The 57,671-nt window shown below is 38.6% G+C and carries 51 protein-coding genes (1 of these 51 running past the window's edge); 22 read left to right on the forward strand and 29 right to left on the reverse strand.

Annotated features, from left to right (window positions below; translation table 11 throughout):
- Positions 1-1,812: 1,812 nt before the first annotated feature.
- Genes KIH23_RS12160 through KIH23_RS12170 form a run of 3 tightly spaced genes read left to right on the forward strand, consistent with a single transcriptional unit; the run spans position 1,813 to position 4,567 of the window.
- Positions 1,813-2,544 (forward strand): hypothetical protein, encoded by a 732-nt coding sequence (locus KIH23_RS12160; RefSeq protein WP_213213771.1) that lies wholly within the window; start codon positions 1,813-1,815, stop codon positions 2,542-2,544.
- The gene (locus tag KIH23_RS12165) at positions 2,545-4,197 is read left to right on the forward strand and encodes a hypothetical protein (protein ID WP_213213772.1); all 1,653 of its coding nucleotides are present in this window, start codon (positions 2,545-2,547) and stop codon (positions 4,195-4,197) included.
- Between the two features lies 1 nt (position 4,198).
- Complete coding sequence (locus KIH23_RS12170; protein ID WP_213213773.1) at positions 4,199-4,567, forward strand: hypothetical protein; 369 nt, start codon at positions 4,199-4,201, stop codon at positions 4,565-4,567.
- Between the two features lie 152 nt (positions 4,568-4,719).
- Here the strand turns inward: KIH23_RS12170 and KIH23_RS12175 are convergent, their stop codons facing one another.
- Together KIH23_RS12175 and KIH23_RS12180 are read right to left on the reverse strand one after the other, a co-directional pair.
- Positions 4,720-5,565, reverse strand: a complete 846-nt coding sequence (locus KIH23_RS12175; RefSeq protein WP_213213774.1) for a restriction endonuclease — start codon at positions 5,563-5,565, stop codon at positions 4,720-4,722.
- Between the two features lie 105 nt (positions 5,566-5,670).
- Positions 5,671-7,461 carry an ATP-dependent nuclease gene (locus tag KIH23_RS12180; protein WP_213213775.1) on the reverse strand — a complete coding sequence of 597 codons (1,791 nt, stop codon included), beginning with the start codon at positions 7,459-7,461 and terminating at the stop codon, positions 5,671-5,673.
- A gap of 844 nt (positions 7,462-8,305) precedes the next feature.
- Between KIH23_RS12180 and KIH23_RS12185 the strand changes: the two genes are divergently transcribed.
- The gene (locus KIH23_RS12185) at positions 8,306-8,803 is read left to right on the forward strand and encodes a metallophosphoesterase family protein (RefSeq protein WP_213213776.1); all 498 of its coding nucleotides are present in this window, start codon (positions 8,306-8,308) and stop codon (positions 8,801-8,803) included.
- A 561-nt stretch (positions 8,804-9,364) separates the two neighbouring features.
- On the opposite strand, the gene KIH23_RS12190 is transcribed toward KIH23_RS12185, so the two are convergent.
- Complete coding sequence (locus tag KIH23_RS12190) at positions 9,365-9,778, reverse strand: DUF4293 domain-containing protein (protein WP_213213777.1); 414 nt, start codon at positions 9,776-9,778, stop codon at positions 9,365-9,367.
- Positions 9,779-9,965: 187 nt separating this feature from the next.
- Between KIH23_RS12190 and rho the strand changes: the two genes are divergently transcribed.
- Positions 9,966-11,672: a transcription termination factor Rho gene (gene rho, locus KIH23_RS12195; protein WP_213213778.1), complete on the forward strand. Its 1,707-nt coding sequence runs from the start codon at positions 9,966-9,968 to the stop codon at positions 11,670-11,672.
- Positions 11,673-12,014: 342 nt separating this feature from the next.
- Here the strand turns inward: rho and KIH23_RS12200 are convergent, their stop codons facing one another.
- The 9 genes from KIH23_RS12200 to KIH23_RS12240 all read right to left on the reverse strand — a co-directional run bounded on the left by KIH23_RS12200 (position 12,015) and on the right by KIH23_RS12240 (position 21,545).
- Positions 12,015-13,115: an endonuclease gene (locus tag KIH23_RS12200; RefSeq protein WP_213213779.1), complete on the reverse strand. Its 1,101-nt coding sequence runs from the start codon at positions 13,113-13,115 to the stop codon at positions 12,015-12,017.
- Positions 13,116-13,231: 116 nt separating this feature from the next.
- Positions 13,232-14,371 carry an endonuclease gene (locus KIH23_RS12205; RefSeq protein ID WP_213213780.1) on the reverse strand — a complete coding sequence of 380 codons (1,140 nt, stop codon included), beginning with the start codon at positions 14,369-14,371 and terminating at the stop codon, positions 13,232-13,234.
- A gap of 13 nt (positions 14,372-14,384) precedes the next feature.
- Complete coding sequence (locus tag KIH23_RS12210; RefSeq protein ID WP_213213781.1) at positions 14,385-15,602, reverse strand: RsmB/NOP family class I SAM-dependent RNA methyltransferase; 1,218 nt, start codon at positions 15,600-15,602, stop codon at positions 14,385-14,387.
- Positions 15,603-15,616: 14 nt separating this feature from the next.
- Entirely contained in the window at positions 15,617-17,593 is a 1,977-nt protein-coding gene (locus KIH23_RS12215; protein WP_213213782.1) for a KUP/HAK/KT family potassium transporter, read from the reverse strand.
- Between the two features lie 141 nt (positions 17,594-17,734).
- Positions 17,735-18,802 carry a hypothetical protein gene (locus tag KIH23_RS12220; RefSeq protein WP_213213783.1) on the reverse strand — a complete coding sequence of 356 codons (1,068 nt, stop codon included), beginning with the start codon at positions 18,800-18,802 and terminating at the stop codon, positions 17,735-17,737.
- 120 nt (positions 18,803-18,922) lie between these two features.
- Positions 18,923-19,372 carry a sensor of ECF-type sigma factor gene (locus KIH23_RS12225; protein ID WP_213213784.1) on the reverse strand — a complete coding sequence of 150 codons (450 nt, stop codon included), beginning with the start codon at positions 19,370-19,372 and terminating at the stop codon, positions 18,923-18,925.
- A 22-nt stretch (positions 19,373-19,394) separates the two neighbouring features.
- Positions 19,395-19,808, reverse strand: a complete 414-nt coding sequence (locus KIH23_RS12230) for a hypothetical protein (protein ID WP_213213785.1) — start codon at positions 19,806-19,808, stop codon at positions 19,395-19,397.
- A gap of 30 nt (positions 19,809-19,838) precedes the next feature.
- Positions 19,839-20,378 (reverse strand): RNA polymerase sigma factor, encoded by a 540-nt coding sequence (locus tag KIH23_RS12235; protein WP_213213786.1) that lies wholly within the window; start codon positions 20,376-20,378, stop codon positions 19,839-19,841.
- A 60-nt stretch (positions 20,379-20,438) separates the two neighbouring features.
- Complete coding sequence (locus KIH23_RS12240; RefSeq protein WP_213213787.1) at positions 20,439-21,545, reverse strand: GyrI-like domain-containing protein; 1,107 nt, start codon at positions 21,543-21,545, stop codon at positions 20,439-20,441.
- A gap of 138 nt (positions 21,546-21,683) precedes the next feature.
- Between KIH23_RS12240 and KIH23_RS12245 the strand changes: the two genes are divergently transcribed.
- Positions 21,684-23,714, forward strand: a complete 2,031-nt coding sequence (locus tag KIH23_RS12245; RefSeq protein ID WP_213213788.1) for a dipeptidyl-peptidase 3 family protein — start codon at positions 21,684-21,686, stop codon at positions 23,712-23,714.
- A 48-nt stretch (positions 23,715-23,762) separates the two neighbouring features.
- On the opposite strand, the gene KIH23_RS12250 is transcribed toward KIH23_RS12245, so the two are convergent.
- On the reverse strand, positions 23,763-23,951 hold the full coding sequence (locus KIH23_RS12250; protein ID WP_213213789.1) for a hypothetical protein: 189 nt from the start codon (positions 23,949-23,951) through the stop codon (positions 23,763-23,765).
- Positions 23,952-24,029: 78 nt separating this feature from the next.
- Here KIH23_RS12250 and KIH23_RS12255 point away from each other — a divergent pair, with 78 nt between their 5' ends.
- Positions 24,030-24,416 carry a nucleoside triphosphate pyrophosphohydrolase family protein gene (locus KIH23_RS12255; RefSeq protein WP_213213790.1) on the forward strand — a complete coding sequence of 129 codons (387 nt, stop codon included), beginning with the start codon at positions 24,030-24,032 and terminating at the stop codon, positions 24,414-24,416.
- A gap of 27 nt (positions 24,417-24,443) precedes the next feature.
- On the opposite strand, the gene KIH23_RS12260 is transcribed toward KIH23_RS12255, so the two are convergent.
- Positions 24,444-25,517 carry a branched-chain amino acid aminotransferase gene (locus KIH23_RS12260; protein WP_213213791.1) on the reverse strand — a complete coding sequence of 358 codons (1,074 nt, stop codon included), beginning with the start codon at positions 25,515-25,517 and terminating at the stop codon, positions 24,444-24,446.
- Between the two features lie 287 nt (positions 25,518-25,804).
- On the opposite strand from KIH23_RS12260, the gene KIH23_RS12265 reads away from it, so the two are divergent.
- The 5 genes from KIH23_RS12265 to KIH23_RS13775 all read left to right on the forward strand — a co-directional run bounded on the left by KIH23_RS12265 (position 25,805) and on the right by KIH23_RS13775 (position 28,003).
- Positions 25,805-26,293 (forward strand): DUF4920 domain-containing protein, encoded by a 489-nt coding sequence (locus tag KIH23_RS12265; protein WP_213213792.1) that lies wholly within the window; start codon positions 25,805-25,807, stop codon positions 26,291-26,293.
- Entirely contained in the window at positions 26,293-26,730 is a 438-nt protein-coding gene (locus tag KIH23_RS12270; RefSeq protein WP_213213793.1) for a hypothetical protein, read from the forward strand. Before KIH23_RS12265 ends, KIH23_RS12270 begins: the two co-directional genes overlap by 1 nt.
- A gap of 2 nt (positions 26,731-26,732) precedes the next feature.
- On the forward strand, positions 26,733-27,392 hold the full coding sequence (gene mnmD / locus KIH23_RS12275; RefSeq protein WP_213213794.1) for a tRNA (5-methylaminomethyl-2-thiouridine)(34)-methyltransferase MnmD: 660 nt from the start codon (positions 26,733-26,735) through the stop codon (positions 27,390-27,392).
- 81 nt (positions 27,393-27,473) lie between these two features.
- The gene (locus KIH23_RS12280; protein ID WP_213213795.1) at positions 27,474-27,671 is read left to right on the forward strand and encodes a hypothetical protein; all 198 of its coding nucleotides are present in this window, start codon (positions 27,474-27,476) and stop codon (positions 27,669-27,671) included.
- 137 nt (positions 27,672-27,808) lie between these two features.
- Positions 27,809-28,003: a hypothetical protein gene (locus tag KIH23_RS13775; protein WP_249684915.1), complete on the forward strand. Its 195-nt coding sequence runs from the start codon at positions 27,809-27,811 to the stop codon at positions 28,001-28,003.
- 33 nt (positions 28,004-28,036) lie between these two features.
- Here the strand turns inward: KIH23_RS13775 and KIH23_RS12285 are convergent, their stop codons facing one another.
- Positions 28,037-28,978: a hydrogen peroxide-inducible genes activator gene (locus KIH23_RS12285; protein ID WP_213213796.1), complete on the reverse strand. Its 942-nt coding sequence runs from the start codon at positions 28,976-28,978 to the stop codon at positions 28,037-28,039.
- A gap of 152 nt (positions 28,979-29,130) precedes the next feature.
- Between KIH23_RS12285 and KIH23_RS12290 the strand changes: the two genes are divergently transcribed.
- The 4 genes from KIH23_RS12290 (at position 29,131) to can (ending at position 32,481) form a co-directional block, all read left to right on the forward strand.
- Entirely contained in the window at positions 29,131-29,412 is a 282-nt protein-coding gene (locus KIH23_RS12290) for a hypothetical protein (RefSeq protein WP_213213797.1), read from the forward strand.
- Positions 29,413-29,474: 62 nt separating this feature from the next.
- Complete coding sequence (locus tag KIH23_RS12295; RefSeq protein WP_213213798.1) at positions 29,475-31,082, forward strand: SulP family inorganic anion transporter; 1,608 nt, start codon at positions 29,475-29,477, stop codon at positions 31,080-31,082.
- A 12-nt stretch (positions 31,083-31,094) separates the two neighbouring features.
- Positions 31,095-31,775, forward strand: coding sequence for a carbonic anhydrase family protein (locus KIH23_RS12300; RefSeq protein ID WP_213213799.1), 681 nt, complete (start codon positions 31,095-31,097; stop codon positions 31,773-31,775).
- Between the two features lie 70 nt (positions 31,776-31,845).
- Positions 31,846-32,481 carry a carbonate dehydratase gene (gene can / locus KIH23_RS12305; RefSeq protein WP_213213800.1) on the forward strand — a complete coding sequence of 212 codons (636 nt, stop codon included), beginning with the start codon at positions 31,846-31,848 and terminating at the stop codon, positions 32,479-32,481.
- A 30-nt stretch (positions 32,482-32,511) separates the two neighbouring features.
- Here can and KIH23_RS12310 read toward each other — a convergent pair whose 3' ends face one another.
- From KIH23_RS12310 to KIH23_RS12345, 8 genes are all read right to left on the reverse strand, one after another.
- On the reverse strand, positions 32,512-33,714 hold the full coding sequence (locus KIH23_RS12310; RefSeq protein WP_213213843.1) for an LETM1-related biofilm-associated protein: 1,203 nt from the start codon (positions 33,712-33,714) through the stop codon (positions 32,512-32,514).
- 76 nt (positions 33,715-33,790) lie between these two features.
- Positions 33,791-34,360 carry a YdeI/OmpD-associated family protein gene (locus KIH23_RS12315; protein WP_213213801.1) on the reverse strand — a complete coding sequence of 190 codons (570 nt, stop codon included), beginning with the start codon at positions 34,358-34,360 and terminating at the stop codon, positions 33,791-33,793.
- 6 nt (positions 34,361-34,366) lie between these two features.
- On the reverse strand, positions 34,367-34,894 hold the full coding sequence (locus tag KIH23_RS12320) for a superoxide dismutase family protein (protein WP_213213802.1): 528 nt from the start codon (positions 34,892-34,894) through the stop codon (positions 34,367-34,369).
- 70 nt (positions 34,895-34,964) lie between these two features.
- The gene (locus KIH23_RS12325; RefSeq protein ID WP_213213803.1) at positions 34,965-35,492 is read right to left on the reverse strand and encodes a hypothetical protein; all 528 of its coding nucleotides are present in this window, start codon (positions 35,490-35,492) and stop codon (positions 34,965-34,967) included.
- Positions 35,493-35,584: 92 nt separating this feature from the next.
- Entirely contained in the window at positions 35,585-37,375 is a 1,791-nt protein-coding gene (locus KIH23_RS12330) for an acyl-CoA dehydrogenase family protein (protein ID WP_213213804.1), read from the reverse strand.
- Between the two features lie 104 nt (positions 37,376-37,479).
- Positions 37,480-38,661, reverse strand: coding sequence for an acetyl-CoA C-acyltransferase (locus KIH23_RS12335; protein ID WP_213213805.1), 1,182 nt, complete (start codon positions 38,659-38,661; stop codon positions 37,480-37,482).
- A gap of 4 nt (positions 38,662-38,665) precedes the next feature.
- On the reverse strand, positions 38,666-41,056 hold the full coding sequence (locus KIH23_RS12340; RefSeq protein WP_213213806.1) for a 3-hydroxyacyl-CoA dehydrogenase/enoyl-CoA hydratase family protein: 2,391 nt from the start codon (positions 41,054-41,056) through the stop codon (positions 38,666-38,668).
- Between the two features lies 1 nt (position 41,057).
- Positions 41,058-41,501, reverse strand: a complete 444-nt coding sequence (locus KIH23_RS12345; RefSeq protein WP_213213807.1) for a MarR family winged helix-turn-helix transcriptional regulator — start codon at positions 41,499-41,501, stop codon at positions 41,058-41,060.
- Between the two features lie 289 nt (positions 41,502-41,790).
- Here KIH23_RS12345 and KIH23_RS12350 point away from each other — a divergent pair, with 289 nt between their 5' ends.
- Positions 41,791-42,891 carry an ATP-binding protein gene (locus KIH23_RS12350; protein ID WP_213213808.1) on the forward strand — a complete coding sequence of 367 codons (1,101 nt, stop codon included), beginning with the start codon at positions 41,791-41,793 and terminating at the stop codon, positions 42,889-42,891.
- Positions 42,892-42,894: 3 nt separating this feature from the next.
- On the forward strand, positions 42,895-43,329 hold the full coding sequence (locus tag KIH23_RS12355) for a response regulator (protein WP_213213809.1): 435 nt from the start codon (positions 42,895-42,897) through the stop codon (positions 43,327-43,329).
- A gap of 49 nt (positions 43,330-43,378) precedes the next feature.
- Here KIH23_RS12355 and KIH23_RS12360 read toward each other — a convergent pair whose 3' ends face one another.
- Both KIH23_RS12360 and KIH23_RS12365 read right to left on the reverse strand, forming a co-directional pair.
- The gene (locus KIH23_RS12360; RefSeq protein ID WP_213213810.1) at positions 43,379-43,777 is read right to left on the reverse strand and encodes a hypothetical protein; all 399 of its coding nucleotides are present in this window, start codon (positions 43,775-43,777) and stop codon (positions 43,379-43,381) included.
- 108 nt (positions 43,778-43,885) lie between these two features.
- Entirely contained in the window at positions 43,886-45,667 is a 1,782-nt protein-coding gene (locus KIH23_RS12365) for an AMP-dependent synthetase/ligase (protein ID WP_213213811.1), read from the reverse strand.
- Between the two features lie 139 nt (positions 45,668-45,806).
- Between KIH23_RS12365 and KIH23_RS12370 the strand changes: the two genes are divergently transcribed.
- Together KIH23_RS12370 and KIH23_RS12375 are read left to right on the forward strand one after the other, a co-directional pair.
- Positions 45,807-47,750 carry an LTA synthase family protein gene (locus KIH23_RS12370; protein WP_213213812.1) on the forward strand — a complete coding sequence of 648 codons (1,944 nt, stop codon included), beginning with the start codon at positions 45,807-45,809 and terminating at the stop codon, positions 47,748-47,750.
- A 1-nt stretch (position 47,751) separates the two neighbouring features.
- On the forward strand, positions 47,752-48,339 hold the full coding sequence (locus KIH23_RS12375) for a dual specificity protein phosphatase family protein (protein WP_213213813.1): 588 nt from the start codon (positions 47,752-47,754) through the stop codon (positions 48,337-48,339).
- Between the two features lie 49 nt (positions 48,340-48,388).
- Here the strand turns inward: KIH23_RS12375 and KIH23_RS12380 are convergent, their stop codons facing one another.
- The 4 genes from KIH23_RS12380 to KIH23_RS12395 form a co-directional block, all read right to left on the reverse strand.
- Positions 48,389-49,153, reverse strand: a complete 765-nt coding sequence (locus KIH23_RS12380; RefSeq protein WP_213213814.1) for a DUF3667 domain-containing protein — start codon at positions 49,151-49,153, stop codon at positions 48,389-48,391.
- A gap of 15 nt (positions 49,154-49,168) precedes the next feature.
- Positions 49,169-51,550 (reverse strand): M14 family zinc carboxypeptidase, encoded by a 2,382-nt coding sequence (locus tag KIH23_RS12385; protein WP_213213815.1) that lies wholly within the window; start codon positions 51,548-51,550, stop codon positions 49,169-49,171.
- A 42-nt stretch (positions 51,551-51,592) separates the two neighbouring features.
- Entirely contained in the window at positions 51,593-55,261 is a 3,669-nt protein-coding gene (purL, locus tag KIH23_RS12390) for a phosphoribosylformylglycinamidine synthase (RefSeq protein ID WP_213213816.1), read from the reverse strand.
- A gap of 102 nt (positions 55,262-55,363) precedes the next feature.
- The gene (locus KIH23_RS12395; RefSeq protein WP_213213817.1) at positions 55,364-56,950 is read right to left on the reverse strand and encodes a hypothetical protein; all 1,587 of its coding nucleotides are present in this window, start codon (positions 56,948-56,950) and stop codon (positions 55,364-55,366) included.
- Between the two features lie 136 nt (positions 56,951-57,086).
- Between KIH23_RS12395 and KIH23_RS12400 the strand changes: the two genes are divergently transcribed.
- Both KIH23_RS12400 and KIH23_RS12405 read left to right on the forward strand, forming a co-directional pair.
- Positions 57,087-57,515, forward strand: a complete 429-nt coding sequence (locus tag KIH23_RS12400; protein ID WP_213213818.1) for a PaaI family thioesterase — start codon at positions 57,087-57,089, stop codon at positions 57,513-57,515.
- Positions 57,512-57,671, forward strand: partial view of an isochorismate synthase gene (locus KIH23_RS12405; RefSeq protein ID WP_213213819.1) — the beginning only. 905 nt of this gene lie beyond the right edge of the window; only the first 160 of its 1,065 coding nucleotides appear in the window; its start codon is at positions 57,512-57,514; its stop codon lies off the right edge, out of view. Before KIH23_RS12400 ends, KIH23_RS12405 begins: the two co-directional genes overlap by 4 nt.

Consider the following 57,671-nt stretch of genomic DNA (forward strand, 5'->3'; position numbering starts at 1 on the left):
AAGGTTCGAGATCCAAAACAGATTTAAGGCACCTTTGTAGCACAAAACGGCTTTTTTCTCGAACAGACTGCCTTGAACCTGCCTTCAATCTGCTACAAACCCTTTTTAAAAATGCCGGAATTATAACCCTTTTCGTACAAAAAAGCCGTTTTTCGCAATTTTAACATTTTTGGGGTGCTACCCCCGCACTTTGAAAGCCATTTTGGCATAGATTTGTATAGCGCTTTACCAGCACCCTTGTGGTAGCTCTGGCCCATAACAGTACCAGCGCAGCGCGTGCCGAGCCCAACATTGGCGGCTACTGAGCGCAGCGGTTGTGGCCGTAATTGTGCGGCGGTTGGTGGAATTTGGGTGGGGTTTTGTTGTGTGGGGTGTGGACTGTAAGACCGCTTCGCTTTAAGATACGCTATGCTTTAGACCGCTTTGCTATAAGACAGGAGGGATTGTCAGTTTCACAAATTCAATTACTTCAAAAATCAACAATCGTTAATCATTATAGACTGCTGCGCAAAGTCTCCTGACTTTGCGCTAACAATACGCTAACTTTCACGCAAGTAATTATCAAAAGAAGAAGGTTCTAAATCATCTATCCAATCAAAAAATTGTAGCAGTTGAATATGAGGTAAGTTCTGATTTCTAATAACATCAATACTAAAGTGATTTATTAATGAGGTTGATGTACCTAATCATTACTTCAAAAAGTTTACATAACGGAATCGCTTTTATCAGCGAAGTTAAACATGCAGTTGCTGCTTTTCCTCTTTTTGGGTAAGCCATAAGCATAGCTGTTAATATTAATAGAAAGGCAAAAAATGCTATCAAATTATTCATTTTAATTTCTTTAATTTCTATCGAGCCAAAGTATAATAGAGTGCTAATTAAAAAAAGGACATGAAATACCTTGTTTAAGAAGATTAATCTTTTTATAAATCAATGTGTTGTATTTTTAAGTTTTATATTGAAAATTGATTTATCAAGCGTTGAAGTGGATTTGCTGAAGGACAATAAGTGGAAATTTATTTTTGTCATCCCAATTGAAATTGTTAGTAACTAAAAAAGCCTGTCAAAATGTTAACAGGCTTTTAATTAAGTTTTATTTTGTTTTGGAAGATTACTTTTTTTGTGAGCTTTTTGACGGTTTTAACGAGGGTGTGTTCCCTGGCGTATTTTTATTGTCTCGCTGACGTTGGTCAGGTTTTCCAGTCGATTCTGCTATTCTTTTAGGTCCAGGTTTAAGTGCCATAAAATAAAATTTTGTGTGTTATACCTCTCAAAGTTAAGTAATTAATTGAATAGGGAAAAATCTATTTATCAACGTTCTTTCATTGTCTGCATTTAGTTTTACATATTTCTCAGTTGATTCAGGCCATTTGTGCCCTAACAATTCCTATACTCGTTCTTAAGGAATATTCTTTTACCGACCCAGTTAGCAATCACACTCATGCGGATTGTTTTACGGTTGAGGTTTCTCTCTGTGAAAATACTTTTTATTGGTTCAACAATGTAATGGCACCAGTTTACTCAGGTTGTTTTCTTTTTTCATGGCGCAGATGTTTGGTTATAAACAGCTCAAAACAAATACTTCGCCACTTTTTTTGTGGCAAAACTTCATTTTGAACCGGTTTTGTCACAACTTTTGAGACAAAATCTGTTTTTGGAAGGGTTTTGTCACAGAATTGGGTGAGATGTGAGGGGTGGTGGAGGATGAGCAAGGTGGTTGCGGTTGTGATAGGTAGCTGAGGTGTTGTTACCATTATTCAAAAGGTTATTAGTTTTATATTATATATTTGCTTTTTTAATAGTTATAGAAGGATGTTAGAAAAACAGTTAATACAAGCCACATATTCTCAGCTCCAAAATCAAACTCTAGATACTAATAAGAGTCAGCTCTACTTTACTATTATTCAAATTAAAAAAGACAATCGTTTTCTTGAAAATGAAAGTCAGACTTTATACAAGGACGTTAAGTGTTTCATTTTATCATACATACATGGATCAAAGCAGGAAGATTTTGGTTATGATGTAATTGAAACGAAAAAAATAAATTTTGCAATTAAAACAGTATTGTCACACAGTGCACGTTATAAATTAGCAGTATTTTGTTTAAGTGAGTTAAAATCTTGTTTTTATGACGATAAAGTCGATGAATTCAAGAGCGATGTTAACTGGTACCGCTTAAGAATGTCGATAGATCGAAATGGGATAAGCAAGTATTGGCATGGTCTACTTCAATTTTCAGGTTTAAACTTTTGGACAATTTCTTTAACATTAATCGCATCTATTTCTTTATGCGTTTTGTTTCTAAGAGATGCAATTCATCCATTTTTTGAACTTTACGAGTTTAAATTTGAAAGTTTTGTAAAGAATGATTTTGCAAATAAGTTTTTAAATATTCTTGCAAAACCGCTTGGTTTAGCGGAGAATTTTATTATTAAACCTCTAAATGTTTATGGATTATTAATTCTGATTTTTATAAAAATTCTATATTTAATTTTCATCGTAAACTTTTTGTTGGAACGAGTAAAGGATTATACAAAAGTTTAAATGGCAACATATTTACAATTTGATCAACAAGCTAAGAATTTTATATCGGTTCTGTATAGAGTCTTGATAGTGTTATATGGTACATTTTTCTTTTATCAATTTCGCACAAAAGAAGATTTTGGAAGTTATGTCGTTGTTACTTTAATCTACCTATTATTTTTTGCGTCAATTAAAGGTTTAGAAGGAATTTTCTCAATTGGGCGACTCATATTAGACTACATCTTTATATTTTGGACCCTCAGAAATGTAGAGTTGAATAATCTCTTCGCAGTAGCATTGTTATTTTTACCAATACTAAACTCAAATAACCATTCTAGCAAGAAAAGTTCAGAATTATTATATGTTATACCAGTTGTTGTTCTCATCTGGTATAGAAAAGAAAGTTGGTTAATTCTTGTTCCCTTTCTCGTATTTCTAATTATAAACACGCTTAGCTCTCTTAGGTTTAAGCATATTGTATTTAATGAAAATTTAAACACAATTTTAGATAATTTTTTTATTGATGAAAAATCATTTTATAGACCTTATAAAGTGTATGATAAGATTTTAGTAGAGTTTAATAAATATCCTAGATTCCTTGGTATCAAACAAATAATTTGTTTTAAAATCCAAAACAAAAACATATCGTTGGTCAATGGATCGTTTTTTATTTATCAGTTTAAACTAGATCCACAATTTGTATCGAAATTGACCCATCAAAAGATTGATAAGGGTTATCGTTTCGATTCCTATTTACAATTGAACGGGGTAAGCTATCCGCATAACTATTGTTTTAACTGTAAATTGAATGATGTAATGTACTGCTATTTCGTAATTCCTGGTGCACAAAATTTTTTACTAAAAAGAAAATTGTTATGGAGTTTTCATGAGTTGATTGCACCATTCTTTGTAAGAGTATCTAAAATTTTTGAAGCTTATTCTATCAGAAAAAACAATGAAATTGAGTCTATTGTTGAAATGGAAAGTAAGATAAATTATGTGCAAAATGCCAAAACAACGATGCATTTTATTAGAAATAAATTGGGGCCAATTAATCACTATCTCGCTATGGTTGCCGATTATGAGTCGGATAGTGAAATAGACAAATTGAGCTTAGAAGCAATAATAAAGGATGAAAGAAGTAAATTAAAAGCGTCTGTCGATAGTATTTTAGACCGAGCACATCTTGTTTTAAATCGTGCAAACAACCCATTTTTAGTTCACGAGCTCAATAGACACAACTTGCGAAAACTATATACGGAGATTAAAAGGGTATGGGAGACTTTTTTCCCTGTCTTTGATCCGGAACTTACTTGGAATTTTGACCAAGAAGATTACTTTATGTTATTTAATGATGTAGGATTGGAATTTGTGCTTGTGAATTGGTTGAACAATATGAAAAAATACGGCAAAAGAACAGAAAATTTGTCTTTAATTGAAGATGAAAATTTTATTATCGTTGACTTTTCAAACAGTATTTTTGATTACCTTGGTGCAGATGAAGTTGTGAAAACCTTTCAATCGACAGACCGTATTGAAATTATGCAAAAACGTACTTTCGGATTAATTGAGATTATAGATTTTCTTAGACAAATGAATATTCAATACTCCGCAAGAATTTCTGAAAATAATCGTTTACATCTAATAATTAAATTTACTAAGCATCGAAACTAATATGAATATTCTAATCTTTGAAAATGATTTTTCAGCAGTCGAGAATACATTTAAGTATGTAAATTTAAAATATTTCAATAATTCTTTAAATTTCACTGTATTCTCAAAGTCTCAAGATATTGGAGATTTCAAAAATCTTGAACATTACGATTTCATTTTTCTTGATATCACTCTAGCAAACAGAAGTAATTTGGATGGCTTCGGCATCTTAAAGAAAATCAGAGACGAAAAAATAAACATAAAAAAATTAGTGATAATTACCGGGAATGGGGATATTAAAAACAGATTAAAAGAACAAAATCTTAAAGACTATCCTATCATTCTCAAGCCTTTACCTTTTGATGCTATATATAGTTTTTTGAAGCCTTAAATATTATAATCTTGATATAATATTGCCTCATGTTTGGCTATTATTCATCGTGACAGAAAACGATTATCGCATACTTCTAACAAGACGAAATAATAGTTTGTGAGTCATAAATGAAATACATTAGATTGTAAGCTCATACAGGTATGATCATTTTATTTCTTATTTTCTTTGATTGCACCATTCTCCGAGAAACTAAATGTTCGGTTCTCGAAAATCGATTTCATAATTAACCAAACCTCATCTACTAACGTAAAGTTTAAATTTCTGTTTGAGGTTATTTCATTTAATTGACCTGTAAAGCTTATTCCGTCTATTTTTAAAGATTCTTTTGTTGCTTTATTAAATAAAGTTGCCTCTGGAGTTTTATAGTGCTTAATAATCTTTTCGAGCATTTTATTTTGAAGATTTATTTCTTTTCTAAAATTGTTGATATAGTCGATTAAAAGTGAAAAGCTTCCATCTTTATTTATTATTGCGAAATTATGGTAGTGAAATTCATCTTTGACTTTTATATTGCGGTCATTGCCTATATCAATATTTAAAATTTCTGGTCGTTTGGTGACTATTTGAATGTTAAGTCGTATGTCAGCAATTTCAATTTGCTTGGGACTTTTATCAAAATCTTTTTCTTCAATCTCCCTTAACTCGACCAGTCCAATATTATATTGTTTTGCAAAATTTAAAGCGTCTCTGGTAAATCCACTTTTTGAAACAATAATTCCTTTTTCGATACCAGTGTCATTAATAATTGATAGCAACTTCATGACAACATCCTTGTTGATTTTTTTCTTCTGATGTTTGCATTCGATTGCAGTTCGTGAAGAATGAATTCCATTAGTTTGTGATGTCAGAACATCTATTTGATGAGCATTTCCTGATTTTCCGATAACTTTGCAGTCTTGACCATAACCCTCGATGGTAACTCCAAATTCTTTACCTAAAGTTTCATAAATGTATTTGGTGATACTTTCATAGATTTTCCAATCAAGTGCATTCATTTTTGATATTAGATTTTATAGGGAGTTGTATAATATTGAGATAATAGGATGAGTTACTGATTAGCAAGCATCGGGGTTCTTATTTTAGGATTTTGTTATTTGCAGTTATTTGAATTTTGCCGAGAGAAATTGCATGACTTTTTTAAAATTATCACTAGTACCTTTTGTTAAATCAATTTTCTCATTTTTAGCAACTAACTCTTGAATTGTTCTATTGAATATTTTTTTATCAAACTTCTTCCCTGTGCTATATTTCAGGGTTTGAATTTTATCTTGATCAAATTGATCAAATAGATTTTCAGTTTCAAAATTTTTCCAACTTTCATCAATGTCTTGATATGTAATTATTCTATCTTCTAATGAAATCCCAAAAAGTTCTAGATATCGCTCCTTTTGCTTAATACCTTCTTTGTCTGAATCTAGGAGAACGATAAATTTGATGCCCCAGCCTAAAAACAAACTAATGAGGTTTTCAAGATTACTGGCACTTGTTCCTGGTATGAAATTAAATTTTGATGAACCAACATTTTTTAAATTTTGAATAAGCCCAAAAGTATAAAAGTCATTCTTTCCTTCTGTAATTACAGATTTGGGTATTAATTCGAGATTTGTTGGACGATAATCTAATATCTCTAAGATTGGCTGAAAATAGCTACTTTGATTAGGATATTTGACTGCGAAGTCTCTATACTTATGAATTTTTATGTTAGTGTTTCTTGAATGATAATTTGCTTCATTTTCATAATCAATTGCTTCATTTTTAATAACAAAGGTATTTTCTAACCATTTTGGATTAATAAGATAATGACTATGTGTAGTATAAATTACCGCCGGTAATGTTTCAAAACTTTTTAATAATTCTGTTTGCGCTGATGGATGTAAGTTTGATGCAGGTTCGTCAAATAAAAATAAAGCATTTTTATTTTTTTTTCGAAAAGCTCTAAACTGTGTTAAAAGGATATAAACGAAAAACCACCTAAATCCTAATGATCTTTGATTGAGACTATAACTATCAACATCATCTTTAATGTTAAACTCGATGTAACTGCCAGTTGAGTCTATATCAGCAACTAAAATTATCTCGGTTTTAGACAATTGTTTCTTGAAGATTTGATTCCATTTGTTAAAGATAACCTCTGAGAGTTTTTTCTGCATCTTATTAACCAAAATGGTTAAACTCTTTCTATCCTGTTTATCGGTAGATTCTATTTTTTTAATTAGGTGATCATTTATATTTAAATCGTTATCTAAAGAATCTAAAATATCTTGTATGATAGTTTGATAAAATTTGTCCTTAGCATTTCCAACCGATTCATCTAGATAAATCTTTTCAGGAAATTCGAATAGAAAATTTGGAAAATATAAAATGCTTGGGATATTTTTTTTGACCAAAGAATTCACCTTTGTTGCATACTCATTTGTAAGTTGTTTAATTTTTGGGCTTTTTCCAATCTTGGCTTTAAAATCATATGTCCAAGTTCTTTCGTTCAATTTTGACTGATGCTGGGAATTTTTAAAGTGATAGACTTGAGTAAAAGTGATTTCTGGGCCAGCGTATTGTAAATGAATATTATGAGATTTGAATTCTTTTTTTATTTCTGCAATATCTTCAGCATCAATCTCTAGACAAGCTTCAATTTTAATTTTGCCATTAAAATTGTCTAGTTTGTTAATTGGAATTAAGCTATGAATGTCATCAACTTCATAATTATCAAGCTCAAGAGCATTTAAAGATTCTGGTTTATAAGCAAAAAAATTGATTGCTTCCAGCACCGTAGTTTTTCCACTTTCATTTAAGCCAACTAACGTAAAAATATCGTTCGTGTTTTTTCTTAAATCCAAAGTTTGATTTTCTATTCCTTTGAAATTTTCAAATTTAAAATACTTAAATTTCATATGATGCTGATTTATAATTGCTGCCAACTAAGTTATATATCCTAAATCCATAAACACATCTGCCCCCTCAAAAGTCTCCTCTCAAGCGGCGGTTATTATGCAGTAAATAAAGTGGTGAGTGTTGTAAATGTAGTAAAATTTCTTACAGAGGCAAAAAAAAGTGCCTGAGGCGCTGAGTGGCTGAGTGCCTGAGATGGGGGTGAGATTCCTCCTGCGTCGGAATGAGGGGATACGGCGGCTTTAAGAATTACGAATTAAGAATTACGAATTATGAATTACGAATTACGAATGGGGAATTACTAATGATGCTTCAAAATCAGCTTCTTAAACTTTATTAGCCTGTTGCGCTGTATGAATTACGAATTACGAATTATCAATTACGAATGGGGCTTCAACTAAACTTCTTAAATCTTTTACACTATTTAAACTTGTAGTGGGTTGTGGGATTTAAGACACGCTGCGCTGTAAGACCGCTGCGCTGTATGAATTACGAATTACGAATTATGAATTACGAATTGGAAATTACTAATGATGCTTCAAAATCAGTTTCTTAAACTTTATTAGCTTGCTGCGCTGTATGAATTATGAATTACGAATTATGAATTACGAATGAGGCTTCAATCTACACTTCTTAAACCTTTTACACTTTTTAAACCAGTAGTGGGTTGTTAGTTACTCGGCTGTTTCAACTAAACTTCTTAAACTTTCTACACTTTTCATGTGAATGCTTATTTTTACCCCACTTTACTAGCCCTGATAGTAGTGGAAATCCTTTTGTGGCGGGGTTCGACACAAAAGATTGCAACGAATAGCAGGATTAGCTACCAAAAATCAAAATGCGGTTATGAAAAAAATCCTCCTCTTATCAGATACCCACGGCCATATAGATGAGGCCATACTCAAATATGTGCAGCAGGCCGATGAGGTGTGGCATGCGGGGGATATTGGCGATTTGGTGGTAACCGATACGCTGCAAAAATACAAGCCTTTGCGCGCGGTGTATGGCAATATTGATGGGGCCAAGGCGCGTGCTGAGTTTCCGCTCAATGCGCGTTTTATGTGTGAGCAGGTAGAGGTTTGGATCACGCATATTGGCGGTTATCCGGGCAAATATCCGGCAGCCATCAAAGCTGAATTACTGCGGCAGACCCCCAAGATTTTTATTTGCGGGCACTCGCACATTCTCAAGGTAATGTATGACAAAACCCTAGGTTTGCTGCATATGAACCCCGGTGCTGCGGGTAAAAGCGGGTTTCATCAGGTGCGTACGATGTTGCGTTTTACCATTGACGGCGCTGAGATTAAAGATATGGAGATTGTGGAGTTGGGGAAGAGGAGCTAAGCGGCTGCGCCTTGGGACACGCTATGCTTTAGACCGCTGCGCTGTAAGACACGGCTAACGCCTACAGATCGCTGCGCTGTGAGACAGAAGGGATATTTGTCGAATACACGATTCAAAAACTTCAAAAATCAACAATCGTTAATCTTCAATCGTTAATCATTATAGACCGCTGCGCTGTATGACAAAAGGGATGGTTGTCGGTTTTACGGATTCAATTACTTCAAAAATCAACAATCGTTAATCTTCAATCGTTAATCATTATAGACCGCTGCGCTGTATGACAAAAGGGATGGTTGTCGGTTTTACGGATTCAATTACTTCAAAAATCAACAATTGTTAATCTTCAATCGTTAATCATTATAGACCGCTGCGCTTTAGGACAGAAGGATGGTTGTCGGTTAAACGATTCAAAAACTTCAAAAATCAACAATCGTTAATCTTCAATCGTTAATCATTTCGCTCAGGTACTCAGCAGCTCAGTATCTCAGCCGCTTAGTAAACGAAAAAAGCCCGAGCATCTGCCCAGGCTTTCTTCGCACTAAATAAACTAAGTTCACAGGTTTATCTCAATCGATCTACAGATTTTACGAGATCTTCGTCCCTTTTGATGGCTTTATTGGCCAAAACAAGAAAAACGATAGCAATGGCGGGCAAGAACATCCCAATACCTTTCACAGAAACGGCAGACGCTTCTCCAGATAAGCTTAGCGATCGATAAATCAATAATCCTAATAAAATTAAATTTAATATCATATTCAATCTGCCCAATACAAATTGATGTTGTCTTTTTTTGTAAAATGAAATACTCAAAACCGATAAGGCTGTACTTAGCCCAAATAGCACTACATAAGCCATGTGCATCATGAAGTATTCTACTTTGCCGTTGACCAATGTCCAAATCGGAAAAACAAAAGGCAATACACCGGTTGCAATAAAGGCCAGTGCTAAGTATACCGATTGAATTCTCTGAATCATATTTTGGTTTTTGAGTGCCACAAAAATATATTTTCTTTTTAAAAAATGCTATTGTATGATTGATTTTTATTCGTATTATTGCATGACCAAATCGTAATTACTTCATTTACGGACGGTTTACCTGTCACTCTTATCCACAAATTTTTATAGTACCAACTCAACCTAAAAAATTCTCAACAGTTTATACATGTTTGATATTTCTGCCTTAAAGCAAATGAAGCTTCCTGAGCTTCAAGATATTGCCAAATTATCACGTTCTATTAAGTATGCCGGTGTTAAAAAAGAAGCATTGATTCAGATGATTCTTGATCATCAAGCTGCTTCTCAAAATAAGCCTGCTCAAAGTGCTGATACTTCTGCTAAACCTAAACGCGCCCGCATTTCAAAAGATAAACCGGCTCAGACAACCGCTGAAACCGATTTGTTTACTGCGCCTGTAGCTGAAGCATCTGTTCAGGCCACTACCGATGATGCATTGGATCAAAAGCCTGACTTTAAAAAGAACAATAAGCAAGGCAAGTTTAAAAAACACGAACGCGGGCCTAAAAATTTTGAAGCTCCTGCTGCCGATTATACTCCGGCTACTACTGAAGAAGTGGTTGCTGAAGTTGCTGCCGAATTTACGCCTACTGAAACTGATCCTAATGCGCCGGTGGAGCACAAAAAGCAACACCAGCATCAGCACAAAAATCAGCAGAACAACCCGAACGGTAACGGTAATGGCAACGGCAACCACAAGAACAAAAAAACACTCAATGTACGCGATGCCGATTATGAGTTTGACGGAATTATTGAGACTGAAGGTGTTCTTGAAATGATGCCTGATGGTTACGGATTCTTGCGTTCATCAGATTACAATTATTTGGCTTCGCCTGACGATATTTACCTTTCAACCTCGCAAATCAGATTGTTCGGACTCAAAACCGGTGACACCGTCAAAGGTGTGGTGCGTCCGCCCAAAGAAGGCGAGAAGTTTTTTCCGCTGGTACGCGTATTAAAAATCAACGGACACGATCCGCAAGTAGTGCGTGACCGCGTATCATTTGAGCATTTAACGCCTATTTTTCCGATGGAGAAATTCAAGATGGCTGAAAAAGGCAGCTCGATTTCAACGCGCATTATTGATTTGTTCTCACCCATTGGTAAAGGACAACGCGGTATGATTGTAGCCCAACCTAAAACGGGTAAAACCATGTTGCTCAAAGACATTGCCAACGCCATTGCGGCCAATCATCCTGAGGCGTATTTACTGGTTTTGCTCATTGACGAACGCCCTGAAGAGGTAACCGATATGCAGCGCAGTGTGCGTGGTGAGGTGATTGCCTCAACCTTTGATCGCGAGCCGCAAGAACACGTCAAGATTGCCAACATTGTTTTAGAAAAAGCCAAGCGACTCGTAGAATGCGGTCATGATGTGGTGATTTTGCTCGACTCGATTACGCGTTTGGCCAGAGCTTATAACACTGTACAACCGGCTTCCGGAAAAGTACTCAGCGGTGGGGTTGATGCCAACGCTTTGCAAAAACCCAAACGCTTTTTTGGTGCGGCGCGTAACGTTGAAAACGGTGGTTCACTGAGCATCATTGCGACGGCGCTTACTGAAACCGGCTCTAAAATGGACGAGGTAATTTTTGAAGAGTTCAAAGGAACCGGTAATATGGAGTTACAGTTGGATCGTAAGATTGCCAACAAACGCATCTTCCCGGCCATTGATTTGACCTCATCGAGCACGCGTCGCGACGATTTATTGCTTGACGAAAAAACTTTGCAACGCATGTGGATTATGCGCAAGTATTTGTCAGACATGAATCCGGTGGAGGCGATGGATTTTATCAACGATCGCTTTACCAAAACGCGCAACAACGAAGAGTTCTTGATATCCATGAACGATTAATAGGGTGTGCTCCTGTGGGTCGTGCTTTATGCCGTGCACGGCACTGGGCCTCACCCGAGGCTTTTGGCTGAACTGACCAAAGGTAATTGCTCACGCAGCTCAGACCCACCTGAAACATTCAGTAACCACTGAGCGCCCCGGAGGGCAGCAGAAAGCAAGCGCCGGAAAACGACCGTTTTTGCCCAGCTAAAAATGCGACCGACGGAAGCACTTTTGAGCGGTTGCAAAAACAAGTTTGCCGAAGCTTCTTGTAGCGAACCGCCGGAAGTTGGCGCCCTAATGATAGAAATAAAAAAAAGCTCCCAAATAGTCGGGAGCTTTTTTTATGCGGTGTGATTGGGTTTATTGAACGGCTATTTTTTTGATGATGACTTGGTTTTCAACACTGAGTTTGAGCAAATAAAAACCGCTCGGTAAATGGCTCAGTGTATATTGGTGGTCATCAGTCACAGCTGTTGGATTTTGAATTTCTGAAACAATTTGCCCGTTGAGTGAAATGACCTGAATAGCATCAATGGGTTTGGGGCTGCTGATGTTGATGTGTCCGTTGCTTGACGGATTGGGCGCAACGCTCACGAGCGAATACCAATCAAAGGCTTCGTTGGCTAAGAAAACATTGGGCCAACGGTTTTGTGCCGCCGGTCCGCCCCAAATGCGTGTGGCTAAATACGGGTTGTCAATAAACGGATTGCGGTTGCCTTGTCCGTAAAAGTTGTTGGCGTTGCCCAAATAGGTATTTCGTCGATCTTCAACAGCCGAAACCGGATCATCGGCGTTCCATTGCAAGAACAAATCAATCATATTGGCATCTATGGCCAAGACGTTTCCGACGCCTACGTTTTTGGGTAAGCATTGGGTTCCGTAACGCAAATACATATACATCATCATGCGTGCGATGTCGCCTTTCCATTCGTCACCCGGATACCAATAAGCGCCAACCACACTTGAATTCCCGGAACCTGTAGCAAATTTTCGGCTGCCACGCGTATCGTTGCGGCTTACATCGGCAGGTCGGACGTGGTGTACATCAGCACCTGGGCCTTCGGTGCCCAAATCAGGATTCCCGAGGGCTTTGGCATAGGTGTGTTCGCGGTTCCATTGGCAACCACCGGTTCCGTCGTCATCTTTGTCGCGACGTCGGTGCGCGGTATTGTCTACCGAAACAATCGGGCAAATCTCCGGACTGTAGCCATATACTAAAAAGATGTTTTGGTTGGTATTGTCGGCCGGGTCTAAATCAGTATATCTGATGGCGTTTTCTGCCTCAGCATAGTTGAGTAATCGGGTGTGGGTATCGGTGATTTTGGTGGCCAGTGCACTTTTGAGTGCCATACCGGTGAGGTTAAAATCAAATCCGTTGTAGTAGGGATTAGCAGGGGCGCCGGCTTGACTCCAACCGTTTAATGAGCTGATCAGGAGTGTAGCCAAGATGGTTTTTTTCATAGGTTTTATTTTTGCGGGGTTAAAGGTAAGCACTTTTGTGTGATTTGACCAAATATTAATAATTGTCCATAAAAAAAGCCTCTGCTACAGAGGCTTTTTTTATTTGTTTTTTGTTGTTATTGAACAACTACTTTTTTGACGGTTGATTTGCCTTCGGCAGTAATTTTTACCAGATAAAAACCTGAAGTAAGTTGGTCTAAAGTATATACCTCATTTTTGATTTCGGGTTTGATGTCTTGGATGAGTTGCCCGTTGAGGTTGTATAATTCAATTTGATCTATGGCTCCGGCACAACTTATTTGGATGGTGTGGTTGTGGGTTGGATTCGGGAAAACCGCTACCGTATTAACGGCTTCAAAAGTTGGATTGGCCAAGGGCGCTCCCCAAATTTGGGTGGCATAGTTGCTGTTGTCAATAAACGGATTTCGGTTTCCTTGACGCGCGGTGCCCCCTAAAACATTGTTGCGGTAGGTTTCGCGAGCACTTACCGGATCTTGTGCGTTCCAAGTGAGTAAGATGTTTAAGAATGTATTGGATAAGGAGTGATTGCTGGTTCCGTCAAACATCACTTTGGCTTCTGAGGCAGTGGCGTTGTAAAAATCAACCAATCGGTCTTCATAACGCGTCACGAAGTAAAAAATACAACGGGCGATATCACCTTTGAACTCGTCAATGGGTTCGAATACTTTTTGGCTATATCCGGCTGAATAGCCTGAGTTTAGATTGTTACCGAGTTTTGAACCGTTTTGTGTATTGCACGGATTGTTGGTGGCGCCTGTATTACAGGGGTTGGTTGTGGTTCCTGATACAACTCCGTAGGGATGGTCATCGCGCCAAGCGTTTACTTTTCCGTCGGTGGGCAATACAAAATGAGCATCAGAATACATCGGTGTGGCTTGGTTTCCGAAATAACTTTGCGGAATCACGTGCTCGCGGTTGTAGCAGTTTCCTTCAACGGTGTAACTACCACATTGACTGCTTGAATAAGTAAAAGTGTATGGGTCAGCGTCTGCAGCTACCTCAGAATAGACATCTAAAATGGTGTTGTCGTTTTCATAAAACCGGTCGCGATCAGACAAACCATAGATGGTCCAGAGGCCATCATAGCCGCGATCAGTATGATTTTTAATGATGTTGAAAAGTTGGGTTTTGAGCGTATAACCGGTTCCGGTTGCCGAGTTGTAGTATCCGGCAGGTGGTTGGGCAAAAGCCACAGTGATCCATAATACGCATAAAAGCGTGTACAATTTATTCATGGTAGTTTTGGTGTTAATCGTTTTTTCTTTCTAAAAGTGCCATGTAGAATCCGTCAAAGCCTGATTCTGAGGCCAGAATTTTAGAATCTTGAACAAAGGTAAATTTTTTACCGTTCTCTGTTGTTAAGAACTGCTTAATTTGTTCCTGATTTTCAGAAGGTAATACAGAACAAGTTGCATAAACTAACTTTCCGCCGGGTTTAACCATGCGTGAATAACTTTCGAGAATTTCAGCTTGTACTTTGCGGATGTTGTCAATAAATTCGGGTTGCAGTTTCCATTTTGAATCCGGGTTGCGTTTGAGAACGCCGAGCCCGCTGCATGGAGCATCAATGAGCACACGATCGGCTTTTTCTTGTAGTTTTTTAATGACTTTGGTTGAATCAATAATGCGGTATTCTATGTTGAAAGCGCCATTGCGTTTGGCTCGAAGTTTTAATTGCTTGAGTTTACTTTCGTATAAATCCATGGCAATGAGTTGCCCTTTGTTTTGCATGAGTGATGCAATGTGAAGTGTTTTTCCTCCGGCGCCTGCACAGGCATCAACAACACGCATGCCCGGTTGTACATCGAGTAGGGGTGCAACCAATTGTGAACTGGCGTCTTGAACCTCAAACAGTCCTTCTTTAAACGCATCGGTTAAAAAAACATTGGCGCGTTCTTTTAAAACGAGTGCATCTGCTTGCTGGGCCAAAAACTCAGTTTCAATATTGTTATCCATCAGAATGGCACGCAATTTTTCTTTGGTTGTTTTGAGTGTATTGGTTCTGAGGATGACTTTGGCGGTTTGGTTTTGTGCGGCAATTTCTTTGGTCCAAACTTCTTCGCCTAATTCAGCCACGCCTATTTGATCCATCCAATCCGGAATAGACTCGCGGTAAACTCTTTTTTTGGTTAATTCGTCAAATCGGCCTTTGATTTTGCGCTCAGGTGTGCCTTGTAGTTGGGTCCAATCAGGTATTGGATAACCTCTAAGCACGGCCCAAACAGCAAACATGCGCCATAGATTGTCACGGTCATAAGGTTCTTTGACTTCGGCAATTTCGGAGTATAATCGTTTCCAGCGAACAATTTCATAGATTGTTTCGGCTACAAATTTTCGGTCAGAACTGCCCCAACGTTTGTCTTTTTTGAGGGCGCGAGCGACCACTTTATCGGCATACTCACCTTCATTGAAAATGCTGTTGAGCGAGTCAATAGTGGTATAAACTAAATTTCGGTGTAATCTCATAGTATTTTTTTGCCTTAGTCAATTCGGGTAAGGCATATTTTTTCAGGTGGATGCAGAACCATTGGGAATTTCTCGATTTTTACGGAACTGCTGTCTAGTCCAAAACCGTTTTCTTCAGAAAGGCTAAATTTCTTGATGACAAAGTAGGTGTTCATGATGACTTTTTCATGCCATAAGAGATCGCTATCGTTGGATAAAAACTTCTCAGACAGCATAAATTTGAAGTCGCCTAAAATGTTGTTTTTATTGAGCGATTCATAACGGCTGGTGACATCAACCTCGCCATTCTTTACCATGTCTTTGAGCACTTCTTTGAACATCAAATTGATTTTGGTGGGCTCGCGGAAACCTAAATTGAAGTCAATTCTAAACAAATCGTCTTTGATAATTTCGGTTACTTTGTATTCGGTTCTGTAGGGTTCATTGAGAATATTCACATGTACAAACCAATAAATATCAGCTCTTTTAGGGCGCTTTTGTAAAATTGAATACATGACTTTTTCTTCGATTTCATCGGTTCTGCTGGCGTTGGTCATATAAACCAAATGCGTTGCGTATTTTGGAATAGACAAATCAACACTGAGTTCGGCCAAGACTTTTTTGTAGTTCTCAATTTTGACAAAGCGTGTATAATTCTTACTGATTTGCTTGGCCATATACCATGTACTCATGATGGATATCAAAATGATGGCAATAATCAGAGTCACATAGCCTCCATCGGCAAATTTGGTGATGTTGGCTACAAAAAAACTTGATTCAATAATGATGTAGGTTCCGATAAGTGGTAATAAAATATACCACTGTACTCGTTTCATAATCAGATAAAAATTGAGCAAAATGGTGGTCATGATCATGCAAAGTATAATGGCTAAACCATAAGCATGTTCCATGTTACTTGATTTTTCAAAATGATATACTATCCAAATGCAACCCAATAAAAGGAGCCAGTTGATAGAAGGAATGTAAAGCTGACCTTTGAGTTCTGTTGGGTATTTTATTTTTACCTTCGGCCAAAAATTCAAACGCATGGCCTCGTTTATCAAGGTAAATGAGCCACTAATTAAAGCTTGAGAAGCAATGACAGCAGCCATGGTTGCTATGACTATTCCTATGGGTTGAAACCAACTCGCCATTGATAAATAAAAAGGATTGGCACTGGCACCACCCAAGCTTCTGAGGGTTTCACCCTCGTGTTTGATCAAAAATGCCGCTTGTCCGAAGTAGTTTAAAATCAAAGTAGTTTTAACAAACAACCAACTGATGCGAATGTTTTTTCGCCCGCAGTGTCCCATGTCAGAATACAAGGCTTCTGCTCCGGTAGTACAAAGAAAAACAAAGCCTAAAATGAAAAAACCGTCAGGATTGATTCCTTTTTCTGCAACCAGAATTTTGTAAGCATAATAGGGATTAATCGCTTTAAAAACTTCAGGGTTACCCACAATTTGTATAAGCCCCAATATGCCCAGCATCAAGAACCAGAGCAACATAATAGGTGCAAAAAATTTGCCTACCAGTTTTGTTCCAAATTGTTGTATAGTGAATAGTATGACTAAAATACTGATGACAATTGGAATCGTATTAATATCGGGATAGAATGTCTGAATACCTTCAACGGCAGATGAAACGGATATAGGCGGAGTAATGATTCCGTCTGCTAAAAGCGCACTACCTCCGATAATAGCAGGAATGATAAGCCATTTGATTTTTGTTCGTTTGACCAATGCGTAAAGAGCAAAAATTCCACCTTCGCCATTGTTATCAGCACTAAGTGTGATGAGTACATATTTGAGGGTAGTTTGCAGAGTGAGTGTCCAGAAAACCAATGAGATTCCACCCAAAACTAAATCTTTGTTGATGGCGAAATCGAGTCCGAGAATGGCTTTCATAACATACAAAGGCGAAGTTCCGATGTCTCCGTATATGATACCTAACGAAATCAAAAGTCCACCTAGAGAAAGCTTGCTGTGAAGGCCATGATGTTGCGAGCTCATAAAAAAAAGTTAAAAAGTGAGCAAATTTACTACATTGCAGGCAAATTGATGCAATAATTGCTTTTTTTTTCGTGACTGTTTGAGATTCAAAAAGAGTATAAAAAAAGCACCACGCGAGTGGTGCTTCTTCTCAACTTAAGTTTATTGTCGTCTATTGCTCCTTTCTGAAGCACGTCCAGAATTATCGCGAGCTCTTGGGCCGCTTACGTCTTGATTTCTTTGGCTTGATTTGTAGCCATCTTTATTTCTGGTTTGTTTGTATTGTTGATCTCTAGGCTCTTTAACACGCTGGTCATTTGAAGCTGAGTTGCTTCGATGGTTTGCTTGTTGATTTGCTGAGTTTCTTGTTCCGGAATTTGATTCATATCTAATTCCTTGACCATTTCTTGTGTATGATGTATTATTATTTCGGGTGTTATTTCGGTTGGAATAGTTGTATCCAACATCATTTCGGGTATTTGCATACTTGACTTTTCGGGTTTGGTCAAGCTCGTATCTGTTGCGATAATTGTTATTTCTGTAAACAAACGAGCGTTGAGGGTAGGAACGTTCACAATAATTTGCTCTAATGGGTTGATACATTACTACGGCTCTTGAACATTTTCTAACATTTACATAATTGTAATGATTGTGAAAGTTGATATGGATGCCTATGTGATTTCTATATCTGAAAACAGGCCAAGGATTCCAAGCAACATAATATTTCGGGTAATAGTTCCAATACCAAACTGACACATAAGGTCTGTAAACGGGTGCCCAAAAAGTTGAATAAATAACAGGAGTATGAACATAAACAGGCTCGTAGATATAATCAGGGCCATACATGTAGACATCACCGACTACTTGAATTTGTACTTGATTGTTGAGGTCTTTTTCAACTTCAATGGTGGCAACATCTTGATAAGTATCTTTACCTAAAACGGATTGAACAACCACCAAATGAGTATTACCTTCAACCGATTCAACGATTCTGAGATAATCAACTTGATTATCTTCATTGAGATCTAAATTTGAAATTTGCGCATTCGGGTCATTGATTCTTTGTTCAAAATCTTCAAGATTTTTTGATTCTCCAAAAATAGAGGCCAAAGCTCTCAAATCAAGATTATCGCTTATTTCAGAGTTTTTAGCATTGACAATCGTTCTGTCTTGAGCCACAAGCGAACTGGTTAAAAGTATGCATACAGTAGTGGTAAGTAGCGTTTTCATAGTGTATTAATTATGGGTTGATAATTGCTTTTTAGATGACTTACTCATCTGTTAAAGCATATTTTCAATTACTGTGCCACCCGGTTGATTCATGGGGTTGTTGAGCGTATTAAAAAAATGTTAATTGCGCAATTTCTCTTTGTATTGCTTGAGTAGTTTGCGGTTAAATCCTTCTTCTGCTTGTTTGAGTTTAATGATTTTGTTTGCAGGTAAAATGCCTTTTAAGCTAGCAATAAATTTTTTGCGTGCTTGAAAAGCTTCTTCTTCGGCAGCTTCAATTTGAGCGAGCATTGCAGTAGCTTCTTTTTCGGTCAAATTATCAATTGTAGAGGGATCTATTCGGTTGAGGTAACCTTTAAGTTTATCTTTTTTGTAGTCTTTTTGGCGATCTTCAAAAGTATTGTACAAAGGCCAAAACTTTGAAGCTTCGTCAGGAGTTAATTGTAATTCTTCAGTAATATAGGCAACTTTTAGCGCTTTTATTTGTTCCTTTTTTTGTTTGAGTATGGGTTGAGCGCTTAGCGTAGCTATACAAAAGAATGTTAGAATGAGTGAAATAATCTTTTTCATGATTTTTATTTTTAAGCGGGATTTAATCGATAATATAATTTTCAAAGTTTTCTTCGGAAGACAAAATATCTTCTATTTCTTGATTGTTTAAATTTATGTTTTTCTCCATTTTTTGAAGATCTTTTTCATCGAGCATCATGGCCCAATCTTCGTTACTGATGCATTGATTTGAAGCTAAATAATTTTCTATTGATTCATCAGTTTGATCGTTTTTAGGTGCTTTGTAATATTGAACAAAAGCTAATCCGAATGCTAGTAAAAGCATGGCAGCAATGGCAATGGCTTTTCGAGTATAAATACTTAAATACTTTTTTCTTTGGGATGGTTGATGAGCAATTTTTTCTAGTAATCGAATTGAAAAATCATCAAAATATCCTTCGGGTTCATTAAAACCTGATTTGATTTTTTCTATTTCATCTAGTTTGAAAGGCTTCATGGCGCTATGACTTTTTCGTTTGTTTTAGGTTTAATTTTCGGTAAGATAATTTTCAATTTTTTTTACAGCATGGTGATAAGAAGCTTTCAAAGCCCCGACTGAAGTATCTAAAATCTCAGACATATCTTCGTATTTAATTTCTTCAAAGTATTTCATTTTAAAAACGAGTTGTTGTTTTTGGGGTAATAAGGCAATAGCTTTTTGAAGTTTTATTTGAATTTCATCACCATCAAAATGGATGTCGGCTTTGAGTTGTGAAGTATATGAATTCTGTAAATCGTCAATGCTAACTCCTCTGCGTTTTGCCTTTTGATTAATAAAAGTTATGGCTTCGTTGGTGGCAATTCTGTATACCCAAGAAAACAATTTACTTTCACCTTTAAAGCCATTTAAATGTCTAAAAACCTTGATAAAAGTATTTTGGAGAACATCATCAGTGTCATCGTGATCTAAAACAATGTTGCGAATATGGTTGTATAGAGGGCGCTGATAGTCATTGATGAGTTTCTGAAACGCAGCATTTTGCGTAGCAGGATCTAATAAGCGCGCTATGAAAACCTGTTCTTCCAAATGATTTATTTTGCGATTGGAATCAGAAATGGCAGAATGGTTTAAAACAGCATCCAAAAATTATGGGTTTTCTGATTCAGAACTTTCTGTTGGTTGTGTTGGAGTAGGTTGATTGGTTAGTACGGGTTTATTGGAATGAACTGGTTGAATGGGGCTATTAACGGGTACATACACATCGGTAATCCACTTTGATGGATTGGCCACTTGCATCATGTTTTTTTGGTATATTTCAATTTGAGTTCCACCAATATTTTCTGAGTATTTTTTCTGATTCAGATAAGCTCTCGCTTTGCCCCAAGCTTCTCGTGTATGTGAATAATCACCCGTCAAGGTAGCTTTGACCGCTTGAAACGGGTATAACAATCCGGTTGACATATCACTACCTTCACTGATAAAGATTTCTTTTTCAATCGGCATGCAAACCGAAAGTTTACTCACGCCATGAACTGTATCATAACTGTGATAAATTACAAATGGTGAGCCGGTCATTTTAATTTTGTTTTTTGAAAAGAAATTCACCATTCGTGGAATCAATATTCGTAAATTGTATGGTATTTTACTGATTTCACTATTAATGGTTTGTTTGATATAAAATGTTCCGGTTTTTTTGACCAATCCAGTAACTTTTATGTTATAAGTATTGATTTCATAGCCAATCGTTTTATCTAAATTAACCAGGCTCTGTTGTTGCATTTGCTCAATATTAAAGATAGGGCCGCCTCTGAGCAATCCATAGATCTTGTAGCCAAAACTCATTTTTCCTTTTAATTTCCATGTAATTTTGGTTCCGCCAACCGTATCTTTAAAAGTCATTTTTGCATTGGCTTCAGCTCCGTTATAATTTATCTTTTGCTGTATAAATTCAGAGTTTTTTACCGCTGTTGTAATTAGATTTCCTTTTTGGTTATCACCAGCCCAACTGCAAGTTCCGTGTATTCCAACTGTATTTTTAGGATATATAAAATTGGTTTCGGGGTTGTTTTTTTTCCAAGATACAAAGGTTTCCCAGTTGCGATAATCGTTGACATAATTGAACAATGTAGCTCGAGGCGATTTGAGAATAATGGTGGTTTGTGTTTCAAAGTCAGCTTTAAGTGTAGCCACATATACCGTTGCGGCAAATGTAGCCAGCAGTATCAACAAAAAAAGATATTTGAGTATTCTCATATAAATGCGAATTTCAGCCTTGTAAAAGTAGGAATTTATTTTTCAAGAAAACAGGATGTGATTCTTGTAAAAGCGCTAATCATTCATTTGCAAATTTTTATATTTGTTAGCTTTTGAAAAAAACATTAATCACAAATCATGAAACGATACAAAATTACCTACGCCTTTATATTGGCAAGTTTGAGCTCAACTATAAATGCGCAAAATACAGCAGAACTTAACCAAAGAAATAATTTGACAGATAATGTTGTGGTTGAACGTTTTGCTGATATCAATGTATTGCGCTACCAAGTTCCGGTCTGGGATAAACTTTCATTAAAAGAAAAAGAATTGGTGTATTATCTCACCCAAGCTTGTACCTCAGGCCGTGATATTATGTGGGATCAAAACTACAGGCACAACTTAAAAATTCGCAAGGCGCTTGAACATATTTATACTCAATATAAAGGCGATAAAAAATCTGCTGATTGGAAGAATTTTGAAATTTATCTCAAAAGAGTTTGGTTTTCAAACGGCATACATCATCATTATTCAAACGATAAAATAAAACCTGGATTTTCGAAAAAGTACTTTAGCTCATTAATGGCGGCTACCAAAACGCAACTAAATCCTCAAATAGTTGATGTTCTTTTTAATAATGAAGATACCAAAAAAGTAAATTTGGATGAATCCAAAGGGCTTATTAAAGGTTCGGCCGTTAACTTTTATGGCCAAGGCTTAACCGAACAAGAAGTTGAATCGTTTTACAAGAATATCAAATCAGTTGATGCAGAACGCCCTTATTCTTTCGGAATCAATTCAAAACTTATAAAAACAGCCCAAGGTAAAATTGAAGAGCAAACATGGAAGCACGGTGGGATGTATGGTAAAGCCATTGATCAAATTGTTTATTGGCTTGATAAGGCTAAATCGGTTGCCGAAAATAAGTCGCAAGCTGATGCTTTACAATTACTTATAGACTTTTACAACACCGGAATCCTCAAAACTTGGGATGAATATAACATTGCTTGGCTCAAAGCTACTGAGGGTAATATTGATTACATCAACGGATTTGTAGAGGTGTATAATGATCCATTGGGTTACCGAGGTTCTTATGAAGGCGTTGTTCAGATTAAAGATTTTGATATGTCGGCTAAAATGGAAGTTGTATCTAAAAATGCGCAGTGGTTTGAAGATAACTCACCCTTGATGCCTGAACACAAAAAACAAAATGTAGTTGGTATTTCATACAAAACAGTGATTGTTGCCGGTGAGGCCGGAGATTCATCGCCAAGCACGCCAATTGGTGTTAATTTGCCCAATGCCGATTGGATTCGCGCAGAGTACGGTTCAAAATCGGTTTCTCTCGGGAATTTAATTGATGCTTATGCTCAAGCTGGCGGGAAAGGGAAATTGCAAGAATTTGCTAACGATGCCGAAGAAATAGCTCTAGCTGAGCAATATGGAGAACTGGCAGATAAACTTCACACATCACTTCATGAAGTGGTCGGGCATGCTTCAGGTAAAATAAACCCCGGTGTAGGAACTCCAAAAGAAACACTCAAAAGTTACGCTTCAACCTTGGAGGAAGGTCGCGCTGATTTGGTTGGATTGTATTATTTGTACAACCCAAAATTGCAAGAAATTGGTTTGGTTGATGATTGGAAGAAAGTGGGGATGGAGGCTTACGATAATTACATTCGAAACGGAATGATGACCCAATTGATGCGTTTAGAACTTGGTGCTAATGTTGAAGAAGCACATATGCGCAATCGTCAGTGGGTAAGTTCGTGGGTTTTTGAAAAAGGCCAAAATGATAATGTTATTGAACGCATAACACGCAACGGAAAAACCTATTTCAACATTAATGATTATGAAAAATTGCACGATTTGTTCGGACAATTATTGCGTGAAGTGCAGCGTATCAAATCAGAAGGTGATTATGAAGCCGGTAAAAAGCTAGTAGAAAATTACGGAGTTAAAGTAGATCAAAAGCTTCATGCGGAAGTTTTAGAACGCAGCAAAAAATTCCCGAATGCACCATATAATGGTTTTGTGAACCCTATTTATGTACCAAAATTAGATGCTCAAGGCAATATTACCGACATCACTTTGACGCAACCTAAAACTTTTGCCGAACAGATGTTGTATTATGCTAAAAATTATAGTTTCTTGCCACTTGAAAATTAACCTTAAGAATTTAAAATAAGAACGCCTTCTCATCAAGAAGGCGTTTTTTTATCGTTTCATGGTGATTTTAATGATAAACAGCATCAAGATAAAAAGCAAAAAACCAATCAGAATTTTATAACTTCCTTTGTAGAACTTTTGATGTAGTTGAGCGTCTTTTCGGTATGAAAAAATCATGATGGCTACAAAAGCAATAAAAAAAAGAGCCGCAAAAATAAGTTGTCCGGTTGAAAACATTTAAAATAAAATTTTTTCAAAAATAAAACATTTGACGTTAAACTTAGTATTTTGCTTGCTCAATAAATTCAGTAAATCATGCAAAAACAAATCAATGCCGTTAAAGAATTTCATACGGCTTTTGGCCTCGGGGTCAGTTCAGAATTCAAAGCCGATTTGGGCGAACAGAAAAATCTACTTCGTTTTAATTTAATGAAAGAAGAAAATGAAGAATATCTTGAGGCTGTTCAGAACAATGACTTAGTTGAAATTGCTGATGCCTTGGGCGATATGCTCTATATTTTGTGTGGAACCATCTTAGAGCATGGATTACAGCATAAAATTGAGGAAGTTTTTGATGAAATTCAACGCAGCAACATGAGCAAATTGGATGAGGACGGAAAACCCATTTATCGCGAAGACGGAAAAGTCATGAAAGGTCCCAATTATTTCAAACCTGATTTTAGCAAAATCATACAACCATAAAAAAAGCGGATTTTCATCCGCCTTTTTTTATCCTTCAATTTTAACCATCCAGCCAAAAGTATCATCGGCCATTCGGTATTGAATTTTAGTGAGTTTTTCTTTCAAATCAAGCGCTATTGAATGCTCTTGTTTCGGAACTTCATAATAAACATCTTCATATGAGAATCCGCAAATCGGGTTGACCACCGCAGCAGTTCCGGCTCCGAAGATTTCTTTAAGACTGCCATTTTTTGCAGCTTCAACCAATTCTGAAACCAATACGGAACGTTCTTCAACTTGAATTCCGTCGCGCTTTGCAATGGCAATTAAACTTTTACGCGTTACACCATCTAAAATACGTTCGCTGGTAGGCGCAGTATATAAAGTATCATTGATTCTAAAAAAGACGTTCATGGTTCCGGCTTCTTCGAGCTTGGTGTGCGTGGCATCGTCGGTCCAAATTACTTGCTGAAAACCTTTTTCATTGGCGAGTTTGGTTGGATAAAACTGCGCAGAATAGTTTCCGGCGGCTTTGGCAGCACCGATTCCACCGTTGGCGGCACGACTGTAATGATCGGCAATAAGCACTTTTACTTCGCCTGAATAATACGATTTGGCAGGTGAGAGAATAATCATAAATCGATATTGCGTTGACGGCGCAGCAATTACTCCGCTGCCAATAGCAATCATAAATGGTCTGATGTACAAACTATTGCCCAAGCCTTTTTTGACCCAGTTTCTTTCAAGGTCTATGAGTTTTTGAAGTCCGGCCATGAAAATTTCTTCCGGAATTTCGGGCATGGCCATACGTGCTGCTGATTTGTTTAATCGGTGGATATTTTGATCCGGGCGGAAGAGCCAAACATCATCATGCTCGTCGCGATAAGCTTTCATACCTTCAAAAATGGCTTGTCCGTAATGAAAAACCTTGGCAGAAGGATCAATCATGAAAGGCTCGTAAGGCTTAATTTGTGGTTTTTGCCATTGTCCATCGCGAAAATCGCAGACAAACATATGATCAGTAAAAATACTTCCAAACGGAAGGTTGTCAAAATCAACCGAATCAATTTTTGAACTTGAGACGGTTACGATATCGATTTCGTTGTTGAAATTATCACGCATTTAAAGGTCGTTTAGTAATGTTGTTTTTAACTGTAAATAACTGTAAAACAATAATTTAAAAGCAAAACAAATAGAGAGTCTAACCTTTAAATTTTAATTTCGGCTAAAGTAATAAAATTGCTTTATTTAAGACGGTAAATAGATGAACAAAATCTGAATTTTTAAAGAATCATAATTTAGTTTAGATTTTCATCGAGATTTCTTTTTTCAATCTCAAAAAAATAAAGTTTCCTTCGCTATTATTAGCAATGAACCACTTATTTTTGGCAACACAAAATAGTTTGACCATGAAAAAAAACATACTTATTCTTGCTGCGCTTGTTTTAGCGGTTGCTTGTCAGAAAAAGAAAGATGAACCAGCTAAGCCTGAAGCTAAGTTTGCTTCTTTCGGCAGTAAAATTACACCCGATCAAGCAATCACCAAAGAAGCACTTTTGGCGCAATATGCTACTTTGAAAGAAGGCGATACGGTTCCGGTGAAATTTTCTTCAACCATCAATGATGTTTGTCAAAAAAAAGGATGCTGGATGAACGTTGCTCTATCAAACGACCAGGAAACTTTTGTCAAGTTTAAAGATTACGGTTTTTTTATGCCCCTCAACGCAAAAGGCAGTGAAGTAGTTGTGAACGGAAAAGCTTTTTTAAGTATTGTGAGCGTTGATGAATTGAAGCATTATGCTAAAGATGCCGGAAAATCACAAGCTTCAATTGACAGTATTACACAACCCGAAAAATCATTTGGTTTTATTGCCGACGGTGTTTTAATAAAAGAATAATGAGACATTTTTTGAGTTTAATTGTTTTGGCCATTTTGATTTCATGTCAGAAAAAAGCAGAAGAAAAATCTTGTCCGATTGAGCAAAAAAAAGAAAGTAAGTTCAAGATGTACGAGATGTCTGAAATGTCTTTGCTCATGGAACAGATGTTTGCCGACAATATGCGTTTAAAAACCCGTATTATGTCTGGTGAAGCGGTGGGAAAGTTTCCGGAGCATTTCAATAAGATTCACCAAGCACAAATGACAGATCCTGGCGAAAACGACGATTTTTTTCAAGAACAGGCTGATGCTTATTTAACCGCGCAACATTTGATTTACGACGATTCGGCTCAGGCCAAAAAACATTTTAATGCCGGAGTTGACGCTTGTATTCAATGCCACGAAGCAAAATGTACCGGTCCGATTGATCGCATTAAAAAGTTGTACATTCCATAATAATGCGTCGAGAGATTCATACAACAGCTGATGGTTCGACAACGATTCATTTACCGGATTGGGATGAAAACTATCATTCAAAACACGGAGCAATACAAGAAGCCCGACATGTTTTTATCCAAAACGGATTAGCTCTGTTTAAAAATCAGCCGATTAAAATATTAGAAATAGGTTTCGGCACCGGACTCAATGCCCTTACTACTTTAGTTGAAGCACCAAAATATGATTTGTACGTTGATTATGTTGGCGTTGAGGCTTATCCGATTTCAACTTCAGAGATTCAATCGATGAACTATGCAAAAGCACTAGGAGTAGACAATCGTTTTTTTGATCAATTACATGAACTTTCTTGGGAGAATAAGCATCAGGTTTCAACTTGTTTTGCATTCACCAAGCGTCTTCAGTATTTTGTTGATATAAGCGATGATTCAGCTTTTGATTTAATATATTTTGATGCTTTTGGTTACAGAGTGCAACCTGAGCTTTGGTCTGAAAATATTTTTAAAATTATGTTCAGGGCACTTAAGCCCGGAGGTATTTTGGTCACCTATGCTGCTCGGTGTATCATAAAAAAGAATATGATGTCAGCAGGCTTTATAGTCTCAAAATTGCCTGGACCGCCTGGTAAACGTGAGATGTTTAGAGCGCTTAAACAGGTATAATTTTTTTTGCCAATTAACGTTTCTTTAGATAAAGCTCATCTTTTTTGAGAGTATTTTTATTTTCAAATCAAATTATAGGTTATGAAAAGAGACATGTTTACCTTTACTAAGAATGTTCTTGAACACGTAAGCTTTGATCCTTCACTATTCTGTAAAGAATTAGAAAAAGCCATTAGAATTTTACTTCCGTATGAAATTGAGCAACTTACTGAATGGTTGCTTCAATACACTTCTGAAAAGCCTGAACTCAGGCAATGTTTGATTTATGTAAATAAATAATTTGTAAGATTTTACTTTTTTTATTTTTAAAAAAGTGTATTTCGTCGATTTTTAACGTATTTAAACGTATAAAAATTTTGTAATTAAAATCCTTTTGATTTACATTTACAACAAGAGAACCCCTAAATCTTACCATTATGCCTAGAATGATTTACGACTACACGAAATCGGTGCTCGAGCGAGTGAGCTTCGACCCAGTGCTTTTTTGTAAAGAATTACGAAAAGCTTTAAAAAACTTATTGCCTTATGAATTAGAGCAATTGAGGAAATGGTTGCAAAATTACACTACCGAAAAGCCTGAACTGAGGCAGTATATAAGTATCGTCAATTGATTATTCATACTTAAGAGGGAGCTGAAAGGCTCCCTATTTTTTTGTTACCGGACTGATGATTTCTACATTCTGAAATACAATTGCGCCTTTAACAACTCCAGCAATGGTTGCGCGCAACGCATCAATAATTTGAATTTTCAACTCGGTTTTCGGGTAAATCAAACTGACTTCACGGGCCGGTTTGGGCTCGATAAAGTGTTTGAGTTTACTTCGGTCTTTTTCGTTGATATCCATGGTGTGAAGGTAAGGCAGTAAGGTAATCCCTAAACCTTCATCGGCAAGTTTGATGAGGGTTTCAAAACTCCCGCTTTCTATTTGAAAATGATTGTGTTCATTGCGGTTGATATTTTTACACAAATTCAAAATTCCGTCTCTAAAACAATGTCCATCCTGAAGCAAAAGAATTTCATCCAAATTTAAATCAGCTACTTCAAGTTCTGTTTTTTGATAATGTTGATGTGAAGTTGGAACATAAGCCATAAAAGGTTCAAAATACAAAACTACTTCTTTGATTTTTTCTTCCATCAGCGGTGTTGCTGCGATGGCTGCATCTAAATGCCCGTTTTTGAGTTTATCAATGATTTCACCTGTATTGAGTTCTTCAATAATTAACTTGACTTTTGGGTATTTTTTGATGAAAGCATTAAGGAACATTGGTAGTAAAGTTGGCATGATAGTGGGAATAATTCCCAATCTAAACTCGCCGCCAATAAAGCCTTTTTCTTGTTCAACTATATCTTGCATTCTGTTGGCTTCGTTGACAATATTCTTGGCTTGACTAACTATTTTTTGGCCTATTTCTGTAAGTTGAATGGGTTTTTTACTACGATCAAAAATGATAATATTGAGTTCTTCCTCCACTTTTTGAATTTGCATACTCAGCGTTGGTTGGGTAACAAAACACTTTTCGGCGGCCAATGTAAAATTTCGGTATTCGGCTACTGCCAAAACATATTGAAGTTGGGTAATGGTCATAAAAAATAGTCTAATGTGATGCAAAGATAAAAACGATTGGTTTAATCTATATCCAAAAGAATATGAATTTAAATTAATCCATTTATTGTTAATTTTTCTATAAAGTTAAAATCATGATTAGGCTAACTAGTTTCAACTAGTATTTTTGCTTTGTGAAATGGATTGTTCAACTTTTTCTGATTTTGTTTGTTGCTTTTCTTGCAATGCCTACTATTGTATGCCTGATTGAAAAGAAAACAGACACTTCATATTTTTACAGTATGTCAGAAGAAGAGCAAGCTGATAAAGATATCAAGGCCGATTTAAACGTTGATTTAACTATTGTTTTGTTCAACTTTCCTGCGCGTATTTCAAAGATTATTACTTCGCCTCAATGTGCTAAGCTCTATAAGTCACCTTCAACAATTTTTATCCCTCCTCCTGAATTTATTTAATATACTGTTGTACAAAATTTCTCTTGCAGAAATAAAATTTATATTAAATATTTAAAGGGATTATGACTAAAAAAATCAATCTTTTAGCACATCTCAAGTCTGATTTTGCAGCAGGTTTGGTGGTGTTTTTAGTGGCCTTGCCACTGTGTTTGGGTATTGCTATGGCCTCTGGAGCACCATTGTTTTCAGGAATTATAGCTGGAATTGTTGGCGGAATAGTGGTGGGTTATTTTAGTACATCGCACTTAAGCGTTACAGGTCCAGCTGCCGGACTTACCGCTATTGTACTTACCGCTGTGACCGATTTAGGCGCTTTCAATATTTTTTTGACCGCCGTTTTCATCGCAGGATTAATCCAACTTTTATTGGGTTTTTTAAAAGCAGGAACACTGTCCAATTACATTCCAACTAACGTGATTGAAGGAATGCTTGCCGGAATCGGAATCATCATCATTCTAAAACAATTACCTCATGCTGTTGGTTATGATGCCGATTTTGAAGGTGATGAAGCATTTTTGCAGGCTGATGGGAGTAATACTTTTTCTTCGTTATTTGGATTACTTAACTATGTTCAGTTGGGTTCGATTCTTATTTCAGTGATTTCTTTAACCATATTAATTTCGTGGGATAAACTACCTGCACTCAAAAAAATCAAAGCAATCCCAGGAGCTTTAGTAGCTGTTTTATTGGGCGTTATTTTGAATGAATGGTTTACGATAAGCGGTAGCTCGTTAATGATACAAAAACAACATTTGGTGAGTTTACCGGTGCCACAATCAATAGATGAATTTCAAAATATTTTTCTGTTTCCCGATTTTTCTTCAATAACTAACGTAAAAGTCTGGACAGTAGGTCTTACCATTGCGGTAGTAGCCTCTATTGAAACCTTGTTGTGCATTGAGGCTGCCGATAGGATGGATGCCCAAAAGCGATATACTGACACGAATGTCGAACTCAAAGCTCAAGGCATCGGAAATATCGCAAGTTCATTGTTGGGCGGATTGCCTATGACTTCTGTTGTGGTAAGAACTTCTGCCAACAACAACGCCGGAGCCAAAACAAAGATGTCGGCCATTATTCATGGTGTTTTGTTGCTACTTTGTGTTCTTGCAATCCCAACATTGCTTAACAAAATTCCGCTGGCAACTTTGGCTTCAATTCTTTTGATGGTGGGTTATAAACTTGCTAAACCAGAAACTTTCAAACATTTTTGGGATCGCGGAAAATATCAGTTTGTTCCATTTATTGCTACCCTGCTGGCTGTTGTATTGACTGATTTACTCAAAGGTGTTGCTTTGGGGCTTGTTATAAGCATCATTTTCGTGTTAAAAGGCAACTTAAAAAGAGCATATAGTTTCAGAAAAGAAGCCTATGCTGACGGCGATATTATTCATATTGATCTGGCACAAGAAGTTTCGTTTTTGAACAAAGCCGCCATCAAGTCTACACTTAATGATTTGCCAGAAAATGCACGTGTGGTCATCAATGCAGAAGATACTGTCTATATTGCCCACGATGTACTTGATTTAATCAAAGAATTCAAGAAAAACAGAGCTAAAGAATACAATATAAAAGTCAAGTTAGTCGGATTTAAAAAAGCGTATGATTTGACCAATACCGGAGACGAAGAAAAACACGTTTTTGTAGAAAAAAATCCAAACAAACTATAAAAAAATTCAAAAATGAAAACACTTAATAAAGAGTTACAAGCATCAATTACTCCGAGAAAAGCTCTTGAAATTTTAAGAGAAGGCAACAACAGATTCATCAATAACCTAAAAGCACACCGCGATTTGCTCGAACAAGTCAACGAAACGCGCGATGGTCAATGGCCTTTTGCCACCATTTTGAGTTGTATTGACAGCCGAACATCAGCCGAACTTATTTTTGATCAAGGTTTGGGCGATGTTTTTTCGGTGCGCATTGCCGGAAACATTGTCAATACCGATATTTTGGGTAGTATGGAATTTGCCTGTAAAGTAGCAGGATCAAAACTCATTGTCGTTTTAGGGCACAGCAAATGCGGAGCCGTTAAAGGCGCCTGTGATCATGTTGAAATGGGCAATTTAACCGAGTTGTTGTCAAAGATTCAACCAGCAGTTTATCAAGAAACCAATACAACCTCTGACAGAAATGCTTCGAATTCTGTTTTTGTAGAAAACGTAGCACAAATCAACGTCAAGCGCAGTGTTAAAAACATCATTGAGCGCAGCAATGTACTCGAGCAAATGTTGCAAAACGGACAAATCGGAATTGTTGGCGCCATGCACAATATTGAAACCGGCGAAGTAATGTTTTATGACGATGTTACTTTTATTAAAGATGAATTGAACCCCAATTTTTCACTTGAAAATTTGCAATAACAACCCATTATTACCAACAGCTCAGAGCATTTTTGACTATATTTGAAAAGTTCTGCGCAACATTACTACTATGAGTGATTTTTATAAAAAGATACTAGACAACAACAAACAATGGGTAGAGCAATCATTGGCTCTTGATCCGAATTACTTCGAGCATTTAGCCCAAGGGCAAACGCCGCCACTTTTGTGGATTGGATGTTCTGACAGCCGCGTTCCGGCCAATGAAATTATTGGAGCTAAGCCCGGCGAAGTGTTCGTACACCGCAACATCGCCAATATGGTGGTACATTCAGATATGAACATGCTCAGCGTACTCGATTATGCCGTGAGTGTACTCAAAGTAAAACATGTAATTGTCTGCGGACATTATGGTTGTGGCGGTATCAAAGCAGCGATGGGCAACCAATCAATTGGTCTTATTGACAATTGGATTCGCCATATTAAAGATGTGTATCGATTGCATCATACATACCTTGATTCGATTATTAATGAAGAAGATCGATTCAACGCCTTTGTTGAGCTCAACGTTAAAGAGCAAGTGTATGATTTAGCCAAAACATCCATCGTACAAGAAGCTTGGAAAAAGGGTCAAAATGTAACGTTGCATGGTTGGGTTTACGGATTAAACTCAGGTTATGTGACTGATTTAAACGTGAACATCAGTTCAGAGAAAGATTTAGATTTGGTTTATCAGCTTAAATTCTAAAACAGCAAGCCGCTTGAAAGAGCGGTTTTTTTATTCGTTATCTTCTAGATTTTCATTAAAAGATGAAGGTAATAGCTGCGGAATAAACTTGATCAAAATCGGCAACAACAAACTCCCGCCGGGTATTAAGAAAATAGTCAATGACGGCACCGATTTGCAAATATCCAGCAACTGTTTTTTGATTTTCTTTTTTTCGTCTTTATTTAAATCACGCTTTGTAGAATGCGCCAAAAGCACCATGAGTTCTTTGCTTTGCGAGATTTCTTTTGACAAGCGTTTTTGGTTGCGTTTGATGAGCGTGACCACCAATTGCGTCGTCTGATCATAAAAATGCTTAACCGGATTTGAATAATTAAAGTAAGCAATTTCACTTTTGTATTTTGAAATAAAGGCATCGGTTTCACCAATACTTTGGGTAACAAAATCATCCGGGACCTTCATTAGTGAAGCCAGCGTGTGCAAGAAATACGCTTCTTCATTTTCAATTTGTCCATCGCTCCAAAGCGCCAATCCGGCCATGTCAATCAGGTAATACTTCTCGAGCGTGTTTTGGTAGTAATCAAGTTCAAGCGCCTCAAGATTCTGAATGTTCACTTTTGAAAATTTGGTATAGCGCACTGAGGCTTCAAAGAGTTTGATGAGTAAATCATCGTGTGCCGATTTGTTGGTTTTGGTGCGCAATGAAAATGTCACAATACTTACGATGGTATCTTCGATTTTATGAAGGTATTTTTCCGGAATTTTTCCTTCAATTAAATAATGCTGAAAAGCCAGTAAATCTACAAACAGCAGTGCATTGGTTACAATATGTGAAAAGTTTTTGCTGATGATGTTGTCGTTGGTCTGAACGCGCTCATCAATCAAATCTTCAAGGGCAGCAGCGGTAGGAGAGGTAGGGAAAACTTTTTTAATCAGATTAAAATTTGAAGCATTCATCTGATTGTAAAATAAAACCGTTTGTTTTACAAAATCATCGGCTTTGGCTGTCATGGTATGCAATCGATAGGTCTCAAATAAGCCATGCAACAGCGCGAGTTTTGAAATTTCATCACTAAGCCAACCCGAAGTGTCTACTTGAATATCTGAACCAAATGAAACAATATGTCCGTAGATAAATCCGGTTTTTCGAATGTTTAAATAAAAAGCTTCTGTATCAGGCACAGGTTGGCTATGAGCCGCTTTGAACTCAATAAAAAACTTGTCAATCCAGCCGTGTACCGATGGGTTAATCATCATTTAATAATTTCAGCACAAAGCTAATTTATTTTGCCGAGTTCATGTGTGCACAGCTTTAATTTAACGTCAAGAATCATCCGCGCGTTTTGATGTTTTGTACACACAAACGAACAATTTCATCAATGCGAATCTTTCGGGTTTCTTTGCGTTTGGCCTGGTTAAGCCAATACAAATAACTTTTGCGATAGGTTTTGCTCAAGTTGTGATAATAATTGGCCGCCAATGGATTTTGATCAAAAGCCGTTTGTAAATCATCGGGTACTTTTAAATCTTCAACATGATCCAAGCTTTGCCATGAACCGTTTTGTTTGGCGATTTCTATCGCTTTTAAACCGCTCGCATGCATGAGCCCGTCTTTGAGTAACTGCTCAATATAGTTTTTGTTGACTTTGCTCCAAACGCTTTTGGGTTTGCGCGGTGTAAAAACTTGTTTGCGTCTTTGATCATCCAGTTTGCGCACCGTTGAATCAATCCAACCGTAGCAAATGGCTACCTGAACGGCTTCTTCCCAACGCATACTGGGCATTTCACTCTCTACTTTGTAAAAAATTAGTTCAACACCGCTGTATGCCGCATGATGTTCATGCAACCAATCACGCCATTGTTGGGCATTTTCAAAATAGAGTAGTGGTTTTTCGCTCAAAATGTTTTATTTGATAATAGCCGAGCAAGCTAAGCGAGCGCCCGCATTTCCGGTGGGTTGCGAAGTAAAATCGTCGCTGCCTTCGTGTACAATCAAACCTTTGCCCAAAATGTCTTTGGTTGGATCGCCACAACCTATACACCATTCATTGGTTTTAAGCGTGATGCTTCCGTTGCCGTTGGCATCAGCCGTAAAATTGCCAATGTCGCCTTTGTGGTATTCGCCCACGCCCCATTTTCCGTGTTTTTTAAAGGTCGGATTCCAATGTCCGCCTGCCGAAGACGCATCTGCTGCTGAACAATCTGATTTTTCATGGATGTGAATGGCGTGCGCACCCGGTTTTAATCCAGACAAGTTGGCTGTAAAAGTTACCTCTCCTTTTTTTTCAATAAAAGTAGCCGTTCCAGTGACTGAGCTTTTGCTTTTAGATTCAAACGTAAGGGTTAGTTTTTGGCTGTTTGCTGACGAACTGCCCGATTTACATCCGATAATCATCGCCAACAAAACAACTGCGGATAAGCCTATTTTTTTCATGATTTTCTGTGTTGATTTTTCGTTTAAATGTACGCATTAAACTCATTTGAAATCTATTTTTAACGCTGGGTTATTTAGACGATTTTTCGCCTACAAAAACATCATTCGGCGATTTGAACAACACATTAAAAGTGGTCAAACTTCCGTAGATGCGCGTGATGTATTGCTGTAATTCAACCTTTTCAATTTCTTCAAGATTGCTGGCATTGATTTTTTGTTCCATTACCCGCAGACGATCGCGCAGCATGACAATTTTGTGAAAAAACGTATCCACCGGAACTTCTTTTGAAGCCAATCCGGCTTTTCCGGGCTCAAGAATCATTTTCCCGCCTTTCCATTTATCGTCAATGGCTACAGGCTCTCCGAGGCCATTCCATTTTTTTAAGATTGATAAAAGGCTTTGTTCTACATCGTAAAAACTTACGGTGTCAACATCGTTTTCGGCGGCGTCAATCACTTGAAACTCGCTGTCAATTTCTATCGTTTCTAATCCGTTTTCAATAAAAGTAACCCAATATTCTTTGGATGAAACATTGGTAATTACGCCTTTTCCGTATTCGGGGTGTTCAATTCTTGATCCGATTCCTAATATTTTCATGGTGATAATTTTTGTCGAAAATAATAGATTTTCACCAATAAAAAAGCCGGAATGAATCCGGCTTACCAACAAATTAATTAACTAAAATTAAACTAAAAACAATATTGATTTTCTGCCACTAATTTTGCAGTAATAGTCTCGCGTAAACCAACAATATTAGGCATGTTGGTATATTTGGTAAATCGGCGCAAGCCCATGAGCATTATGCGTTGTTCGTCACCTTCAGCAAATGAAATCACACTTTCTTTTCCTTTTTGGGTAACAATGTCCACGGCTTTGTATAAATACAATTTGGCCATGGCGATTTGTTCTTTGACGGCTTGTTCACCTTGTTTTTTGGCCATTTTTTCGGTGCGAAGAATCGTACTCTCAGCCATGTAAATTTCAATGAGCATATCAGCGGCAGCGGTCAATAATTGCTGATGTGAGTCGAGCTCAGGGCCGTATTTTTGTGCCGCTGCACCGGCTACCATTAAAAACGCTTTTTTGAGTTTGCCAATCATTTCTTTTTCTTCTGAAAACAACTCAGAATAATCCGGAATGTCAAACGACGGAATACCCATCAATTCTTCTTGAACTTTCATTGCCGGGCCCAATAAATCAACGTGGCCTTTCATGGCTTTTTTAACCAACATGCCTACAGATAGCATACGGTTGATTTCGTTGGTTCCTTCGTAAATTCGAGCAATACGAGCGTCTCTCCAAGCGCTTTCCATTGGGGTGTCTTCAGAAAAGCCCATGCCTCCGTAGATTTGAATTCCTTCGTCGGCACAATTTTGAACATCTTCAGAAACCGCTACTTTTAAAATTGAACACTCAATAGCAAATTCTTCAACGCCTTTGAGTTCGGCTTCTTGATGTGAAGCGCCTTCAGCTTCGCGCAATTTGATGCGGGTTTCAATGTCTTTGGCTGCGCGATAAGTAGCGCTTTCTCCGGCATAAGCCGAAGTGGCCATTTCAGCCAATTTGTAGCGTATGGCCCCGAAACTCGAAATCGGCGTATTGAATTGCATGCGTTCGTTGGCATAATGAATCGCGTTGGTCGTGACTCTGCGTTGGGCATCTAAACAAGCCGCGGCCAATTTGATTCGGCCAACATTCAAAGCATTCATGGCTATTTTAAAACCTTCACCACGACCGGCCAGCATGTTATGAACCGGCACTTTGGTTTCGTTAAAAAACACTTGTCGGGTAGACGAGGCGCGAATGCCTAATTTGTGTTCTTCTTCGCCCAAGGTGATTCCATTAGTAGCATCGTTTTCTACAATAAATCCGGTGATGTTTTTATCGTCTTCAATGCGCGCAAAAACAATAAATAGCGAACAAAATCCGGCATTGGAAATCCACATTTTTTGACCGGTGATTTTATAATGCGTTCCGTCATCAGAAAGTACGGCTTTGGTTTTTCCGGAATTGGCATCTGAACCAGCACCCGGCTCGGTCAAACAATAGGCGCCAAACCATTCGCCTGAAGCCAATTTAGGCACATATTTTTGTTTTTGTTCTTCGGTTCCGTATAAGGTAATGGGCATGGTTCCGATTCCGGTGTGTGCGCCAAACGCCGTTGAGAATGATCCGGTGGCACCCGAAATGTAGTCGCAAACCAAGCAAGTATCCACAAAGCCCATACCCATTCCACCATAAGCTTCGGGCACGGCCACACTCAGAAAGCCCATTTCTGCTGCTTTTTTCATGCACTCTTCGGTAAACGAAAAATCTTTGCTTTCAAATTTGCTTTTGTTGGGCCAGATTTCTTTGTCGACAAATTCTTTGACCGAATCGCGCATCATGATTTGTTCTTCTGAAAAATCTTCTGGCGTGAAGATGTTTTCGCATTTGGTTTCTTTAACCAAAAATTGTCCGCCACGTGTTATATCTTCCATATTAATCTATTTTAAATGTTGCATTCTAAATGCTAAATTTTTAGTTTGAAAATCAGATGTTTCATTTTTTGAATGTTTTTCATTCATCATTTAACATTCAAAATTTATAATAATTCATAAATGCCCGCTGCTCCTTGTCCGGTGCCAACGCACATCGAAACGATTCCATATTTGCTGCCACGTTGTTTCATTTCATCAAAAAGTTGAACCGATAATTTAGCTCCGGTGCAACCCAGCGGATGTCCTAAGGCAATGGCGCCTCCGTTGACATTTACGATTTCAGGGTTGATGTCTAGTTCACGAATCACGGCCAACGATTGTGAGGCAAAGGCTTCGTTGAGTTCAATCAAGTCAATATCTTTTAATTGTAAACCGGCTTGTTGCAAGGCTTTCGGAATGGCTTTGACCGGGCCGATGCCCATAATGCGCGGCTCAACACCGGCAGCGGCATAACTCACCATGCGCGCGATGGGTTGCAAGTTGAGTTCTTTGACCATGGCTTCGCTCATAATCATCACAAAAGCAGCGCCGTCACTCATTTGCGAGGCATTTCCTGCGGTAACACTTCCGTCAGCGGCAAAAACCGGACGCAGTTTGGCCAATGCTTCTAAATTAGTATCGGCACGCGGGCCTTCGTCTTGGGCAACTGTGTAATTTTTGGTTTCTTTTTTTCCTGCTTCGTTGATGAAGGTATGTTCAACGGTTATGGGAACAATTTGGTTGGTAAAACGACCACCTTGTTGCGCTTTGATGGCTTTTTGATGCGAGGCAAACGCAAACGCATCTTGGTCTTCACGCGATACGTTGAATTGTTTGGCAACAGCTTCAGCGGTGAGCCCCATGCCCCAGTAATAATCTTCATGGCCTGAAGCGGCTACTTGGTAATCAGGAGTGGGTTTGTATCCGCCCATCGGGATATAACTCATGCTTTCGGCGCCACCGGCAATAATGCAATCGGCCATACCGCTTTGAATTTTAGCCACGGCCATACTGATGGTTTCAACTCCCGAAGCGCAATATCGATTGACTGTTACCCCCGGAACATCGGTTACTTTTAATCCCATTAAAGAAATTAAACGACCCATGTTTAATCCTTGTTCGGCCTCGGGCATGGCATTTCCGACCATCACATCATCAATACGTGATCGATCAAATTCGGGCAATTGCTGCATCATATATTCAATGGTTTCAGCGGCCAATTCATCCGGACGTTTGAATCTGAATAAACCTTTGGGCGCTTTACCTACTGCGGTGCGGTATCCTTTAACTATATAGGCTGTTTTCATAATTTTAGTTTCTTAGTGGTTTTCCTTTGGTCAACATAAATTGAATGCGCTCTAAGGTTTTGCGTTCGGTGCACAAACTCAAGAAAGCCTCACGTTCAATATCCAACAAGTATTGTTCTGAAACCAAAGTAGGTTCTGATAAGTCTCCGCCGGCCATCACATAAGCCAGTTTGTTGGCAATTTTGCGGTCGTGCTCAGAGATGTATTGCCCGGCAACCATTTGATCGGTTCCTACTAAGAACATACCCAACGCTTGTTTGCCTAATACTTTGATGTCTTTGCGTTCAACGGGTTGTGTATAACCTTGTTCAGCCATTTGCAAAGCGATTTGCTTGGCAGTAGCAATTTGTCGATCGCGGTTGACTACCACAATGTCTTTTCCTTTTTGAAGAATACCCAAATCAAAGGCTTCGTAGGCTGAGGTTGCTACTTTGGCCATGCCGATGGTTAAAAAGTATTCTTGAAGCACATTGAGTTCTACATCGTTTTTGCGGAATAAATCAGCAGCGCGAACCGTCATTTCTTTAGAGCCGCCGCCGCCCGGAATCACGCCGACACCAAATTCAACCAAACCAATGTAGGTTTCTGCTGCAGCCACAACGCGATCGGCATGCATCGTCATTTCGCATCCGCCGCCTAAAGTCATTCCGTGTGGTGCCACTACAACCGGAATAGATGAATAACGACAACGCATCATTGTGTTTTGGAACATTCTGATGGCCATGTTGAGCTCATCGTATTCTTGTTCAACGGCCATCATGAAAATCATACCGATGTTGGCTCCGACCGAGAAGTTGGCGCCTTGATTGCCGATGACCAAACCGTGGTATTCTTTTTCGGCTAGGTCGATGGCTTTGTTGATTCCGGTGAGTACGCCGCCGCCGATGGTATTCATTTTTGAATGGAATTCTAAGTTTAAAATACCATCGCCCAAATGGAACAAGCTGCAATCGCTGTTGCCCCAAACTTTTTGGGTTTCGCGAATGTTGTCTAAAATAATAAAGCTGTCTTGTCCCGGTTTTTTGGTATAAGATTTTGAAGCAATATCATAAAAATAGGTTGCGCCATTTTTGACGCTGTAAAATGATGTGATTCCACTGGAAATCATGTCTGTAACCCATGAAGCAGGAGCGTAGCCTTCGTTTTTCATGAGGTCGATGGCTTTTTCAACACCAATGGCATCCCAGATTTCAAATGGTCCGTTTTCCCATCCGAAGCCTGCTTTCATGGCATCGTCAATTTTGTATAATTCGTCTGAAATTTCAGGAATTCGGTTAGAGACATAAGTAAACATTGCTGCAAAATTTTTGCGGTAGAATTCACCGGCTTTGTCTTTTCCTTTGACCAAAACTTTAAAACGATCAATAGGTTTGTCAATGGTTTTGGTGAGTTCTAAAGTGGCAAATGAGGCTTTTTTGTTGGGGCGATATTCCATCGTATTCAAATCTAACGACAGGATATCTTTATCTACTTTTTTGTAAAAACCTTGTTTGGTTTTGCTGCCCAGCCACTGATTATTCATCATTTTTTGGATGAATTCCGGAAGCTGGAACAAATCGTGCGCTTCATCGTTCGGGCAGTTTTCATATAGACCGTTGGCCACATGCACGAGTGTGTCTAATCCAACCACATCAACGGTTCTGAACGTCGCTGATTTAGGTCGGCCAATTACCGGACCTGTGAGTTTATCGACTTCTTCAATGGTTAATCCCATTTCTTTAACTTGATGAAACAAGCTCATGATACCGAAAATACCAATGCGGTTCCCGATAAACGCCGGCGTATCTTTGGCCACGACCGAAGTTTTACCTAAGAATTTTGAACCGTAATCAAATAAAAAGTCTATGACTGTTGGGTCTGTTTTGGGCCCGGGAATGATTTCAAATAATTTTAAATAGCGCGCCGGATTGAAAAAATGGGTTCCGCAGAAGTGTTTTTGAAAGTCTTCACTGCGGCCTTCGCTCATAAACTGAATGGGAATTCCGGAGGTGTTTGAGGTCACCAAGGTTCCGGACTTGCGGTATTGGTCAATTTGTTCAAAGACTATTTTTTTGATGTCTAATCGTTCTACAACCACTTCTATGATCCAATCATACTTGGCAATTTTAGGCATATCATCTGTAGTGTTTCCCGTAGTAATTCGTGAAGCAAACTTCTGGCTGTAAATAGGTGATGGATTAGATTTTAGTGCGTTGGCCAAATGTTCATTGACAATTCGGTTGCGCACAACTTTGCTCTCTAAAGTCAGGCCTTTCTTTTCTTCAACAGGAGTTAGAGCATTGGGCACAATATCCAATAATAAAACTTCCAAACCGATGTTGGCAAAATGACAAGCGATACCTGATCCCATAATTCCAGAACCAACTACGGCCACTTTTTTGATGGTGCGTTTCATATTATTCGTTGTTGTTAAATATTTTTTTCTCTTGAATCAATTCATTGATGATTTCAGTAACCTCCATAAAGTGTTGGAGTTTTTCTTCTGAAATCTGAGCTTTGATGGTTTCATTAAATTTGAGTACCGTGTTTTTTGAAAGCTCTCTTTTTTCTTTACCAAAATCTGTAAGAAAAATCAAAACACCACGTCCGTCATCAGGATTTTTTTGACGATAAATCAACCCTTTTTCTTCCATTGATTTTAAGGTTCTGGTGAGGCTTGTTGCTTCCATTCCCATTTTTGGTCCCAAGGTTGTTGATGGCGTTCCGGCTTCTTTATCTAAACTCAATAATGCAAATCCTGTTGCAATGGTTGCATCATACTTAGCAGCTTCTTCATTGTACATACGAGATACTGCTTGCCAAGTGGCTCTTAAAGCATAATCTATAGTTTTGTCTTTCATAGAATGAAATCTAGCGTTTCAAAGATATAAATAAATATTATGCATGCATACTAAATATTAAAAAAAAATATGCGTGCATAGTAATTTTAACGTTTTGTAGTTTTCGAGTCATCAAAGACTGAGTACTTCATTGTTTCGTTATTTTCTTACTTTTTATAAAAAAGTTGTTGATAACCGCTTGACTTATGAGCATTGTTGAACAAAAGTTAATGCTGGGGAAGCTCATTTGATATATTTGGCTCGGAAAAAAATTGGGCGAATTATTTTAATAACCAAACCCAATCAAACAATGAATCAAGAAGAAAATCTCTTTTTTAAGATGATTTACGAAGTCTCCGATTATGCAATCATCATGCTCGATTCGGAAGGTAACGTAATGAATTGGAACATCGGTGCACAACGAATAAAGGGCTACACCGCTGATGAAATTGTAGGTAAAAGCTTTAAGAATTTTTATACAGAAAATGATAAAGCCGAAGGCAAACCTGAAGAATTACTTCAAATTGCTAAAAATCATGGTACAGCCAGAGACGAAGGCTGGAGAAAGAAAAAAGACGGGAGTTTTTTCTGGGGCAGTATTACGATCACCGCCATCCACGATGATCAAGGAGCAATTACTGGCTTTAGTAAGGTTACCCGTGATTTGACTGAACGGAAAAATGCCGAAAATGAACTCATTGAGCACTCAAAAGAACTTGAGAAGAAAAATCGTGAGTTAGAACAATTTGCGTATATCGCATCGCATGATTTACAAGAACCACTGCGAACAATTACTTGTTTGCATGAATTGTTAAGAGCAAAATTCATTGATACACTCGATGAAAATACAATTCAAGTTTTGGATTACATCAACGAAGCGACACAACGCATGCGTTCACTAATTCACGGATTGTTAGATTACTCGCGTATTGGCAAAGAAAGTCAATGGGTTGATGTTGATGTGAACAAACTCATTAAAGATGTTCAAATTGATTTGAAGATTCTTATTGAAGATGCACAAGCTGAGATCACCATTGATAATTTACCGGTTATCTCGGCATTTGAAATTGAAATTCGTCAAATGTTTACCAATTTGATTACCAATGCCATCAAGTTTAGAGCTGCTGGACAAAAGCCCATCATCCATATTTCCGGAAACGAAAAAAAAGGGGTGTGGACTTTCTCGGTACAAGACAACGGAATTGGTATTCCCAAAGCTTTTCATGAAAAAATCTTCGTTATTTTTCAACGACTTCACTCGCGTGAAACCTATGAAGGAACCGGAATTGGTTTGGCGCATTGCCACAAAATTGCCCAATTACACAAAGGTGATATTTGGGTTGAATCAGAAGAAGGAAAAGGAAGCACCTTTTATTTTAGTGTAGATACCCAAAAAATTAAAGCAGAATAAACCATGAGTACAAAACCAAAATTAGACTGTATATTATTGGTTGACGATGACAGCGCAACTAATTTTATCAACGAAATCACCATCCGCAAAGCCGGTATTAAATCACATATTCAAATATGTAACAGCGCACAAAAAGCATTGGATTTTTTAAGCTGTTCTGGTGAATTCAGCCACGTAAGTAGTCCGCCACAACCCGGAATGATTTTGTTAGACATCAATATGCCCGGCATGAGCGGTTGGGATTTTTTAGAACATTATGAAAACATTCCGAACAATCAAAAAGCCAAAATGATTGTAGTGATGCTCACAACCAGTATGAATCCGGATGATCGCAAACGAAGCGAAGGGAATGAAAATATCAAATCTTTTATTCCTAAACCATTAGCACAAGATCATTTAATTCAAATTATTGAAGAAAATTTTGATCATTCAATGTAAGATTGAAAACAAAAAATCCCTCATTTAAGTTGAGGGATTTTTTTTTAGTTTATACTGCCTGCTTTTTACTGAGCGCCCCAATGGTTAAGGCTACTGCAGCGCCCACTCCGGCGCCCATTAGGATGCAAATAGCTACATCCATAGCCATCATCTGAAAGTTCGGGTTTGCTTCCATTGATGAGCGAAAGAAGTTTTCCATCAGGCCGGTAAACACGCCAATTCCTGCTCCGACTTTTGCTCCACCCGCCAATGCATTGAGTGTTGTGAGTGCATTATAGATGTAGGACATCAAAAATCCGAAGCTCATACATCCGGCAAAAATGAAGCTTAAGTTGGGATCGCCTCCGCCAAAATAATCGCGAAATAAGATTCCGTAGAACAGCCAGCCCAATAAAAAGTCAGCAATACCGCCGATTATTCCGGCTAAAATAAAGTTCTTTACATTCATAACAGTTTGGTTTTAATTGGTTTACTTAAAGTTAATTCTCTTTAAGTAGAAAATTTAACAGTTGTTGAGCAATTATAAACAATTATGAACAAACTAATATGACTTGTTTTACTGATTGGATCCGTAGATTTGTTGATAAAGTGATTTGTATTTTTCCATCACCACTTTGCGTTTGAGTTTTAAAGTGGGCGTAAGATGGCCACCGTCAATGGACCAAACATCAGGTGTGAGTTCAAAGCGTTTGATTTTTTCCCAACTGCCGAATTTTTCATTGAGTGTTTCCACTTCTTCAGCAATACGAGCAATTACTTTTGCGTTGGAGATGATTTCCTGATTAGAACTTCTGAGTTCAATATGATGAATTTTTGCCCATTCCTTAACAAACTCAAAATTAGGCTGAATAAACGCTGCCGGCATTTTCTCACCTTCGCCAATCACCATAATTTGCTCAATAAAGCGCGATTGTTTCATGGCATTTTCAATCAGTTGTGGTGCGATGTATTTTCCGCCGGATGTTTTGAACATTTCTTTTTTGCGATCGGTAATACGCAAGAAACCTTGAGCGTCAAATTCGCCGATATCGCCGGTATGAAAATATCCATTTTGAATGGTTTCGGCTGTTTTTTCAGGATCTTTATAATAGCCCATCATCACGTTCGGGCCTTTGCATAGAATCTCTCCGTCTTGTGCAATTTTAACTTCAACATTGTTGATCGGAATTCCAACGGAACCAATTTTGAAGCCTTTGTTTCTTTCACAATTGACCGAAATAACCGGTGAAGTTTCGGTAAGTCCGTAGCCTTCCATCACAGGTAAACCTGCCGCCGCAAATACGCGAATGAGCCTGTGTTGCAGGGCTGCGCTTCCGGAAACCATCACGTTGAGGTTGCCGCCCAAACCTTCTTTCCATTTGCTGAAAATGAGTTTGCGTGCAATTTTGAGCTGAAATTCATACCAAAATCCGTTGGCTCCGTAAGGTTCGTATTTGAGTCCGAGTTCAATGGCCCAGAAGAATAATTTTCTTTTGATTCCGGTGAGCTCGGCACCTTTAGCATAAATTTTATCGTAGACTTTTTCAAGCAACCTTGGAACTACTGAAAACACGGTTGGTTTGACTTCTTTGATATTGTCAGAAAGTTTGTCAATAGATTCGGCAAAGTAAATGGATACCGAATAATACTGATAGATATACAAAATCATCCGCTCAAAAATGTGGCAAATCGGCAAGAAACTCAATGCTACACTCGAGCCTTCTTCAAACGGAATGCGCGGTGAGCTGTCAATGACATTTGAGACGATGTTTTGGTGTGAAAGCATCACGCCTTTGGGCTGCCCGGTGGTGCCCGAAGTATAAATAATCGTTGCTAAATCAGTGGTTTTAACTTGATCTTTTCTAGCTTCAACTTCAGTTTGGTTTGAAGCGTCTTGGCCCAATTCGAGTAATTCTTTCCAGTTTTTACAACCTTCAATTTCATCAAATGAATATACTTCAACCAACGATGGTACTTGCGCACGAATCAGGTTGACTTTTCGCAAAACTTCTGCGTCTGATACAAAGCAAAATCTTGACTCAGAATGATTAAAAATGTACTGATAATCTTCTTCAGAAATGGTCGGATAAATCGGAACGTTTTGCGCGCCCAATTGCAACACGCCAATATCCATGATGTTCCACTCGGTACGGTTGTTTGAGCTAATCACCGCAATTTTATCATCCACCTGAACGCCTAAACGCAACAAAGCCCTTGAAATCGCATTGGCTTTGTCGATGTATTCTTGCGTTGAAGTGGCTATCCATTGACCGTTGTATTTGGTCACCAATGCATTGGGCATGTTGTTTTTGGATAGCTGATGATAAGGAAAATCAAATAATCGAGTAATATGGGTCATTTTGGGTGGTTGTTAGGCATTGCAAATTAAAGAATAAATAATTACGCTACAATTTTTTGTTATTTTCTAGCCAATTGCATCCAATCGAGCACGACTGTTTTTATCTTTGCGGCAGATTTATATTCTAATCGCTTTTTTTATGCTCAAACATTGGCGTCTTTCTGAATACAAAGTATTGTTATACAGAATTTTACTAGCGTATTTGTTTTACTTTTTCGCTCGGGTTTTGTTTTATGTATTCAACGCAGGATTGCTTAAAGTTCCTTCAGTTTCAGAGTTTTTGCGTTTGTGCTATTACGGTATTCCTTTTGACACCACAGCCATTTTGTATGTCAATATGCTGTTTATTGTTTTTTCGATTATTCCCATCAAAAAAGCGACTACTGTGGGTTATCAGAAGTTTTTGTTCTACCTGTATTTTGCCACCAACCTTTTGGCGTATGCCACCAATTTTATTGATTTAATTTACTACAAATATACTTATGCGCGCACCACTGCGGCCGTGATGAACGTTATTGAACACGAGAACAATATGACCAAGTTGTTCTTGAGTTTTATGGTTGATTTTTGGTATGTTTTTGTGTTGTTTTTTGTCTTTGCCGGCTTGTGGATATGGGCTTACAAACGCATCCGAGTTGACTTCAAACCGTACACTTCAAAAAATCTGCATTACTACGGATTTTCAACCCTTGGTTTCTTGCTTATTGCGGCACTCATTGTGGGTGGAATCCGCGGAGGCGATTTTAAAAAATCAACTCGACCCATCAATTTGCTCGATGCCAGTCGTCACGTCAAAAACATTGTACATTCTGACATTGTGCTCAATACACCTTTTGCACTCATTCGAACAATGTTTAGCAACAGCTTTGCCAAGACCAATTATCCGGGAGTAAATCAACAGGTAATTCTCGAAAAAGTTATGCCCATCAAGCAATACCGCAACCATCCGTTTACCAAACCCAATGTGGTGATTTTTATCCTTGAGAGCAATGGGCGTGAATACTACGGCGCTTTTAACAAAAAATTGAACATCAAAGATTTTAAATCGCATACGCCGTTTTTAGATTCTTTGGCCAACCACAGTATGATTTACACCAATGCCTATACCAATGGCCGTCAGTCTATTCACGGCATGTCGTCGGTTTTGTCAGGCATTCCTTCGTTTAAAGATGCGTTTACATCCTCGCCTTATCCGAAGCAAAAAATTGAATCCATTGTATCCACTTTAGAAGGAATTGGTTACAACAGTTCTTTTTTTCACGGAGCGGCCAATGGTTCGATGGGTTTTTTGGGCTTTTCAAACATCCTGGGTATTGACCAATATTACGGACGAACCGAGTTTAATGATGACAGTCAGTTTGATGGATTTTGGGGGATTTGGGATGAGCCGTTTTTGCAATTCATGAAACAAAAACTAGATCAGCAAAAGCAACCGTTTTTCTCGTCGGTGTTTACGGTTTCATCGCATGAGCCGTACATCGTTCCTGAAAAATACAAAGACAAATTCAAAGAAGGCGATGTGCCGATTCACAAATGCATCGAGTATACCGATTATTCGCTCAAGCGTTTTTTTCAAGAAGCGAAGAAATCACCGTGGTACAAAAACACCATTTTTGTGATGGTGGCCGATCACGGAAACACGACTTTTTATAAAGAATACCGCCGTCCGATTGAGCGATTTGCCATTCCGATTATGATTTTTAAACCCGACAGCCCGTATGTGGGCGTTGATGAAGACTTGGCGCAACAAATTGATATTTATCCGACCATTTTAGATATGATTGGCTATCCGAAACCGTTTAGAAGTTGGGGTAGGAGTTTGCTCGACAAGAAAACCCAAGAACCTTTTGTGATCAATTCAACCGGAAGTTTATATCAGTTTTCTAAGGGCGATTATATCTGTATTTTTGACGGAAAGAAATCCATCGGGTTTTATGATAAAAATGACAAGGCTTTACAACACAATCTCATCGGTCAACGCAATGCGCAAATGAATGATTTAGAGTTGCAATGCAAAGCTTTTATACAAGATTATATGGATCGCGTGGTGGGGCAAAAGCTCGATCCGCTTAACAAAAAATAAGATGAAAAAATCAACTAAAATTATCCTCGGAATTGTGTTTGGCGTGGTGCTTATCGGCATCGGAAAATACGTTTATGACATGAACATCAACCACAATTTTGAAACCATCACCGAAGGAAAAGTCTACAAATCAGGCGTGATTCCGCCCGATGAAATCAAAGATTATGTGCAGAAATACCACATCAAATCTATTGTTGATTTGCGATTTCCCGGAACGGCTGATTTGGTTAACAATCCTGAAATTCCCGAAGAACTCACCGCCGAAAAAGAAGCCGTGGCCAAAATTCCCGGGGTAAATTATTTCAACAACGGTTCAGACCAAGTGCCCAACCAAAAGAATTTGGATACTTTTTTTAAAATCATGGATAATCCCGATAATTATCCGGTGCTGATTCACTGTTATCACGGAGTTGGTCGCGCCGAAATGTACTCGGCTATATATCGAATAGAATATGAAGGATTCACCAACGAACAAGCGCGTCAAGGGGTTCGATCTATTATTAAATTCAGCTCGTTTGACGATGGAACTCCGAAAGGCGAATACTTAAAAGCCTACAAAAGCCGCAAGCAATTGCAACCAGCAAAATAATTTGAGAGTGCAACGGTACAAATTAGGTTCGGATGTTCCGAGCCTTTTTTTATAGGTCAATGTACAGTTCGTTTTTGCCGTGGCTCAATACTGAAACGATAATGCCTAAAAAGGTCATCAGAATAATTAGGATTAGAATGTAAAAAACAATGATTCTCCAGATAAAACCTGCTTTAGAATATAGCTTTCCGGCAGCGTTGTAATATACCCAAGCCGGAAATAGAAGCATGATAAAAAACACTGTAATTTCTAAGTAACCGAATAAATTGGGAACATCAAAGGTCTCAATGAAATTCACCAATGAAAAGACCAAACTAATCATTAAGATGCCCAGTAAAGCTATGCCACCAATGATCAAATGCTCGGCTATATTGAGTTTTAAACGTTTGAAAATCAAATAGGCAATACACCCCAAAATAGGCACAATACTCAACAAAATTATTTTGAGGTTATCTTTAAAGAATTGGGTTATTTGCGGTGTATTGTTGCGGGTGTCTTCTTCAATCGGATGAATACTTTCATAAAAATGTGATAGCAATAAATTCAAACCAATCATCAGTAAGGCCAGATAAAAAACATTGTAATACCGTATGCGTTTACCGCTGATATAATCTAATGCCGCTTGCCCCGGGCGCATAAAAGTTTCTTTGATGGTAAAAAGAATTCCCCTTTCTAAATGCCAAATGCCGTGCAAGAGATCGTGTAGCAAAAAATGCTTCAGCGTAATGCGGTGTGTATCGGTTTTTTGCCCGCAATGAGCACAAAAATGCTTTTCGGTTGGCTGGTTACAATTCAAACAAATGGCTTTTTCCATATATAAAATCTGGGTTTATCGCTTGTAGAATTTTTGTGTTTCGGTAAAATCCGTGGCTTTGAGTTCAATAAAATACATACCGGTATTCAATGATTTCAAATCGATGCTTTGTAAACCATCATTGTGTTGGCTAGAAAACATCAATTGTCCGAGCAAGTTAAAAACCCGAATGTCATAATCGTCTCTTGAAGTTTGAACGTTTAAAACTTCCTGCGCCGGATTCGGATAAATTCTAAATGGCGAAATCATGTTTTGTTCAGTAGCCAACAACACTGAGTTTTGCAACAAATTCACTTTAAAATCATCAAAGTAAAAACCGTCTAAATTCGTGCCCACATCGGTTGATAATCGAAAGCGCACTTTAATCGATTGTCCGGCATAATCACTCAAACTAATTTCTTCAGTCACCCAATCAGCTTGCTTTCCGCTATAGGCAGGAATGGTTCCTTCAACCGTATTGGGTGTGATGGTTTGGGTATATTTTCCGCATTGTTCGGTCCAAGTCAAACCATTGTCTGTAGATACTTCAAAAGCCACAAAATCATAGCCGTTTTCAAGTTCCCATTTGGCAGCGAATGAAACCGTTGCATTGGTTATATCGGCCAAATTGATCGGATTGGTCAGTGTGATTCTTTTGTTTTGACTGTTGCTGTAGCTTCCGTTTGGCGAATCTGTAATCGATGAAGACGGCGATACAAAGGTTGTGGTTGATAAGCCCCAATTGTTGTTGGTCCAAGTCGGAGCTAGGGCAGAGGCTGTATCGGTGAGTGTGTTTTGCAATTGTCCGAACTTTTTGACGACTTGTTTGCGTTCGATGCTTTGGCCGTTGTCCATTACATATTCATAAACAATATCATCGTTACTCGTTGTTCCGTTGGCCAGCGCCACAGCAATTTGACCGTTTGCGCTCTGATTCACGGAAAGTCCTGAAACTGAAAATGCCGGTCCGACCGAAGTGATGTTTGACGATATAGGATTGATGCTGATGCTAAAGTTTCCGCTGCCGCCCAATCCTAATTTAGACAATTCAAATTGTGCCTGAAATACAGCTTGATCACCCACGAATTGAGGCGTTAAATCAGACAGAGAACCATATTCGCGAACGAGTTTGGCTGTCATTAAATTGGTAAACATCATTTTTTGGCAAAGTGGAATAATCTCGGTGGTAGCGGGCCAAAACGACAAACCGATTTCAGGCGTAAAAGCAAAAATCTTGTCGTGGTTTATGGTTTGTCCGTACATAAAATCATCAGAACTTCCGGAAGCAGCATATAATTCCGAAGCTATTTGATTTACCAAATTATTGTTTGAAACCATCAATGAAGATATCTTCCCAAAGTAAGCATCATCCGGACTAGGAACATTCAAATCATATCCAAAAGGATAAAGTAACAAATCTGAGTAAGTATGAGCATTGAGCGCGAATTTAAAATGATGGTTATCTACAAAATACTGCATAGCTTGGGTTTCAGGTTCCGAAAAAGGCGTTGTTCCGGGATAGGTTTCTCCGGTGGCATCGGCAGAAACACCATTGGTATTCCAAACACTTTGGTTTTCATCGCCGCCTATCCAATAATCGTAGTTGCGGTTGTTGTCCACGCCAAAAGTTCCGTCGTTAAAGTTGCGTCTGTTTTTGCGCCACATTCCGCCACCGCTCGGATTGGTCGTTTCGTTATACACATAACCATCAGGGTTCACCACCGGAATAAAGTACAATTCAGTGTTGTCTACTATATCTTTGACTTCATCATTGCTGGCGTAATTCTCGAGCAAATACCACATATAAAAAATGGTTTCTGACAATGAAATCGGTTCGCGCGCATGATGAACGGCTGTATACAAAACCTGCGGACGCGCATTGGGCACCGCAACATCTTTGGTGATTTTAACCCATTGCAGCGAGCGGCCTTCAGAAGTTGTAAAACTGCCTACGTTTTCTCTGCTCGTAATCAGCTCCGGATATTGGGTGCGCATGTCGTCGAGTTCCTGCAACATCTGCGCATAGGTCAGATAGCCGCCCATACTGCCCAAATTAAAATTGGCGGGTGTGGTGTATTCAATGTTTTGCGCTACGCAATCGAATCCGGTGTTGAGGATGCTTCTTTGCTGCGCTTTTTTTTTGTTTTGATCAACGTAATATTGCTGAACGTTTTCAATCTCAATTTCAACTTTGAGTCCTAGATTTCTGGCTTTTTGAATTTCAGCTTCCGAGAAATCACACGTCAAAGAATAGCCTTTTTTGTGTTGGCCATGATCAGTTGCAATGCCAGCTTGTTGTAGTTTTTTGAGATTTTCAGCTGTTTCATAAATGATTTTCGCACGGTGATATTTAGGCGTACTGTTTTGTGCCAACACACACAATTGACTCAACAACAAGAGTATTAAAAGCTTTTTCATGAACGATTTTTGCTCAAAAATACAATAATCCTTCAATAATGATTATTTATTTTCAATCCACTTGCGGGCATTGATAAAAGCTTCCAGCCAAGGTGAAACTTCATCGTTTCGGTCGGTGGGATAATAGGCCCAGTTCCAGCTAAAAATCGAACGCTCAATATGCGGCATCATGACCAAATGACGTCCGGTATCATCGCACATCATCGCTGTATTATAATCAGAGCCATTCGGATTGGCCGGATAAGCGTCATAACCGTATTTGCCTACAATGTGATAACGTTGCTCTTCATAAGGCAAGCTGAATTTTCCTTCGCCATGTGAAACCCAAACGCCCAAAGTGCTGCCCGCCAAAGTTGACAACATCACCGAGTGATTTTCTTGAATCGTTACCGAAGTAAAAATGCTTTCGTGTTTGTGGCTGAGGTTGTGTTTCATTTTTCCGTGGGTTTTGTGCTCCGGATAAATAAGCTCGAGTTCCATCATGAGTTGGCAACCGTTGCAAATGCCCACCGATAGCGTATCGGGGCGCGCCATAAAATCATCGAGTGCTTTTTTGGCTTTTTCGTTGTATAAAAATGCGCCGGCCCAGCCTTTGGCACTGCCCAATACATCTGAGTTCGAGAATCCGCCCACAGCGCCAATAAACTGTACATCGCTCAAATCTTCACGGCCCGAAATCAAATCGGTCATGTGCACATCTTTTACCTCAAATCCGGCTAGATACATAGCATGCGCCATTTCGCGTTCAGAATTGCTTCCTTTCTCGCGAATTACTGCTGCTTTGGGTTTTGCTCCTTGATGCGACGTTAATTTTCCGGTAAAATGCTCCGGGAAATGATAACGCAGCGGTTGATTTTTGTAGTTGTTAAAACGCGTTTGTGCTAAGTTGTTGGTCGTTTGATGTTGGTCGAGCAAATACGAAGTTTCAAACCAAGCATCGCGGTATTCCGGTATCGAGAAATGAATAGTAGACAGTGCTGCGTTGTTGGTGGTCAGTTCAAGGATTTCGGTGTTGTGAACGCTTCCGATTTTGAAATGCGCAACGCCTTCGCGATTCAAAGCTTCTTCAAAAATCGCATCGGTTTTAGGTTGAATGACCAGCCCAATGTTTTCGGCAAACAATATTTTGACAATATCTGATTCGCCCAAGTTCGAAAGATTGATTTGCGCGCCCAATTGATGATCGGCAAAACACATTTCAAGTAAAGTGGTGATCAGTCCGCCGCTGCCAATGTCATGTCCGGCACAAATTTGACCTTCAGAAATCAGTTTTTGTATGGTATGAAAAGCGCGTTTAAAATATTCAGCATCGCAAATGGTCGGTGTTTCAGAGCCAATTTTATTGAGTAGTTGCGCAAATGAACTTCCACCCAATTTAAAACCGTCTTGCGATAAATTGATGTAAAAAATAGAACCTCCGTTTTTTTGTAAAACCGGCTCCACCACGCGCGTGATGTCAGAACAATGTCCGGCGGCAGATATAATAACGGTGCCCGGCGCCATTACTTCTTGGTCGGGATATTTTTGCTTCATCGAGAGCGAATCTTTTCCGGTTGGTATGTTGATGCCGAGCTCAATCGCAAAATCAGAACAACCTTGCACCGCTTGATAAAAGCGCGCATCTTCGCCTTTGTTTTTGCAGGCCCACATCCAATTGGCCGAAAGCGAAACACCGCTTAGACCCTCTTGAATCGGTGCCCAGATGAGGTTGCTCAATGCTTCTCCGATGGCATTTCGGCTGCCGGCAACCGGATCAATCAACGCTGATAAAGGTGCGTGTCCAATAGAAGTAGCGAGTCCGTTTTTACTGTTAAAATCAAGCGCCATCACGCCCACATTGTTGAGTGGTAATTGCAACGGACCGGCGCATTGTTGTTTGGCTACTTTTCCGCCCACGCAGCGATCGACTTTGTTGGTGAGCCAATCTTTACAAGCTACTGCTTCTAGTTTTAAAAGTTCGAGAACGTATTGTGAAATTTTTGAAGTTTCGTAGGTGATATCTCCGTATGCGTGATGAACCGTTTGATCAGAAATAATCGTTTTGGGTGAATTGCCGAACAAATCTTCTAGGGCAAAATCCATCGGGCGATCGGTGGTTTTTTCAGAAGTAAATACAAATCGATGGTCGTCGGTAATTTCGCCCACCACATACATAGGAGCGCGTTCTCGATCAGCGATGTTTTTTAAAAGGTTTACATCTTCAGAACCAATCACCAAGCCCATGCGTTCTTGCGATTCGTTACCAATAATTTCCTTGGCCGAAAGCGTCGGATCGCCCACAGGCAAAGCATCGAGTGAAATAATCCCACCGGTGGTTTCAACCAATTCAGACAAACAATTCAAATGCCCGCCGGCTCCGTGATCGTGAATTGATACAATCGGATTGTGATCACTTTCTACCAAAGCCCGAATGGCGTTGGCTGCGCGTTTTTGCATTTCCGGATTGGATCGCTGTACGGCATTGAGTTCAATTCCCGAGCTAAAAGCACCGGTATCAGCCGATGAAACCGCTGCTCCGCCCATACCAATACGGTAGTTTTCTCCGCCTAAAACCACAATTTTATCGCCTTTTTTGGGCTGATGTTTTTGGGCTTGTTCTTGTTTTCCGTAACCGATTCCGCCCGCTTGCATGATGACTTTATCATAACCCAACGTGCGTCCGGCTTCTTGATGTTCAAACGTAAGTAACGAACCTGAAATGAGCGGTTGCCCGAATTTATTGCCAAAATCTGAAGCTCCGTTCGAGGCTTTGATCAAAATATCCAGCGGCGTTTGGTAGAGCCATTTTCGGGCTTGAATGTTTTTTTCATACCCTCGATTTTGTGATAAGCGCGGATAAGCGGTCATATACACAGCAGTTCCGGCCAGTGGCAATGAACCTTGTCCGCCGGCCAAACGATCGCGAATTTCTCCGCCTGAACCGGTGGCCGCACCGTTGAATGGTTCAACCGTAGTTGGGAAATTATGGGTTTCGGCTTTGAGTGACAATACCGAATCAAAGGTTTTATGCGTAAAAAAATCAGGTTGATCACCCGAGGCCGGCGCAAATTGCGTGATTTTTGGGCCTTTGATAAAAGCTACGTTGTCTTTATAAGCCGAAACAATTTGGTTGGGATGTTCAGCTGAAGTTTTTTTGATGAGTTGGAACAAAGACGAAGGTTGTTCTTGTCCGTCGATGATAAAAGTTCCGTTGAAAATTTTATGTCGGCAATGCTCCGAATTGACTTGTGAAAAACCAAAAACCTCAGAATCAGTGAGTGGTCGCCCGAGTTTTTGCGCCAATTGTTCCAGGTATTCAACTTCATCCTCGCTGAGTGATAAACCTTCTTGTTGGTTGTATTGAGCGATGTTTTGGATGTGTTGAATAGGTTCTGGCGCAATATCTACCGCAAAAATATCTTGATTTAACTCAGTATATTTTTGTGAAAGCATTGGGTCAAAAGCCGAATAATCACTCGTTACTTTCTGAAATTCCTCTATGCGGATGATGTCTAAAATACCCATATTTTGAGTGATTTCAACCGCATTGGTGCTCCATGGCGTAATCATAGCGGCACGTGGGCCAACAAAAAAATCCGCGAGTACGGATTTTTCTATTTTTTGCGTGTGGCCAAAAAGCCAATTGAGTTGATTGATGTTTGCAGGCGAAAGTTCGTTTTGCGTTTGAACGGCAAAAATAGTGGTGTTTTCGTTTCCGAAGAAATGAATCATTGTAGTTGAATATTAGTTGTTGTTGTTGTTGCGTGCAAAGTTAGCTCAAAATTGACAGCAAACAACTAAACTTTATCTACAATTGCCTATACTTTTGAACAATTAATCAGGGAAAGCAGCACTTTGATACGCGCCCATATCCGGTGGATTTGACGTGCGCGGATGTCCTAAAATATCAAGCGGAACCAAGAAGCTTAAACTGCCTTTTTGATAAGCCGGAGAAGTTTCATCAATATTGAGTTTATTGGCATTGACATCAAAGAAATTGGGGTTTTGGTTTTTGATGTTTCCGTTGCTTTCTTCTCGGATAAAATTATAAGCATTATTATCTTGTAAAGAAGTTCCAGCATCTCTAAATTTTATCAAACAATTTTGGAAATCATAATTGAAGGCTACATCGCTGCTATCAAAATCAATATCGTTTAAAAATAATTGAACGTTATTGTTGCCGTATATGATGCAATTATAGAAATTGGCGCGTAGTAAACCATTAGTAGGTTTGCTGCCATCAGCTTGTTCTTCGTAATTGCTGAGCCAAACCGAAAGCGGATTTGATCCGACCCAATTGTTGTTGAACGTTCCATGCTTGAATTGATAATCTCCGCCTAAGCTACAAGCTAATGAGGCTTGCCCCGCTAAATTAATCACCAAGTTTTCTGAAGTAATGGCACCGGCACGCGAGAGAATTCCATAGTTGGCAGAATTGTAAATTTGCGAGTTGTTGATCTCCAGCGGGCAATTCTCCACCAAAAATCCGAGCATTGAATTTTTAAGCGTTAAATGATTGACGCGATTATTCACGCTGCCTTGTCTAAGCCAAATCGTGCCCCATTGTCCGGGCACATCTTCAAACATCGGCTCTAATCGGTCGCCTTCAAAAGTAACTTCATTTTGTTGCGGATTCGCCGGATCAGTTGAAATGCCTCCGTTGATCTGTAAACTACCGCCCGATTGTACCAAAATACCGGATTCGGCATGAAAATATACACGTGCTCCCGGGTCAATCGTTAAAGTCTCACCGCTCGGAACTCCGGCATAACCGTAAATTACGTAAGGTTTGGTGTTGTTGAAATGGAACTCATCACCGTTATTGAGATCACTGTGGTCAAGCTCAAAACCATTGATGCGAATTTCATCACCATTGTCATCAGTGTCAATGAGTAAACTTTCCTTTATTCCTTCGGCATTACGCTTTGGATACAAAAAATAAGCATCTTTAATTAAGGTGACCAGATTGACTTTTTGCTCTTTGCTTCCCGAGTCAAAAACAATGTTGTCTGTATGTAAAAATTCTGTTGGATTATTGTTGGCAAGTTCCAAAATATCTGCCGTTGTCTCAATAAAAATATACAAGCTATCTTTGGCCAAAAGCTCAACATTATTGAATTTTCGACCATCGCCAACGCCGTTTCCGTCTTCGTCAATCCCTGTCATTCCGTCAACCATCATTCTATATCTTGAGTCAATTTTTTCAAATCGAATCGTTGGAATGTTGATGTCATCATTACTATTGTTATAAACTTTTAAAGTGTAAGTACTTGAACCTATTTTGGTAAAAACAGTGTCGAGATATACTGTGTCTTTTGAAAAACTGAGATTTCCGTTACTCGGAACGGTGTCAAAATCTTTACGACATGAGCTCAAAGAAACCATCAAGGCTACAAAAAGCAAACAAATGAGTTGACGCATTGAAAAGTATTTTGGGTAAAAATAAGTTTTAATTTGCAATATCACACCACAACGAATAAAAAGTAATTTTATGATATCTTTCTGAATTGAGTTGCTTTGAAGATGAACAGAACTTTTAATTTTGCAGCAAAAAAAGATGGCTTTATCACGTGATGAAATGCTTGCCTTGTGTAATTCGTTTGGCAAGAATAGTTTGATGGAAACCCTACAAATTGAGTTTATTGATGCCGGCGAAGATTTTTTGGTAGCGCAAATGCCCGTAAATTCCAGAGTGCATCAACCGATGGGATTGTTGCATGGCGGCGCTAGTGTTGCTTTGGCCGAAAGTGTCGGAAGTGCAGCCTCGATGCTCTTTATCAACAACGAACTCAGCGAAGTGCGCGGAATTGAAATCGCAGCCAATCATCTTAAAGCCAAACGCGAAGGCATGGTTACCGGAACGGCGCGCATCATCCACAAAGGGCGGAGCATTCACCTCTGGGAAATTAAAATTACCGATGAAAAAGGCGATTTGATTTCACTGTGCAAACTCACCAACATGGTTTTACCCAAACGCAAAGCATGAATCAACTCACCTCGCTAATCAATCAACTCAAAAAACAGCAAGAGCAGTTGCTTCCGTTTGTGGTTTATCGCAAGCCGCAAAGCCAAAAAATTCAAGCGCTTTTACAGCGAGATGATGTTTTGTATACGGTTGATGATTTTTCAGAATCAGGATTTG

The organism is Flavobacterium sp. CYK-55, from assembly GCF_018413465.1.
Taxonomy (GTDB): domain Bacteria; phylum Bacteroidota; class Bacteroidia; order Flavobacteriales; family Flavobacteriaceae; genus Flavobacterium.

Bases quoted from the DNA above. Each gene is read 5' to 3' on its own strand.
- KIH23_RS12170 (WP_213213773.1), top strand. From the start codon at position 4,199: ATGAATATTCTAATCTTTGAAAATGATTTTTCAGCAGTCGAGAATACA.
- KIH23_RS12260 (WP_213213791.1), bottom strand. From the start codon at position 25,517: ATGCGTGATAATTTCAACAACGAAATCGATATCGTAACCGTCTCAAGT.
- KIH23_RS12350 (WP_213213808.1), top strand. From the start codon at position 41,791: ATGAATCAAGAAGAAAATCTCTTTTTTAAGATGATTTACGAAGTCTCC.
- KIH23_RS12340 (WP_213213806.1), bottom strand. From the start codon at position 41,056: ATGAAACGCACCATCAAAAAAGTGGCCGTAGTTGGTTCTGGAATTATG.
- KIH23_RS12265 (WP_213213792.1), top strand. From the start codon at position 25,805: ATGAAAAAAAACATACTTATTCTTGCTGCGCTTGTTTTAGCGGTTGCT.
- KIH23_RS12185 (WP_213213776.1), top strand. From the start codon at position 8,306: ATGAAAAAAATCCTCCTCTTATCAGATACCCACGGCCATATAGATGAG.
- KIH23_RS12270 (WP_213213793.1), top strand. From the start codon at position 26,293: ATGAGACATTTTTTGAGTTTAATTGTTTTGGCCATTTTGATTTCATGT.
- KIH23_RS12300 (WP_213213799.1), top strand. From the start codon at position 31,095: ATGAAAACACTTAATAAAGAGTTACAAGCATCAATTACTCCGAGAAAA.
- KIH23_RS13775 (WP_249684915.1), top strand. From the start codon at position 27,809: ATGCCTAGAATGATTTACGACTACACGAAATCGGTGCTCGAGCGAGTG.
- KIH23_RS12200 (WP_213213779.1), bottom strand. From the start codon at position 13,115: ATGAAAAAAACCATCTTGGCTACACTCCTGATCAGCTCATTAAACGGT.
- KIH23_RS12160 (WP_213213771.1), top strand. From the start codon at position 1,813: ATGTTAGAAAAACAGTTAATACAAGCCACATATTCTCAGCTCCAAAAT.
- KIH23_RS12395 (WP_213213817.1), bottom strand. From the start codon at position 56,950: ATGCGTCAACTCATTTGTTTGCTTTTTGTAGCCTTGATGGTTTCTTTG.
- KIH23_RS12210 (WP_213213781.1), bottom strand. From the start codon at position 15,602: ATGAGATTACACCGAAATTTAGTTTATACCACTATTGACTCGCTCAAC.
- KIH23_RS12330 (WP_213213804.1), bottom strand. From the start codon at position 37,375: ATGGAAGATATAACACGTGGCGGACAATTTTTGGTTAAAGAAACCAAA.
- KIH23_RS12400 (WP_213213818.1), top strand. From the start codon at position 57,087: ATGGCTTTATCACGTGATGAAATGCTTGCCTTGTGTAATTCGTTTGGC.
- KIH23_RS12190 (WP_213213777.1), bottom strand. From the start codon at position 9,778: ATGATTCAGAGAATTCAATCGGTATACTTAGCACTGGCCTTTATTGCA.
- KIH23_RS12295 (WP_213213798.1), top strand. From the start codon at position 29,475: ATGACTAAAAAAATCAATCTTTTAGCACATCTCAAGTCTGATTTTGCA.
- KIH23_RS12320 (WP_213213802.1), bottom strand. From the start codon at position 34,894: ATGAAAAAAATAGGCTTATCCGCAGTTGTTTTGTTGGCGATGATTATC.
- KIH23_RS12360 (WP_213213810.1), bottom strand. From the start codon at position 43,777: ATGAATGTAAAGAACTTTATTTTAGCCGGAATAATCGGCGGTATTGCT.
- KIH23_RS12225 (WP_213213784.1), bottom strand. From the start codon at position 19,372: ATGAAAAAGATTATTTCACTCATTCTAACATTCTTTTGTATAGCTACG.
- rho (WP_213213778.1), top strand. From the start codon at position 9,966: ATGTTTGATATTTCTGCCTTAAAGCAAATGAAGCTTCCTGAGCTTCAA.
- KIH23_RS12380 (WP_213213814.1), bottom strand. From the start codon at position 49,153: ATGGAAAAAGCCATTTGTTTGAATTGTAACCAGCCAACCGAAAAGCAT.
- KIH23_RS12165 (WP_213213772.1), top strand. From the start codon at position 2,545: ATGGCAACATATTTACAATTTGATCAACAAGCTAAGAATTTTATATCG.
- KIH23_RS12255 (WP_213213790.1), top strand. From the start codon at position 24,030: ATGCAAAAACAAATCAATGCCGTTAAAGAATTTCATACGGCTTTTGGC.
- KIH23_RS12325 (WP_213213803.1), bottom strand. From the start codon at position 35,492: ATGAAAATATTAGGAATCGGATCAAGAATTGAACACCCCGAATACGGA.
- KIH23_RS12355 (WP_213213809.1), top strand. From the start codon at position 42,895: ATGAGTACAAAACCAAAATTAGACTGTATATTATTGGTTGACGATGAC.
- KIH23_RS12285 (WP_213213796.1), bottom strand. From the start codon at position 28,978: ATGACCATTACCCAACTTCAATATGTTTTGGCAGTAGCCGAATACCGA.
- KIH23_RS12215 (WP_213213782.1), bottom strand. From the start codon at position 17,593: ATGAGCTCGCAACATCATGGCCTTCACAGCAAGCTTTCTCTAGGTGGA.
- KIH23_RS12280 (WP_213213795.1), top strand. From the start codon at position 27,474: ATGAAAAGAGACATGTTTACCTTTACTAAGAATGTTCTTGAACACGTA.
- purL (WP_213213816.1), bottom strand. From the start codon at position 55,261: ATGATTCATTTCTTCGGAAACGAAAACACCACTATTTTTGCCGTTCAA.
- KIH23_RS12205 (WP_213213780.1), bottom strand. From the start codon at position 14,371: ATGAATAAATTGTACACGCTTTTATGCGTATTATGGATCACTGTGGCT.
- KIH23_RS12230 (WP_213213785.1), bottom strand. From the start codon at position 19,808: ATGAAGCCTTTCAAACTAGATGAAATAGAAAAAATCAAATCAGGTTTT.
- KIH23_RS12335 (WP_213213805.1), bottom strand. From the start codon at position 38,661: ATGAAAACAGCCTATATAGTTAAAGGATACCGCACCGCAGTAGGTAAA.
- KIH23_RS12310 (WP_213213843.1), bottom strand. From the start codon at position 33,714: ATGATTAACCCATCGGTACACGGCTGGATTGACAAGTTTTTTATTGAG.
- KIH23_RS12345 (WP_213213807.1), bottom strand. From the start codon at position 41,501: ATGAAAGACAAAACTATAGATTATGCTTTAAGAGCCACTTGGCAAGCA.
- KIH23_RS12175 (WP_213213774.1), bottom strand. From the start codon at position 5,565: ATGAATGCACTTGATTGGAAAATCTATGAAAGTATCACCAAATACATT.
- can (WP_213213800.1), top strand. From the start codon at position 31,846: ATGAGTGATTTTTATAAAAAGATACTAGACAACAACAAACAATGGGTA.
- KIH23_RS12245 (WP_213213788.1), top strand. From the start codon at position 21,684: ATGAAACGATACAAAATTACCTACGCCTTTATATTGGCAAGTTTGAGC.
- KIH23_RS12250 (WP_213213789.1), bottom strand. From the start codon at position 23,951: ATGTTTTCAACCGGACAACTTATTTTTGCGGCTCTTTTTTTTATTGCT.
- KIH23_RS12375 (WP_213213813.1), top strand. From the start codon at position 47,752: ATGAAAAAATCAACTAAAATTATCCTCGGAATTGTGTTTGGCGTGGTG.
- KIH23_RS12365 (WP_213213811.1), bottom strand. From the start codon at position 45,667: ATGACCCATATTACTCGATTATTTGATTTTCCTTATCATCAGCTATCC.
- KIH23_RS12370 (WP_213213812.1), top strand. From the start codon at position 45,807: ATGCTCAAACATTGGCGTCTTTCTGAATACAAAGTATTGTTATACAGA.
- KIH23_RS12385 (WP_213213815.1), bottom strand. From the start codon at position 51,550: ATGAAAAAGCTTTTAATACTCTTGTTGTTGAGTCAATTGTGTGTGTTG.
- KIH23_RS12240 (WP_213213787.1), bottom strand. From the start codon at position 21,545: ATGAGAATACTCAAATATCTTTTTTTGTTGATACTGCTGGCTACATTT.
- KIH23_RS12180 (WP_213213775.1), bottom strand. From the start codon at position 7,461: ATGAAATTTAAGTATTTTAAATTTGAAAATTTCAAAGGAATAGAAAAT.
- KIH23_RS12220 (WP_213213783.1), bottom strand. From the start codon at position 18,802: ATGAAAACGCTACTTACCACTACTGTATGCATACTTTTAACCAGTTCG.
- mnmD (WP_213213794.1), top strand. From the start codon at position 26,733: ATGCGTCGAGAGATTCATACAACAGCTGATGGTTCGACAACGATTCAT.